Annotated in this window: 59 protein-coding genes, 3 tRNA genes and 1 pseudogene (1 of these 63 only partly in view); 22 read left to right on the top strand and 41 right to left on the bottom strand. The window is 59.8% G+C overall.

Translation table 11 applies throughout. From position 1 onward, the window contains the following. Together V5A26_RS01065 and surE are read left to right on the top strand one after the other, a co-directional pair. Positions 1-840, top strand: the 3' portion of a protein-coding gene (locus tag V5A26_RS01065) for a small ribosomal subunit Rsm22 family protein (protein ID WP_332320471.1). Its footprint begins 567 nt before the window's first position; 840 of the gene's 1,407 nt are visible here — the last part of the coding sequence; its start codon lies beyond the left edge, outside the window; its stop codon occupies positions 838-840. An 81-nt stretch (positions 841-921) separates the two neighbouring features. After that, a complete protein-coding gene (gene surE, locus V5A26_RS01060) occupies positions 922-1,701 on the top strand; it encodes a 5'/3'-nucleotidase SurE (RefSeq protein ID WP_332320472.1) in 780 nt (259 codons plus the stop codon). On the opposite strand, the gene V5A26_RS01055 is transcribed toward surE, so the two are convergent. Further along, a complete protein-coding gene (locus V5A26_RS01055) occupies positions 1,702-2,016 on the bottom strand; it encodes a chorismate mutase (RefSeq protein WP_442908733.1) in 315 nt (104 codons plus the stop codon). It abuts the gene before it with no gap. Next, complete coding sequence (locus V5A26_RS01050; protein ID WP_332320473.1) at positions 2,013-2,861, bottom strand: shikimate kinase; 849 nt, start codon at positions 2,859-2,861, stop codon at positions 2,013-2,015. Before V5A26_RS01050 ends, V5A26_RS01055 begins: the two co-directional genes overlap by 4 nt. Before the next feature lie 83 nt (positions 2,862-2,944). Between V5A26_RS01050 and V5A26_RS01045 the strand changes: the two genes are divergently transcribed. Next, on the top strand, positions 2,945-3,376 hold the full coding sequence (locus tag V5A26_RS01045) for a DUF5796 family protein (protein ID WP_332320474.1): 432 nt from the start codon (positions 2,945-2,947) through the stop codon (positions 3,374-3,376). On the opposite strand, the gene V5A26_RS01040 is transcribed toward V5A26_RS01045, so the two are convergent. Beyond that, positions 3,377-3,511: a DUF7128 family protein gene (locus V5A26_RS01040; RefSeq protein ID WP_332320475.1), complete on the bottom strand. Its 135-nt coding sequence runs from the start codon at positions 3,509-3,511 to the stop codon at positions 3,377-3,379. A gap of 73 nt (positions 3,512-3,584) precedes the next feature. On the opposite strand from V5A26_RS01040, the gene V5A26_RS01035 reads away from it, so the two are divergent. Both V5A26_RS01035 and V5A26_RS01030 read left to right on the top strand, forming a co-directional pair. Further along, a complete protein-coding gene (locus V5A26_RS01035; protein ID WP_332320476.1) occupies positions 3,585-5,672 on the top strand; it encodes an AAA family ATPase in 2,088 nt (695 codons plus the stop codon). 77 nt (positions 5,673-5,749) lie between these two features. Further along, the gene (locus V5A26_RS01030) at positions 5,750-6,403 is read left to right on the top strand and encodes an HAD family hydrolase (protein ID WP_332320477.1); all 654 of its coding nucleotides are present in this window, start codon (positions 5,750-5,752) and stop codon (positions 6,401-6,403) included. 12 nt (positions 6,404-6,415) lie between these two features. Here the strand turns inward: V5A26_RS01030 and V5A26_RS01025 are convergent, their stop codons facing one another. The 3 genes from V5A26_RS01025 to V5A26_RS01015 form a co-directional block, all read right to left on the bottom strand. Beyond that, entirely contained in the window at positions 6,416-9,241 is a 2,826-nt protein-coding gene (locus V5A26_RS01025; RefSeq protein ID WP_332322170.1) for a DEAD/DEAH box helicase, read from the bottom strand. Positions 9,242-9,308: 67 nt separating this feature from the next. Then, positions 9,309-10,049: a metallophosphoesterase gene (locus tag V5A26_RS01020; protein WP_332320479.1), complete on the bottom strand. Its 741-nt coding sequence runs from the start codon at positions 10,047-10,049 to the stop codon at positions 9,309-9,311. Then, positions 10,050-11,603 (bottom strand): RPA family protein, encoded by a 1,554-nt coding sequence (locus tag V5A26_RS01015; protein WP_332320480.1) that lies wholly within the window; start codon positions 11,601-11,603, stop codon positions 10,050-10,052. Between the two features lie 202 nt (positions 11,604-11,805). Here V5A26_RS01015 and V5A26_RS01010 point away from each other — a divergent pair, with 202 nt between their 5' ends. After that, the gene (locus V5A26_RS01010; RefSeq protein WP_332320481.1) at positions 11,806-12,468 is read left to right on the top strand and encodes a 2,5-diamino-6-(ribosylamino)-4(3H)-pyrimidinone 5'-phosphate reductase; all 663 of its coding nucleotides are present in this window, start codon (positions 11,806-11,808) and stop codon (positions 12,466-12,468) included. An 8-nt stretch (positions 12,469-12,476) separates the two neighbouring features. Here the strand turns inward: V5A26_RS01010 and V5A26_RS01005 are convergent, their stop codons facing one another. Next, positions 12,477-12,761, bottom strand: coding sequence for a DUF7545 family protein (locus V5A26_RS01005; RefSeq protein WP_332320482.1), 285 nt, complete (start codon positions 12,759-12,761; stop codon positions 12,477-12,479). 62 nt (positions 12,762-12,823) lie between these two features. After that, on the bottom strand, positions 12,824-13,918 hold the full coding sequence (locus V5A26_RS01000) for an NAD(P)/FAD-dependent oxidoreductase (protein WP_332320483.1): 1,095 nt from the start codon (positions 13,916-13,918) through the stop codon (positions 12,824-12,826). 133 nt (positions 13,919-14,051) lie between these two features. On the opposite strand from V5A26_RS01000, the gene V5A26_RS00995 reads away from it, so the two are divergent. The 6 genes from V5A26_RS00995 (at position 14,052) to V5A26_RS00970 (ending at position 17,156) form a co-directional block, all read left to right on the top strand. Continuing rightward, complete coding sequence (locus V5A26_RS00995; RefSeq protein ID WP_332320484.1) at positions 14,052-14,351, top strand: DUF357 domain-containing protein; 300 nt, start codon at positions 14,052-14,054, stop codon at positions 14,349-14,351. A 66-nt stretch (positions 14,352-14,417) separates the two neighbouring features. Continuing rightward, entirely contained in the window at positions 14,418-14,711 is a 294-nt protein-coding gene (locus V5A26_RS00990) for a 50S ribosomal protein L21e (RefSeq protein ID WP_332320485.1), read from the top strand. A gap of 1 nt (position 14,712) precedes the next feature. Continuing rightward, positions 14,713-15,069, top strand: a complete 357-nt coding sequence (locus V5A26_RS00985; protein ID WP_332320486.1) for an RNA polymerase Rpb4 family protein — start codon at positions 14,713-14,715, stop codon at positions 15,067-15,069. 83 nt (positions 15,070-15,152) lie between these two features. Continuing rightward, positions 15,153-15,725 carry a DUF655 domain-containing protein gene (locus V5A26_RS00980; protein WP_332320487.1) on the top strand — a complete coding sequence of 191 codons (573 nt, stop codon included), beginning with the start codon at positions 15,153-15,155 and terminating at the stop codon, positions 15,723-15,725. 32 nt (positions 15,726-15,757) lie between these two features. Then, the gene (gene rsmA / locus V5A26_RS00975) at positions 15,758-16,582 is read left to right on the top strand and encodes a 16S rRNA (adenine(1518)-N(6)/adenine(1519)-N(6))-dimethyltransferase RsmA (protein ID WP_332320488.1); all 825 of its coding nucleotides are present in this window, start codon (positions 15,758-15,760) and stop codon (positions 16,580-16,582) included. Further along, positions 16,575-17,156: a HemK2/MTQ2 family protein methyltransferase gene (locus V5A26_RS00970; RefSeq protein WP_332320489.1), complete on the top strand. Its 582-nt coding sequence runs from the start codon at positions 16,575-16,577 to the stop codon at positions 17,154-17,156. The genes rsmA and V5A26_RS00970 overlap by 8 nt, the downstream gene beginning before the upstream one ends. Positions 17,157-17,192: 36 nt before the next feature. On the opposite strand, the gene V5A26_RS00965 is transcribed toward V5A26_RS00970, so the two are convergent. From V5A26_RS00965 to rpl7ae, 5 genes are read right to left on the bottom strand one after another with little or no spacing between them, the layout of a single operon-like run. Beyond that, a complete protein-coding gene (locus V5A26_RS00965; RefSeq protein WP_332320490.1) occupies positions 17,193-17,708 on the bottom strand; it encodes a macro domain-containing protein in 516 nt (171 codons plus the stop codon). Between the two features lie 54 nt (positions 17,709-17,762). Continuing rightward, positions 17,763-18,218 (bottom strand): nucleoside-diphosphate kinase, encoded by a 456-nt coding sequence (gene ndk, locus V5A26_RS00960; protein WP_332322169.1) that lies wholly within the window; start codon positions 18,216-18,218, stop codon positions 17,763-17,765. Continuing rightward, entirely contained in the window at positions 18,218-18,394 is a 177-nt protein-coding gene (locus tag V5A26_RS00955) for a 50S ribosomal protein L24e (RefSeq protein WP_442908734.1), read from the bottom strand. The genes ndk and V5A26_RS00955 overlap by 1 nt, the downstream gene beginning before the upstream one ends. Next, positions 18,394-18,618 carry a 30S ribosomal protein S28e gene (locus V5A26_RS00950; protein ID WP_070364683.1) on the bottom strand — a complete coding sequence of 75 codons (225 nt, stop codon included), beginning with the start codon at positions 18,616-18,618 and terminating at the stop codon, positions 18,394-18,396. Before V5A26_RS00950 ends, V5A26_RS00955 begins: the two co-directional genes overlap by 1 nt. 2 nt (positions 18,619-18,620) lie before the next feature. Beyond that, on the bottom strand, positions 18,621-18,983 hold the full coding sequence (gene rpl7ae, locus V5A26_RS00945) for a 50S ribosomal protein L7Ae (RefSeq protein WP_332320492.1): 363 nt from the start codon (positions 18,981-18,983) through the stop codon (positions 18,621-18,623). Positions 18,984-19,169: 186 nt separating this feature from the next. Between rpl7ae and tmcA the strand changes: the two genes are divergently transcribed. Continuing rightward, positions 19,170-21,446: a tRNA(Met) cytidine acetyltransferase TmcA gene (gene tmcA, locus V5A26_RS00940; protein WP_332320493.1), complete on the top strand. Its 2,277-nt coding sequence runs from the start codon at positions 19,170-19,172 to the stop codon at positions 21,444-21,446. A 19-nt stretch (positions 21,447-21,465) separates the two neighbouring features. Here the strand turns inward: tmcA and V5A26_RS00935 are convergent, their stop codons facing one another. The 19 genes and pseudogenes from V5A26_RS00935 to moaA form a co-directional block, all read right to left on the bottom strand. Then, positions 21,466-23,220, bottom strand: a complete 1,755-nt coding sequence (locus V5A26_RS00935; RefSeq protein ID WP_332322168.1) for a glutamate--tRNA ligase — start codon at positions 23,218-23,220, stop codon at positions 21,466-21,468. 50 nt (positions 23,221-23,270) lie between these two features. After that, on the bottom strand, positions 23,271-24,323 hold the full coding sequence (locus tag V5A26_RS00930) for a polyprenyl synthetase family protein (protein WP_332322167.1): 1,053 nt from the start codon (positions 24,321-24,323) through the stop codon (positions 23,271-23,273). A gap of 1 nt (position 24,324) precedes the next feature. After that, positions 24,325-25,671 (bottom strand): ribonuclease J, encoded by a 1,347-nt coding sequence (locus tag V5A26_RS00925; protein ID WP_332320496.1) that lies wholly within the window; start codon positions 25,669-25,671, stop codon positions 24,325-24,327. A gap of 179 nt (positions 25,672-25,850) precedes the next feature. Beyond that, complete coding sequence (locus V5A26_RS00920; protein ID WP_332322166.1) at positions 25,851-26,648, bottom strand: isopentenyl phosphate kinase; 798 nt, start codon at positions 26,646-26,648, stop codon at positions 25,851-25,853. Beyond that, entirely contained in the window at positions 26,645-27,652 is a 1,008-nt protein-coding gene (gene mvk / locus V5A26_RS00915; protein ID WP_332320530.1) for a mevalonate kinase, read from the bottom strand. Before mvk ends, V5A26_RS00920 begins: the two co-directional genes overlap by 4 nt. A 24-nt stretch (positions 27,653-27,676) precedes the next feature. Beyond that, positions 27,677-28,285 (bottom strand): annotated as a pseudogene (gene rpsB, locus V5A26_RS00910) (30S ribosomal protein S2); the annotation flags it as partial. Positions 28,286-28,374: 89 nt separating this feature from the next. Next, positions 28,375-29,574: a phosphopyruvate hydratase gene (gene eno / locus V5A26_RS00905; protein WP_332320499.1), complete on the bottom strand. Its 1,200-nt coding sequence runs from the start codon at positions 29,572-29,574 to the stop codon at positions 28,375-28,377. Beyond that, on the bottom strand, positions 29,571-29,753 hold the full coding sequence (locus V5A26_RS00900; protein WP_332320500.1) for a DNA-directed RNA polymerase subunit K: 183 nt from the start codon (positions 29,751-29,753) through the stop codon (positions 29,571-29,573). The genes eno and V5A26_RS00900 overlap by 4 nt, the downstream gene beginning before the upstream one ends. A gap of 1 nt (position 29,754) precedes the next feature. Continuing rightward, complete coding sequence (locus V5A26_RS00895) at positions 29,755-29,955, bottom strand: DNA-directed RNA polymerase subunit N (protein ID WP_332320501.1); 201 nt, start codon at positions 29,953-29,955, stop codon at positions 29,755-29,757. 7 nt (positions 29,956-29,962) lie between these two features. Then, a complete protein-coding gene (locus tag V5A26_RS00890; protein WP_332320502.1) occupies positions 29,963-30,361 on the bottom strand; it encodes a 30S ribosomal protein S9 in 399 nt (132 codons plus the stop codon). Continuing rightward, positions 30,355-30,792, bottom strand: a complete 438-nt coding sequence (locus V5A26_RS00885; protein WP_332320503.1) for a 50S ribosomal protein L13 — start codon at positions 30,790-30,792, stop codon at positions 30,355-30,357. The genes V5A26_RS00890 and V5A26_RS00885 overlap by 7 nt, the downstream gene beginning before the upstream one ends. Further along, the gene (locus V5A26_RS00880; RefSeq protein ID WP_332320504.1) at positions 30,789-31,142 is read right to left on the bottom strand and encodes a 50S ribosomal protein L18e; all 354 of its coding nucleotides are present in this window, start codon (positions 31,140-31,142) and stop codon (positions 30,789-30,791) included. The genes V5A26_RS00885 and V5A26_RS00880 overlap by 4 nt, the downstream gene beginning before the upstream one ends. Before the next feature lie 24 nt (positions 31,143-31,166). Next, positions 31,167-31,251, bottom strand: a tRNA-Leu gene (locus V5A26_RS00875). A 126-nt stretch (positions 31,252-31,377) separates the two neighbouring features. After that, positions 31,378-32,124, bottom strand: a complete 747-nt coding sequence (locus V5A26_RS00870) for a DNA-directed RNA polymerase subunit D (protein ID WP_332320505.1) — start codon at positions 32,122-32,124, stop codon at positions 31,378-31,380. Between the two features lies 1 nt (position 32,125). Next, positions 32,126-32,512 carry a 30S ribosomal protein S11 gene (locus V5A26_RS00865; RefSeq protein ID WP_332322165.1) on the bottom strand — a complete coding sequence of 129 codons (387 nt, stop codon included), beginning with the start codon at positions 32,510-32,512 and terminating at the stop codon, positions 32,126-32,128. A 6-nt stretch (positions 32,513-32,518) separates the two neighbouring features. Further along, complete coding sequence (locus V5A26_RS00860) at positions 32,519-33,031, bottom strand: 30S ribosomal protein S4 (RefSeq protein WP_332320507.1); 513 nt, start codon at positions 33,029-33,031, stop codon at positions 32,519-32,521. Then, on the bottom strand, positions 33,031-33,537 hold the full coding sequence (locus V5A26_RS00855) for a 30S ribosomal protein S13 (protein ID WP_332320508.1): 507 nt from the start codon (positions 33,535-33,537) through the stop codon (positions 33,031-33,033). Before V5A26_RS00855 ends, V5A26_RS00860 begins: the two co-directional genes overlap by 1 nt. A 15-nt stretch (positions 33,538-33,552) precedes the next feature. Continuing rightward, positions 33,553-33,635 (bottom strand) — tRNA-Ser (locus tag V5A26_RS00850). Between the two features lie 209 nt (positions 33,636-33,844). Then, complete coding sequence (moaA, locus tag V5A26_RS00845; RefSeq protein WP_332320509.1) at positions 33,845-34,861, bottom strand: GTP 3',8-cyclase MoaA; 1,017 nt, start codon at positions 34,859-34,861, stop codon at positions 33,845-33,847. 225 nt (positions 34,862-35,086) lie between these two features. Between moaA and V5A26_RS00840 the strand changes: the two genes are divergently transcribed. The 5 genes from V5A26_RS00840 to lrpA1 all read left to right on the top strand — a co-directional run bounded on the left by V5A26_RS00840 (position 35,087) and on the right by lrpA1 (position 39,935). Next, on the top strand, positions 35,087-36,163 hold the full coding sequence (locus tag V5A26_RS00840; RefSeq protein ID WP_332320510.1) for an Mrp/NBP35 family ATP-binding protein: 1,077 nt from the start codon (positions 35,087-35,089) through the stop codon (positions 36,161-36,163). A gap of 1 nt (position 36,164) precedes the next feature. Next, positions 36,165-36,380, top strand: a complete 216-nt coding sequence (locus V5A26_RS00835) for a hypothetical protein (protein ID WP_332320511.1) — start codon at positions 36,165-36,167, stop codon at positions 36,378-36,380. Between the two features lie 220 nt (positions 36,381-36,600). Further along, complete coding sequence (locus V5A26_RS00830; protein ID WP_332322164.1) at positions 36,601-38,499, top strand: 2-oxoacid:acceptor oxidoreductase subunit alpha; 1,899 nt, start codon at positions 36,601-36,603, stop codon at positions 38,497-38,499. After that, entirely contained in the window at positions 38,496-39,431 is a 936-nt protein-coding gene (locus V5A26_RS00825) for a thiamine pyrophosphate-dependent enzyme (RefSeq protein ID WP_332320513.1), read from the top strand. Before V5A26_RS00830 ends, V5A26_RS00825 begins: the two co-directional genes overlap by 4 nt. Before the next feature lie 75 nt (positions 39,432-39,506). Next, positions 39,507-39,935 carry an HTH-type transcriptional regulator LrpA1 gene (lrpA1, locus tag V5A26_RS00820; RefSeq protein ID WP_332320514.1) on the top strand — a complete coding sequence of 143 codons (429 nt, stop codon included), beginning with the start codon at positions 39,507-39,509 and terminating at the stop codon, positions 39,933-39,935. Positions 39,936-39,937: 2 nt separating this feature from the next. On the opposite strand, the gene V5A26_RS00815 is transcribed toward lrpA1, so the two are convergent. The 9 genes from V5A26_RS00815 to V5A26_RS00775 all read right to left on the bottom strand — a co-directional run bounded on the left by V5A26_RS00815 (position 39,938) and on the right by V5A26_RS00775 (position 49,514). Continuing rightward, entirely contained in the window at positions 39,938-41,071 is a 1,134-nt protein-coding gene (locus tag V5A26_RS00815; protein ID WP_332320515.1) for a pyridoxal phosphate-dependent aminotransferase, read from the bottom strand. A 75-nt stretch (positions 41,072-41,146) separates the two neighbouring features. Further along, on the bottom strand, positions 41,147-41,965 hold the full coding sequence (locus tag V5A26_RS00810; RefSeq protein ID WP_332320516.1) for a nucleoside phosphorylase: 819 nt from the start codon (positions 41,963-41,965) through the stop codon (positions 41,147-41,149). Between the two features lie 72 nt (positions 41,966-42,037). Further along, on the bottom strand, positions 42,038-42,436 hold the full coding sequence (cdd, locus tag V5A26_RS00805; protein WP_332320517.1) for a cytidine deaminase: 399 nt from the start codon (positions 42,434-42,436) through the stop codon (positions 42,038-42,040). Positions 42,437-42,465: 29 nt separating this feature from the next. Continuing rightward, positions 42,466-43,545 (bottom strand): ABC transporter permease, encoded by a 1,080-nt coding sequence (locus tag V5A26_RS00800; protein WP_332320518.1) that lies wholly within the window; start codon positions 43,543-43,545, stop codon positions 42,466-42,468. Further along, complete coding sequence (locus V5A26_RS00795; protein ID WP_332320519.1) at positions 43,535-44,812, bottom strand: ABC transporter permease; 1,278 nt, start codon at positions 44,810-44,812, stop codon at positions 43,535-43,537. The genes V5A26_RS00800 and V5A26_RS00795 overlap by 11 nt, the downstream gene beginning before the upstream one ends. Continuing rightward, positions 44,809-46,374, bottom strand: coding sequence for an ABC transporter ATP-binding protein (locus V5A26_RS00790; RefSeq protein ID WP_332320520.1), 1,566 nt, complete (start codon positions 46,372-46,374; stop codon positions 44,809-44,811). Before V5A26_RS00790 ends, V5A26_RS00795 begins: the two co-directional genes overlap by 4 nt. A 12-nt stretch (positions 46,375-46,386) precedes the next feature. Continuing rightward, positions 46,387-47,484 carry a BMP family lipoprotein gene (locus V5A26_RS00785; RefSeq protein WP_332320521.1) on the bottom strand — a complete coding sequence of 366 codons (1,098 nt, stop codon included), beginning with the start codon at positions 47,482-47,484 and terminating at the stop codon, positions 46,387-46,389. 75 nt (positions 47,485-47,559) lie between these two features. Continuing rightward, complete coding sequence (locus tag V5A26_RS00780; RefSeq protein WP_332320522.1) at positions 47,560-48,960, bottom strand: phosphomannomutase; 1,401 nt, start codon at positions 48,958-48,960, stop codon at positions 47,560-47,562. A 62-nt stretch (positions 48,961-49,022) separates the two neighbouring features. Further along, complete coding sequence (locus tag V5A26_RS00775) at positions 49,023-49,514, bottom strand: DUF5793 family protein (protein ID WP_332320523.1); 492 nt, start codon at positions 49,512-49,514, stop codon at positions 49,023-49,025. Between the two features lie 79 nt (positions 49,515-49,593). Between V5A26_RS00775 and V5A26_RS00770 the strand changes: the two genes are divergently transcribed. The 4 genes from V5A26_RS00770 (at position 49,594) to V5A26_RS00755 (ending at position 54,109) form a co-directional block, all read left to right on the top strand. Continuing rightward, positions 49,594-51,282: a type II/IV secretion system ATPase subunit gene (locus V5A26_RS00770; RefSeq protein WP_332320524.1), complete on the top strand. Its 1,689-nt coding sequence runs from the start codon at positions 49,594-49,596 to the stop codon at positions 51,280-51,282. Positions 51,283-51,350: 68 nt separating this feature from the next. Further along, the gene (locus V5A26_RS00765; protein ID WP_332322163.1) at positions 51,351-53,360 is read left to right on the top strand and encodes a type II secretion system F family protein; all 2,010 of its coding nucleotides are present in this window, start codon (positions 51,351-51,353) and stop codon (positions 53,358-53,360) included. Further along, the gene (locus tag V5A26_RS00760; protein WP_332320526.1) at positions 53,357-54,028 is read left to right on the top strand and encodes a class I SAM-dependent methyltransferase; all 672 of its coding nucleotides are present in this window, start codon (positions 53,357-53,359) and stop codon (positions 54,026-54,028) included. Before V5A26_RS00765 ends, V5A26_RS00760 begins: the two co-directional genes overlap by 4 nt. 10 nt (positions 54,029-54,038) lie before the next feature. Continuing rightward, positions 54,039-54,109: transfer RNA gene (locus tag V5A26_RS00755), tRNA-Gly, on the top strand. The last annotated feature ends 452 nt before the right edge of the window (positions 54,110-54,561 follow it).

Raw genomic sequence — 54,561 nt, 5'->3', positions numbered from 1 at the left:
ACGGAACTGCCGATTTTGGACTACCACGCCATCGAACCCTCACCAGCGGCTGCCGTGTTCGAATCGCTGCTCGGTGATGGCCCACGAAACGTCACGACTGAACTCCATCGCCAACCCGCAGAGCAGTTCGACCCGGCGGACTCGTTTGACCTGATTTTTTTCAACAACGTTCTCTCAGAACTCGAGACGCCAGTCGAGACGGCCGAGCGGTACCTGGAGTTTCTCACGGAGTCCGGAACGCTGGTCTTAACAGCCCCGGCTGATCGGAACACGAGCATTCAGCTTCGTCGGGTCGAACGAAACCTCGAGACGCGAGGGGAAACGGTCTACGGGCCCACTGTCCGACTGTGGCCGGACGAGCGCCCAACTGACACCTGCTGGTCGTTCGACCAACGCCCAGACATCGATGTTCCGTCCGTGCAAGCGGCTCTGGCAGGCGAAGCAGATCGTGCGGCCCCGGTGCAAAACACGTCAGTGAAGTTCTCGTACTCGGTGCTCCGGCGGGACGGGAAGCGGCGGTACGACTTCGCTCTCGACCGGTCGAACGTAGCGAAACTCGGCGACATGGAGGCCCATGTCGGGAGCCGAATCGACCTCGTGGTCGGGAAACTCTCCGGCGACCTCTCGGAGGGTGGCCATCCACTGTACAAGATCAGTGACGGGAGCGAATCGGTCAGTCACTTTGCGGTGCTGGTGAACGAGACGGAACTCAATCAGGATCTCAGCACCGCTGAATACGGCGATATCATTCAAATCACGGGCGGGTTGGCTCTCTTCAACGAGGACGAGGCGGCCTACAACATTGTTGTGGACGAGGAGACGATAATCGACCGGGCCTGAGAGACCGGACTGGTTGTGCCCCGTGCGAAGACATACCCTGACAGCGGTGCGTTTTTGCGGAGGGCCCCCATCCACTCGTGTATGGCCGGGCCCCCCGAAATCCTTGTGACGAACGACGACGGAATCGAGAGTTCAGGTATACGGGCCCTGGTCGAGGAACTGTCGTCGGTCGGGTCGGTTACCGTCGTCGCACCTGCGGACAACCAGAGTGCCGTCGGCCGCGCCAGTTCGCGGGAAGTCCGGGTGCAGGAAACGGACCTGGGATATGCGATTGAGGGGACCCCGGTCGACTGTGTGGTCGCCGGAATCGGGTCGCTAGCTCCCTATCCTGACGTCGTGGTCGCCGGGATCAACAAAGGAGCTAACCTTGGGATGTACGTCCTCGGTCGGTCAGGGACGGTGAGTGCGGCCGTGGAGGCTGCGTTCTTCGACGTCCCGGCGATCGCCACCTCGTTGTATCTTCCCGACGAAATGTGGAAACGCCAGTTGAAACAATCGGACTACGAACACGCCGCCACGGCGACCCGCCATCTCGTGGAGGAAAGCCTCGGAAGCGGTGTCTTCGAGGACGCCGATTATCTAAATCTGAACGCCCCGGACCCAGATATGGTTCCAGACGGAATGCGGGTCACACGCCCATCGCGGGCCTACGACATGACGGCCGAACGCGATGGGACATGGGTCTCGTTGAAAGACCGGATGTGGCAGCGTATGGAAACCCGGAGCCTTTCCGACGGTCCGGAAACCGACCGGCGAGCGGTCGTTGAGGGCCACGTTAGCGTATCGGCACTTACTGCTCCGCACACGCCCGAGGGACAAGGGTCTCTTGAAACCGTTGTATCTCGATATCAATCCGAGTAATTACCGATTTTCACGCTGTTCGACCTTGTTCAACTCGATGAGCAGTCGGAAAATCGCTTTGACCAGGTTGGCTTCGACGCCGAACTGTTCGGCGTTCGACCCAGCCCGGTCCATAACGGCCTGTTCCTGTGATTCGTCGGTCGTCGGAAGGCCTTGCTCGGCTTTGACCTCCGCGATGGTGTCAGCCACGTACGTTCGCCTCGCGATCAGTTCCACGATGTCGCGATCGATCATTCGGATCTCCTCGCGGAGGTCCTCGAGTGACATTTCTTCGGTCGGCGTTTCGCCCGCTCGTGGTCCTATTGGATCGCTCATTCGATGATAGCTCCCTGTGATTGGGTGTGAGTTCGGATCGTCTGTCCAGTCCGGTCCGCCCAGCGCTCGACAACCGCATCGATTGCCGCTGCCTCACCGATAGCGACATAACTTGGCCCGGTCCCTGAAAGGGAGACGCCAGCGGCCTCCGGGAGGGCTTCGATCAGTGGTTCGCTGGGTTGTTCCAGAGCCGCCGCATAGGCAAACCCGTTGATGGTCATCGCCGTTTCGTAAGCCCCCGACTCGGCCAGGTTCTTGACCACGTTCGCGACAGGGGCGATGCGCTCACACCGCTCGACGTCGGCGTCGGCGCTGAACCCCTGCTCCGGTGGCATCCAGATGCCCACGTCCCAGGTGACGGACTCCTGATCGATGAGCCTATCGGCCGTGTTGTCCGTTATCGTGAGTCCGCCGAGCATACTCGCACTCGCGTCGTCGAAGGCACCAGTGATCGTAACCCCGGCGGCTCGGGCTGCTTCAACCCCGAGTCTGGCAGCATCCTCGCGGTCCACCCTCTCTGCGGCGTCGAGGGCTGAGAGGGTTGCCAAGACCGTCGCGTTGGCTGCGGCACTCGAGCTCTTGAGCCCGGAGGCGAGTGGCACCTCACTTTCAGTCCGCACCGTTGCACCCTCGACATCGCCAAACCGTTCGAGTACGATTTCGACCGTCTGTTCGATCAAGGAAGTATCAGCATCCGGTCGGTCGGCGATTTCACCTGTGACTTCGTCCCCGCCGAGAGAAACGTCGGCGGTTACGTACTTGTCGATGGCAAAAGCCGACCCATAGCCCGTCGCCAGCGCGTTGAGCACTGTCCCGGCGGCGGGGGCCTGTGCACGTCCGTCCATGCCCGCAGTTCAGCGAGGGCTCACTTACGGTTGCCGGTCCTGTGGAACGCGGGGCTTTTCTTCCCGGATGGGAAATTCCATCTATGACTGCTCGTGGTGACGTCCCACCGAAACCACTGGGGGTGACGCTTGAGGAAGGCGGGATTTACGTCGACTATCAGGACAATCGACGGGTCTTCTACAACGGCATCCCCGAAATCGTCACGGGAACGTTGCGCTGTCGGCCGGGGAAGGACGTGCAAGTCCTGGTCACGAACGAATCGGAGACGGAGGGTGTGATGACCTACGTCAACGAACGCAAGACCGAGGACGGAATCCTTGAATCGAGTGGGGTGGGGCGGGTCTTTCTCGACTCGGGCGATACCATGGAAGTGTTCGATGGCGTCGTGGCCACCGTCGACGGCCTCGCTGTGGAAGTGTCTGTGGACATGTCGGTTATTGACGGTCGGGTCTTCGTGTTCGAGGAGGACGAACTCGGCGAGGAGATGTACGAACTCCGAGCCGAGGCGGACTGATTACTGCAAGTAGGTTGGGTCCTCGGCGTCGCAGTTGACCTCGTGTTGGCTGGCTTCCTCCCGGTCGTCGAACATCATCCCGCATTTTTCGCAGACGTACCAGGTTGTGCCGTCCTTCGTCGTTTCCTCCACCATAGTCGTATGTCTCGTCCCAGGCAGTATAGGCATTCCCCCGCCACCCTTTTTTCCGTCGGCCCGAAGTCACTCCATGAACGGGACACAGGACGCAGAGGCCGTGCTCAGGGAGGCCCGGTCGCGAGATGCAGGGCAGGGCGTGATCAGGGTTTCCCGGGGCCTGATGCGCGAACTGGGCGTTCTCAGTGGGGAAACTGTCCGTATCGCCGGCGAGTCTGAGACCGTTGCCCGTGTTTGGCCCGGTCGCGATTCGCTCGGTCGAAACGAGATTCGAGCAGACGGGGAAGTTCGGGCCAACGCGAACGCGGCAATCGGGGACCACCTGACGCTCAGTCCCGTGGATCTCGTCGATGCTGATTCGGTTACCGTCGTTCCGACCGCAGACCCTGGGCGCGATCGTGAGGTCATCGAACGCACGCTTGAGACTAGCCTGACGAACCGGTCGGTTCGCACGGGCCAGCAAGTCAAAGTCGATTCCCTCGGGGACGTTGGCGAGTTCCAGGTGACCGAAACTGAACCGAAAGGTCCGGTTCGGATCACCGAAAACACGACACTTACTGTCGACGATTCGGCGGTTTCGTCGACGGGGGTCGGGGTTACCTACGAGGATATCGGGGGTCTTGGGCCGGAACTGGAGTCCGTCCGAGAATTGGTTGAAGCCCCCTTGGCCAACCCTGGACTTTTCCGACGACTGGGTATCGACCCGCCGAAAGGGGTCCTCTTGTACGGCCCACCAGGTACCGGGAAAACTCGGATCGCCAGAGCGGTCGCCAACGAAGCGGACGCGCATTTCACGTCTGTTTCCGGCCCTGAGATCGTCCAGAAGTACAAGGGCGAGTCTGAGCAACGGATTCGCGAGGTGTTCGAAGAAGCCCGATCTGAAGCTCCGAGCGTCATCTTTTTCGACGAACTCGACGCCATAGCCGGGAAGCGTGATGGCGGGGGCGACATGGAGAACCGTATCGTCGCGCAGTTGCTTTCGGAACTCGACGGCCTCGAAGCCCGGGGGGAGGTCGTCGTCATGGGTGCGACGAACCGGGTCGATGCGATCGACCCTGCACTCCGGCGTCCGGGTCGGTTCGATCGGGAGGTCCAGATTGGTGTCCCAGATCGGGATGGGCGCGAAGAGATCCTCCGAATACATACCCGCGGAATGCCCCTGGGAGAGAACGTCGATCTGGGGGCGCTGGCTGACCGGACCCATGGGTTCGTCGGGGCCGATCTCCAGGCACTCGTCGTCGAAGCGGCGATGGATTCACTGGCCAGGTATCGGGACGAGGAAACCGCGGAGCTCCAGGTGGAACGTCCGGATCTCGAACGGGCCCTCTCACGAGTTGAACCCTCCGCAATGCGAGAGTTCGTTGCCGAAATCCCCGAAACAGCTTTCGGGGACGTCGGGGGTCTCGAGGGGGTCAAACAGTCACTTAGGGAAGCCGTGGAGTGGCCTCGAACGCATCGGGACCTCTTCGACGCGACTGATACTGACCCGCCGACGGGAATTCTTCTCCATGGGCCACCGGGGACGGGGAAGACCATGCTCGCCCGGGCGGTGGCGAGCGAAAGTGGCGTGAACTTTGTTCGGGTCGCCGGTCCGGAACTGTTCGACCGCTACGTCGGTGAGTCCGAACGAGCCGTCCGGGAACTCTTCGAACGGGCGCGACAGGCCGCCCCGACAGTCGTGTTCCTTGATGAACTGGACGCAATTGCCGGTCGTCGTGGTGACACCCAGGAGGTCACGGAGCGGGTGGTCTCCCAACTCCTCACGGAACTCGATGGAGCCGCGGACGATCCGAACCTGATCGTGCTCGGTGCAACGAACCGATACGATGCGATCGACACTGCACTGCTTCGGCCCGGCCGACTCGAACGCCATGTCCACGTTCCAGAACCCGACCGAGAAGCGCGACGGAAGATCCTCGAAGTCAAAACCGGGTCAAAGCCCCTCGACCAAGAGGTCGATGTTACTGCCATGGCCGGCGATTTGGACGGATATACCGGGGCTGACATCGAGGCCCTGGTCCGGGAAGCCTCTATGCGGGCGATCCGTGAGGGGGTCGAGACCGAAGAGACGGAGCCTGGTGACATCCAACTCACGACGGCTCATTTCTCGGACGCGATGTCGATTGTCGACCCGTCGAACGCCCCGTCTGGGGCGGACTGACCACGGTCCCGTCTGGAGCCCGTGTCTGGCCCATCGAAACCGACATCTACTCCAGTCGGTCGGTGTGATTGAGTGGTATGAGTCGGGCTGTCGTCTTCGACATGGATGGGGTGATCGTCGACACGGAACAGTACTGGGTCGAAGCCGAGCGAGATATTCTCGACACGGCGTTACCGGCGGGCCACGGCGTCGACCCCCACGAGATAACGGGCATCAACGTCCACGAGCAGTACGAAATCCTGGAAGCGAACCACGAATTGCAGGTTTCGCAGGAGGAGTATTTCGACCTCTTCGATTCGGAAGCCGAAGGCGTCTACGAACAGGCCGACCTTCTGACCGGGTTTCACGATCTCCTGGATCGGTTGGAAGACCGTGCGGTCCCGATCGGACTCGCCACCTCCTCCTATCCCCGCTGGATCGACATCGTTTTCGAAACCCACGATCTCGGGGATCGGTTCGAACACGTGTTGAGCGCGGCGAATCTCGATGGCCCTGGCAAACCCGAACCGTTGATCTACGAAACCATCGCAGAGCGTCTCGGCGTCTCAGGCGAGGAACTATTGGTTGTGGAAGACTCCGAGAATGGCATTGCGGCTGCCGCTGCGGCCGGTGCGTACACTATCGCATACGCGCCGCACGGAACAGCAGACGACACTGATCGGTCGCCAGCCGACGAAGTCCTCGGGAGTTCTGAAGAACTTCGTGAATCGATGTTGCAACCGTTCGAGTAAGGGTCCGACCGATCACCAGAACGCTTTGGTCCTGGCGTATTCCCGCTCACGTTCGAGAATGTCCCGATAGAAGTCCTGCTCGGATTCGCGGTGTTTGTTGATGATTCGGGCCGCGTTTTCCGGACCGACGCCACGGGCCGACAGTGCGATGACCGCCTGTTTTCCATGCCCCTGGACAAGGCTGGCGTTGCGATAGGCCCGCTTGGTCTGCTTGTTTTGGTCCTCGTCTTTGTCTTTGGCTCGTACCGCAGACACCACCTCTTCGGCGTACGGACTTAACGCCGCGATTTGGGTCGAGTCACAATGGGGGCACTGTGGCTGGTCCGGAACCCGATTCACGGACAGTTCTCGGTCGTACTCCAGACAGTGGAGACAGACCATTCGGACCCGGTCGTCTTGAATCCGGGTCCGCACGGTTTCGATCACACTTGCGTCGGCGTTTTCAGGTGTCAGGAGTTCCGAGCCGCTCTGCCGCCCGCCGGTGCCTATTGCAGTCCGTTCGCCGATCAGTTCGAGGTCAATAGCACCTGATTGGAGGGCTGCGAGGACGGTCCTTGCCCGTTCGACGTCGAGGGCCTCGTGAAAGACCTCTCGAACGGCCTCGTCGTAGATGGGGGTGTCTTCGAGCGCAGCCATCACCCGATTGAGCGAGACACCGTCGCCTCCCTTCCAGCGTTTCAGTGCACCGAATTTGGCGGCGACCTGCGAGAGCGTGAATTTCAGCGTCTCGGAGCCATCCAGACTCAATTCCAGAAGCGGTCCGACGTGCTCTGGTGCCGTCGAGTTGAGCACCTCCTGGACGTCGCTCGCTCGAATCCCTCGGGGAACGTCGAGTTCGACACGATAGGGATCGACCTCGAGTCCGACAGAGGAACCGGTTTGCTGCCCGAGCAACGCCGCGAGCAGCCGACCGATTGTCTCGTTGCCTTTGAGGCCGCCACAGACGTTTAGGACGACTGTCCCGCCCTGGGACTCGATGAGGAGGCGTGAGTCAGTTGGCAGTGGTGCTCCCGAGTCGACCTGGCGTTCGATTCGCTCGAGTGCTCGCTCGATTGTGTCTGTGGCGGCTGGATACCGGCCAGAAAGATCCGCGGCGACCGCTTCAGTCGGCGCTCCGGTTTCGAACTGGTCGGCGGCGCCCCCTCGCAACTCTCCGACCTCCTGGGCCACGTCGTAGGGGACCGGGATTTCCTGCCCGGTCCAGGAGGGGACTTCGCCTGACGGGTCCTCGATTGGGGACACCTCAACTCGCTCTTTGTCCTCGTCGATCTCGGAGATCCGCCACATGTCTCCCCGCTGGATGAACGAGGCTCCCGGTTCGGCGAAATTCACCACGAACCGTTCGTCCAGGGTGCCGACCTGGGTCCCACTAGCAATGTCGAAGACCTCGTAGGTCTCTTCGTCCGGAATCATCGACAGGTTTCGGTAGTAATACTTCCAGGTGCCACTGGACTTCTCCAACCGGTCTGCCTCCTCGTCGAGCCAGAGGATGTAATTCGAGTTGAGTTCGCGGATGACCGCTTTAAACGTCTCCTGCTCGAGGTCTCGGAACGGGTAGGCGTTCGTGAGGATTTCGTAGGCGCCACGGGCGGAGATTTCGCCGCCGTCCATCACGAGGCCGACCACTTGGTTGGCCACAACGTCCAGGCTCCCGTGATGGATTTCGGCCGGTTCGACGGCTCCTTCCCCAGCACGGCGAGCGATCGCGAGTGCTTCCAAGGTGTCATCCGGGTGCCCCGTGACGACCGTTCCGTAGGACACTGTATCGTGGCGGTGACCGGCCCGACCGACCCGCTGGAGTAGGCGTGCGACCTCTCTTGGGCTCGAATACTGGACGACGTGGTCGATCCGGCCCACGTCGATCCCCAACTCCATCGACGACGTACACAGGAGTGCGTCCAATTTACCGGCTTTGAACTGATCCTCGACCTCGATTCGGGACCCCTTTGCAAGCGACCCGTGGTGGACACCGATATTCGCGCCCATTTCTTTGAACCGCGAGCCCAGCGCTTCGGCGGTTTGGCGGGTGTTGACGAAAATCAAGGTCGAATCCTGGGACTCGACGATATTGGTGATGTACCTGAGATGGCTTGCAACAGCCGGGGTCGTCATCGCTTTGGAGGCCAATTCGTGGTCGGATTCGGTGATTTCTGGCTGGACGACCTCGACGTCGATCTTGCTGGCTACGTCGACGGACACGATCTCACACCCCCGTTCTCCCGTGAGGAACTTGCCGACTTCTCCCGGGTCCCCAACCGTCGCGGAGAGCCCAACTCGCTGAATCGGGCCGGCTACGTTCCGAAGCCGCTCCAGGGCGATTGTCAACTGCGCGCCGCGTTTCGCGGCGGCGAGTTCGTGGACTTCGTCGACGACGACGTAATCGACGTCCGCGAGTCCCTCGCGGAGTTTCGATCCGGTCAACATTGCCTGGACGGTTTCCGGCGTGGTCACCAGGACGTCAGGGGGATCATCGGCCTGTTTCCCTCGCTGGTATTGCGTCGTGTCTCCGTGGCGGACCTGCACGTTGAGATCGAGGACGTCGCCCCACCATTCGAGTCGGTCCCGCATGTCACGGTTGAGCGCCCGGAGTGGGGTGATATACAGCGCTCCAAACCCCTCGCGGGGTTCTTGCACCAGCATGTCGAAGATCGGCAGCATCGCTGTTTCGGTTTTGCCGGTCCCTGTCGGCGCGATCACGAGGGTGTGCTGCCCGGCCGCGATTGGCGGGATTGCACGGCGCTGGGGCTCTGTGGGAGTCGAAAACCCCCGTTCGGAGAGGGCCGCCCGGACGTCCTCCCCAAGGGCGGCAAAGGCGTCGGCGTGCCCCGTCTCGCTCATCACCGAGAATTACGTGACCGCCTGGTTAAGCCCGTTGTTCGCCAACCTCGCGGTGGCTGCGACCCCATTATATCGACTCGTATTGGCCCAGACGGGTCCCATCCAGCAAATAGGCCTGGGCTGACGGAGCGGCCGCTGGCAGGAACGGGGAGAGGAATTCCTGGCCGGCCACGTTCACCCAGGTACCACCTGCGAGTTCGTTGAAGGCGGGAAAGACGACCACTTCGTCGGGCCCCGTAATGTCCGTTCCGTGGTGGGCTTCGAACGGTGCGGGATCGCCGTCCCCCCGGAGCCAGACGCGCTCGATTCGGCTCCCACCGACTTCGTCTTCGAGACGTACGCAGGGATGTTCGTGGCCGATGGCGAGGACCGAGACGTCAAGCACGTCTGGATCGGGCCAGGTATGCCCGTGGGCGAAACCGATGTCGCCGATTCGAACGCCGGCCCCGTCTGTGACCGTGATGTCGAGGGCGTCTCCGAGTAGTCCGTCGTGGTTTCCCGGGACGAGGAGGACGTCATGGTTTCGGAGCGCATGCTCGATGTCCATGAGTTCCTCGAGTTCGGCCCCATCGGGGTGTCCAATGTGGTTTCCCAGGTCCCCGAGAAAGACGATTTGCGCTGGATCGACAGTATCGACGAGGTCGACCAGTCGCCCCCGGCGCTCCCGTGCCTGGCTATCCACTTCCACTCCTTCTCGACGGAAGTTGCGCTCGATGCCGGCATGGTAGTCAGCGACGATCAGGACTGGTCCGTTCGGCCCTGTCGCCACGGCGGCTGACTCACTCTCGAGTGGCTCGATTGCCGGCATTCAGATCGGCTTCAGGTCCTCCGCTCCCGATTCGAAGCATCGCCCGCCGAGGAGTGCGGCTTGGATGGCCTCCTCGATATCCCCTTCCTCGAGGCCGTGTCGGTTCTGGAGCGTTTCGATGAGCTTCGAACGTGGAACGCCAGCACCATCCCCCAGCTCCTGCAGTGTCTCGACGACGAGGTTCTGGAGTTCGCCCTCAGTGAACTCCTCGGCCCCGCTGTCTGCAGATTCGGCTGTTTCGCTTGTCGACTCCGTTTCCTCAGGAGCCGACTCGGTTTCCTCTGGCATCGACTCGGGCTCAGGTGGCGCACCCCCTTCGGGCTCGATGTCTTCTGTTTCCTCGGGACTGCCGATTTCCGTGCCGCTCTCGAAACCCACGTCGAAGTTTTCCTCGACCTCGGCCCGTTCCTCCTCTGAGAGTTCGTAGAGTTCCTCGGACTCCTCTGGTTCAGTTGCTGCCGGAGTTTCTACGGCTCCGTCCGGTTCACTTTCGGCCGGTGGCTCTCCGACCTCTTCCGATCCAATCTCGGGCCCAGCTTCCGCTGTTTGCTCAGGCTCGGGTTCGAGTGACGCCTCTTCGGTCGGTTGAGCCTCGGCCTCCGAGGCCTCCGAATCGGTAGGTGGGGATGCTTCTTCCGTCGTCGTTGTTTCACCAGCAATACTCTCTGCGGATGATTCTGCGTCGGCTTCTGTTTCCTCCGCAGACTCTTCTGATGGGGAAGACGGTTCCTCGTCTGGTTCGATGACTGCTGGGTCAGTTGAACCTGACTCCTCAGTCGGCTCTCCGGATTCGGCATCAGTGTTGGGTGCTTCTGCGGCGGTCGCGTCGAGTGAGATGTCTGCAAAGCCAGTCAGGACCGTCCCCGTTCCACCTTCAGGGGGCTCCATCGAAACTTCTCCAACTTCGTCTTTCTCACCGGAAATAACTCGAACAGCGTCGAGGGCCATCTCCTGCATAGCTGCCAAATACCCTGTGGTCGGTTCGTACTCTCGGATTGCGTGGGGTATCCCTGCTGCGAGACCTGATCCCACCCCAGACGCAGCGAGTCTGGACCGCAACCCATCGCCCCGCGCATCCACATCCAGGGCCATATCGAGAACCCCGGTCCGTTCAAGGGTGTGCAGGGCCGTCTGCACGACCCAACTGTCCCGTGTCTCGCTGTTCACTTCGTTCACGCGCTCGGGTCGGAGCGAGGTGAGGATGCGATCGGATCCTTCGGGTTCGAAAGTGCGGGCTTTGCCAGTAAGTGCTACGAAACTCGGCGATTCGGCCCGCTCGAAGAAGGCGAGTGCGTCGGGTTGGTATTGCCCCGCATAGAGGACGAACGCGCCCGTCGGGTCCACGATTCGGGCCCGGAGCACACCGTCACTCACTTCTTCGGTTTCGGTCAGCACACCGACGACGAACACGCGGTTGATTCTGGCGCCAGTCGGGGTGACGAGGTACTGGGGAGCTCTATCCTCGTCGCTTTCCGCGTAGCGATAGGTGGCGTCAGCGAACTCGTCGGCAAATACCCGATAGGCGACCTCGCGGGTGGGCGCGGCCCCACTCATCTGGGCCACACCTCCTCGATCAAGTCTGTAGCGCGCCGCGTCTGGAAATTTCTGTGAATCGGCCACTCGTTTGCTTCGAGCGGACCGATCCGAAATCGGTGGGGAGTCATCACCCTGGAATACTGCTGCCTTCGTGTAAAAGGGTGTGGACGGTCGTTTCCGGAACGAAAGTATTTCCAGGCCTGGCTTTGGAGGTTTGAGTATGCATGTGGCCGTCAACGCTGCAATGAGCGTCGACGGGAAGCTTGCCTCCCGGGAGCGCGAGCAACTGTCGATTAGCGGCCCGGAGGACTTTGATAGGGTCGAGGCCCTTCGAGCCGACTGTGATGCGATCATGGTCGGCGTGGGAACGGTTTTGGCCGATGACCCCTCACTGACGCTGGATGATGACTCCGCCAGTGCGAATCGTGAGGAACGTGGACAACAACCACAGCCGATTCGGGTTGTTGCTGATTCTCGGGCTAGAATACCACCAGACGCCAATGTTCTCGACGAGGGCGCCGACACAGTCGTGCTCGTGAGCGAAGCGGTTCCGACAGAACACGTCACGAGTCTCTCCTCAGTTGGGGCGACGATTATCGAAGCCGGGACGAGTCGTGTCGACCTTGAATCTGCCATTCGGGAACTGGCAGACCTGGGCGTTGAGAACCTCCTCGTGGAGGGCGGGGGTGAACTCATCTTCTCGCTATTCGAGGCGGACCTCGTCGACGAACTGTCCGTCTATATCGGCTCGCTTCTCATCGGTGGCCGGGACGCCCCGACGCTCGCCGATGGGTCCGGGTTCACGTCGGACTATCCGGAATTCGAACTGGTGTCAGTGCGTCGTCTCGGTGACGGCGTGTTACTCGAATACGAGACCGACTAAAATGTCGGTTAGTGGGAATGGCCGGTCGCGTCCGCATAGCTCACGCCGAATCGGTCCTCAAATATCTCCATCATGTCGCTTTCGATGGCCTCGATTTCGTCCATGTCTTCGCCCTCGCTGTGATGGGCGAGTGCGTGGGCCCGTTCGGTGAAGGCCATGAGGAGCATGTCACTCGCGATCTGGGCGTCGGTTTCGTCAGGTTCCTCGCGATAGAGTTCGAGGATCTCCGTGGGCAGTTCGAATTCGTCAGCAGCAGTGTCAGTTTCGACCGAAACCCGAATGGTGTCAACCATAGACCAGTTAGGCCGAGGCTCCTTGTAAAAGTGCGCATTGAACATTCCAGAAGCCCGCAGCCTCAGTCGTCAGCCGGCGCGGGCTCGGGGCTATCGATCGCGTCTGGACCGCCACTGGCAAGCCATTCGTCGGCGTCGATCGCTGCTTGACTGCCCATTCCTGCTGCAGTGACCGCCTGCTGATAGTGGTAATCGACGACGTCACCGGCCCCAAAGATGCCCTCGACGTCGGTTTTCGTCTGCTCTCCCCCACGACCGCCGTGGGTAATGAGGTATCCGTCCTCGTCCAGTTCGACGCCCGTCTCTTCGAAATATGCCGTGTTCGGCGTATGTCCGATCGCCAGGAACACCGCCCCGACATCCATGGTATCTTCTTCGACAGATTTGTCGCCGCCATCGAGTTTCGCTTTTGGATGGCCGTCCGGATGTGAGACCAGATGCACGTGATCGATGCCGTCCTCCGGTGTCCCGTGGATCTTGGTCATCTCGGTATTCCGCACGATCTCGATGTCGCCCGACTCCACGTTTTCCATCGTTCGATCGACCCAGAAGTCCTCGGCGCGGAACTCCTCCCGACGGTGGACCAGGTAAACCGTGTCCGCGAACTTCGTGAGGAAATCCGCCTCTTCCATGGCGGCGTCACCTCCGCCGACCACGATCATGTTTTCGTCTCGGAAAAAGGGACCATCACAGGTCGCACACGTCGAAACGCCATATCCCATCAACTCGTCTTCGCCCGGGATGCCAAGGGTTCGAGCGCTCGCACCACTCGCTGCAATAACCGCATTAGCCGTGTACACCGTTCCGTTCGACAACGTGATTTCGAAGGGATATACCGAATCATCGACTGACTCGACGATCCCATGCTCGATTTCGGCGCCGAACTTCTGGGCCTGGGACCGCATCCGGTTGATGAGTTCCGAGCCGTTGATACCGTCAGGGAAGCCCGGATAGTTGTCCACGTCTGTCGTGAGTGTCAACTGGCCACCGGGTTCGTCCCCTTCGATGAGGAGTGGATCGTTGTTCGAGCGACCCGCATAGATAGCCGCTGTCAGGGCCGCAATGCCTGAACCGACGATGGTGAGTCGCCGATGATCGGCAGCCGACCCTCCCGATTCGTCGCCCAGCGAACTCGTGTCTGCTTGCGGAGTGTCCATACCCAACAGAAGTGACTGTAACGCCTATTTACCTTGCGCCATCGGTTATCCGGCTGGGAAATCATATGGGCCCGTTTGAGCGATGAAACCGCTGTCCGGCAGGTTTAGGCCGGTTCCCCACCAGGCTCGAACCATGCCTGCAGACCTTCAGGAGAAAACCGGTCGATACGAATCGTTACTTGCTGCTGCGCTCGACACGGCTGAACCGACCCCCGATCCGAACTCCCCCCTTGGGACCGTTGCCAGCGAGTTCGAAGAAATGGCCCGTTCGTATCTGAATGATGGGAGACATTTTCGGTCGGAAGACGATCCGGTCAATGCGCTTGCCGCCTTCTCGTACGGACATGCGTGGCTCGATGCAGGTGCTCGCATGGGAGTGTTCTCCGTCCCGGACGGAAGCGAACTGTTTACGGTCACAAGGGGGTCAGAATGACCGGGATTTGGGCTTCGGCGGAACGTGCGTTTTTTAACTGTCACCGCTGTACTCAGTAATACTACTATGCCGTCATCCAACGGACCCCTCGAAGGCACACGCAAGAAACTCTCCAATGATCCACGGGACCGAGGCACCTCTCCACCCCAACGATCGGTCGAGGAATTCGACATCGGCGAGAGTGTTCACCTCCACATCGATCCGAGCATTCCCGACGGCCGTTTCCATGCCCGCTTCAACGGTCACACGGGCGAAGTTACCGGTATGCAGGGGACGGCGTACAAGGTCCAGATCAACGACGGGGGCAAGGACAAGACCCTGCTCGCCGGCCCAGCCCACCTCCACGAACAGCAGGACTGACATGAGCCTGTTCAAGGAGACCCTCGACGAGGAACTTCTCACCGTTCCGGAAGCCAAGGAACTCCTCGCTGGTGTTGAGACCGAACGGGCGGCCGAAGAGGACCGCGAACTCCGCTACGAACTCGCCCGCGCGATCGACCACGTCAACCGCTTTGCAGTCCTCGACGTTGAGGAATCCCTGGAACTGGTCGACGAACTCGAAGCTCTCGAGAACGTTGATGAACCCGTTGCGTACAAGATCGCCAATCTTCTCCCCAGGTCACGGACGGAACTCCGGGCCGTCTTCGCCCAGGAGCGCTATGCGCTTGATGGTGAGGAACTTGACGAGATCCTCGACATCGTCTCGAAATACGCCTGATCGGCCGGGGACATGGGTCGGTTTGCAGGTTTTGTGCTTGAATGGGACCACCGTTTAAGTGAGCGCTTCACGTAGGCGGTGTTATGACCGAGGACACCGGCGAGTCGGAAGACACGTACGGGGTCGTCCTGGATGTGCTTCCACACGGACGCAGTGATGCGGACGAGCCACAATACCGACGGTCGCCGGTGATTTACGCGGCCGGAAACGACCACTTTTCGCTGTACGAGCTGACCATTGCTGACGACGCCGACATCTCCATCGGTGATCAGATCAAGATTCGACCGGATTTCGAACCGGGGATAGAGCGAGGCCGACAGATCGAATACGAGGCCCTCTCGGACGGGGCTCAGTCGGAACTCGAATACGTCATCGAGGAGATCGTCGAGGCCCAGGAGTCCCAATTCGTGGACTTCTTCAACGAGGCCCAACCGGTGAGTCTCCGTCTCCACCAACTCAACCTCCTACCCGGAATCGGTGACAAACTGCGAGACAACATTCTCGATCAGCGAAAACGGGGCCCGTTCGATTCGTTTGACGAACTCGAAGAGCGCGTGTCCGGGTTACACGATCCGGAGTCGATCGTCGTGGACCGCATTAGCGCCGAGGTCAAAGGCGACGAGGATCTGAAGTACGATATTTTCGCTACCTCGTAAGGGGTAAACTCCTCGGTGGGCAAGTTCCGTCAATGACCCCTCGCGATCCGGACCGGTTGGCGACGGCTGCTGGCCGTGGTGACGCCGACCGCGACCAGCACTTTCTCGTCGACGACCGCGTCCTGGACCGGATTCCGGAGTACGCATCTGATTTTGACATCGAGCACGTCCTCGAAATCGGGCCAGGAGCCGGTGCCTTAACCGACCGATTGCTGTCAGTTGCGGACCACGTGACAGCCATCGAGCGGGACTCGGGTCTCGTCGCGTTTTTGACCCAGGAGTTTTACGGGGCAATCGACCGCGGAGCGCTCACCGTCACGGAGGGAGATGCCCTCGAGGAGCCGTTCCCCGACTATTCGATCTGCATATCGAACCTACCGTATGGCATTTCGACGGAGGTCACATTTCGACTCCTTCGCCAGCAGCAACCAGCCCTCTTGATGTTTCAGGCGGAGGTGGCTGACAGATTGGCCGCCCAGCCAGGGACGAGTGAATACGGTCGGTTGTCAGTCGGGGCCCAGCATTACGCGGGCGTGGAGATCGTCGAACCCGTGCCACCGGAGGCGTTCGAACCCCAACCGGCAGTCGACAGCGCATTGGTACTGCTCACGCCACGGGAGCCAGCGTACGAAGTTCCAGACGACGAGGCCTTTCTCGAACTCGTGAAGGCCCTGTTCACCCAGCGGCGGAAGACGGTGCGAAACGCGATTCGGAATACGGTCCATATCTCGGGGATCGAGGAACCGGACGTGCTCATCGACGTGCTTCCAGACGCCATTCCGGCGAAACGTCCGGACGCGCTCACTCCGTCCGAATTCGCTGAAATTGCGGTTACAGCCGCCGAGATCGATGGGTGAGTTGGCCGACCGTCGTGGACTCGAGACCGAGGTGTACGAACCGGCCGAGGATTCACGACTCCTGCTCGAGGCGACGGCCTCCGAAATCAGGGACTCGGACCGAGTGCTCGAAGTTGGGACTGGGTCGGGTTACGTGGCGAGCGAACTTCTCTCGGAAACCGACCCAATTGTCATCGGCTCTGATATTAATCCACATGCCTGTCGTCGAGCCCAAGAGCGTGGCGTCGAGTCGGTCCAGGCTGACCTGGTTCGCCCGTTTCGTGACACGGTTTTTGATGTCGTGTTGTTCAATCCACCCTACCTTCCACGCGTCGAGGCCGCCGAGATGGATGATTGGATGGAGGAAGCGTTGACTGGTGGCGAGACTGGTCGGGCCGTAATCGAGCCTTTCATCGAGTCTGTCGGTCGCGTTTTGGCCCCTGGGGGGTCCGTGTATCTGGTGGTGAGTACCCTTACAGGTGTTGACGAAGTGCGAGAGACGGCTGGGGCGGTCGGATTGCAGGCAGAGACTGTTCGAGAGGAGTCGTATCCGTTCGAGAAACTGCTTGTACTCCACCTGAGTCCAGGTGGATGAAATTTTGGTAGCGCTGCGGTCTCCTCAGCGTCCGTTTCATCCGTGTCGTTCTCTCAGTGACTCTGTTGCTGCTACCACCGTCTCGTATTCGGAGTCGCTGTAGGCGATGAACCGGACGTCCTGCAGCACGTCAGGTTCGAAGGCAGCAATTGTCGAGCCGATAATTTCTGCTCCGTCCCTCAGCGGAAAACCGGCAACACCACAGCCGAGGGCCGGGATACCCATCGACTCACACCCCAACTTCTCGGCCCGTTCGAGTGCGTTTCGGGTTGCAGATTCGATGCTTTCCGCGGTCGCCTGCCCGTCACCGTAATGTGGCATCGCGGCTGCGTGGATGACGTATTCGGCGTCAAGATCGAAGGCATCTGTCACTGCAACCGCGCCGAGTTCGATCGGCCCCGTCTCCATTGCGGCATCGTTGATCGGGCCGTTGGCCCTGCGACGCAGTGCTCCCGCGACACCAGACCCCATCCGAAGGCTCGTTCCGGCGGCATTGACGAGACAGTCCGCGGTCTGTTCGGCGATGTCTCCCTGAATGACCTCGAACTGCATACGACAGGCTACGTGTCCGATCGCAAAACGACTTGGGCAAATACGCCTGAATCGCTACTCGTACAGCCAGGGTTCGTCGATCCGCTCGTAGTCTTCGAGCTCCGAGTCCTCGAAGAAGAGCTTTATTTCGCGCTCGGCGGAGCCTGGTTCGGTGTCCGAGCCGTGGACGACGTTCCGGCCCATGTCGAGGCCAAAGTCACCGCGAATGGTCCCCGGGTCGGAGTCGGCGGGATCGGTCGCGCCCATCATCGTTCGGACCTGAGCAATTGCGTCCTGTCCTTCCCAGACCATCGCGAAAACGGGCCTGGAGGTGATGAAGTCCGTGAGGTCCTCGAAGAACGGTTTGTCCGTGTGTTCCGCGTAATGGTCCTCGGCGAGTTCCCGATCGATCTGCATCAGTTTCGCGCCAACGAGTTTGAGACCGCGGTCCTCGAATCTGGACACGATCTCACCGATGAGCCCACGCTGGACGCCATCGGGTTTGACCATCACGAAGGTCCGTTCCATCATCACTCACTGCCTCGCCCGGCCCACTCCTGATCGCGGGACTCTCGTCCCATTCCGGCGTTTTTCTCGCATTTCGAGGAGCAGAAGTACATCGTGTCGCCGTTCTTCTTTACATACAGCGTCCCCGTTCCCTGATCGATTTCTGTCCCGCAGTAATCGCAGGTTCGTGTCTGTGGCATTATTGACCACCGATCGAGTCGGCTTCGCGAGCCGTTTCGCGGAGTTGCAACACGTCCCCGACTCGCACGGGGCCGAGGGCGTTCCGCGTGATGATTCGGCCCTGGTTTGAGCCTTCCTTGATTCGACACTTGACCTGCATGGCCTCGCCGTGCATGCCGGTCTTCCCGACGATTTCGATGACCTCGGCGGGTGTCGAGCCTTCAGTCGATTCCTCTGCGCTCATCGCTATTGAAGATCCTCGATTTTGGTTGCGATGTCCTCGACGTCGGACTCCGCCTCGCCGGAGTCAGTGATGGCGGCGGCAGCACTGCCAACGTCCAGGCCACAGGCGTGACCAATGTCGTCCTGGGTGTCGACGAAGACACACGAAATCCCCTTCTCGTCTGCGAGTTCGGGGAGATGCATGACGATTTCCTCCGGGGTAACGTCCTTGGCCACGAAGACGAGCGAAGCGTTCCCTCGTTCGACGGCTTTGGTCGTCTCGTTCGTTCCTTTCTTGATTCGTCCTGTATCTCTGGCGACCTCGAGGGATTCGAGTGATCGGTCCTGGAGGTCACTTGGTACGTCGTAGTCCACGTATACTGGCATGATGTATCACCGCTTCCCACAGAGGGGCTTTCGCTCCCCCGCCGACCGTTCCTAAGGCTGGAAGCATCATCGTCCCCTGTGAGGCGTATTCCAGAGTGGGCACCCCGTGCTTAAAAGCGTGTCCAAACCAGGGGAGGGCCGACTCTGAGGGAAACATCCTTGCCCGGCCGCATACAAGGTCCGCCGATGGACCGGGAAGCCGTCGCCGACCTCGCTAGGGAGGCAGCACACCTCGACGAGCGGCGACTCCTCGTACTTGCCGGCGAAACCGGTCATTTTGACGCCGCGGCAATGGCTCTCGAGACCGCAGCATCGGCACCCGACACCGGCGTCTCGATGTCGGATACCACCGTCGTGGGCCCACCGTCCGGAATTGCCTGTGAACATCTCGATCCGCAGGAATCTGTGGCGTTGCTTGGCACCACACGCTCGGCTATCGTGCTTGACTGCCGGGAGGCCTGTGAGCCAAATGTCCTGGGCCGACTCGTTGGAGCGGTTGATGGGGGCGGATTGTTCGTGCTACTTACACCCCCACTTGACCAATGGGCCGGTCGTCGCGATGAGTTCGACAAGTCCCTAGCTGTTCCGCCCGACCCGATCGACGCTGTGACGGGATTGTTTCGGGACCGTCTCGTCGAGACGCTTCGAAGCCACCCTGGGATCGCCATTTTTGATCTCGCCTCCGACGAACTTGTGCGGAATGGGATTACGGGCCGGCCACCGGCAGTGGAGCCTGAAGCAATCGAGCAACATCCAGGAGCACACTCGCTCCCAGACCCGATACTTGAGGCGTGTCTCACACAGGATCAGGTCGACGCTGTGGGACAACTTGCTGCCCTCAAAGAAAGCCCACGGGCAGCGGTCCTCGAAGCGGATCGAGGACGGGGCAAATCCAGTGTTGCTGGAGTCCTTGCTGCCTGGTTTGTCACTCAGGGGGAGCGGATTGTGGTCACCGGGCCGAAGCGACGAGCCGCGACGGCTTTTTTCGATCGCATTCTCGAAGTCCTCCCGATCATGGATGGGATCCAGTCAGTTCAGGGTTCTCCCCCGCGCCGAATCGATGCGGAAAGTGGCGGAAGCATCGAATATCTTCCGGCGACGGAGGTGGCTTCTGTAGTCAAGTCGGCGGACGTGGTGTTTGTCGAGGAAGCGGCGGCACTTTCAGTGACTCTCCTCGAATCAACCCTCGATGCAGACCGGGTCGTATATACGACTACTGTCCACGGCTACGAGGGCTCCGGCCGGGGCTTTGCAGTCCGGTTCCGGGACAGTCTCGCCGCTGCTCGCCACGACGTGCTCGATATTTCGCTCGTCGAGCCGATTCGATATGCTGGCGGTGATCCCGTCGAGGTCTGGGCTGCCAGGGCCTTGCTTCTCAATGCCGGGCCGATCCCAGGTACGGTGATCGAGGACGCGACTCCGGAATCTGTCTCGTATGCAGATCTTGCTGGACGGACGCTCAGATACGACGAACAGTTGCTCCGGGAAGCGTTTGGATTGCTCGTGTCGGCGCATTATCGAACCGAACCGAACGATTTGGCCCGACTTCTCGATGGGTCTAATCTGGCTGTCCGGGCCCTTTTTCAGGACGGACATGTGGTGGCGGTGGCACTTCTGGCACGAGAGGGTGGGATTCCACCGTCGCTTCGAGAGCGTGTCTATGAAGGGCACCGGATTCGGGGGAATATGCTTCCGGACGTGTTGATGAGTCAGCTCCAAGACGAAGACGCCGGTGGTCCCGTCGGGCTACGAGTTGTTCGTATCGCCACTCACCACGCGGTACGATCACGGGGACTCGGTAGCTTCCTCCTCGACCGAATCGAGCGCGAGTTCGAGGCCGTCGTCGATTGGCTTGGGACTGGGTTTGGTGTCACCCCGAAACTCGTCTCGCTCTGGCACGAAAGCGGGTATGCGACGGTTCATCTCTCGACGAGTCGGAACGATCGAAGCGGTGAACATTCGGTGCTTATGCTCAACCCAACCTCCGAGCGCGGTCGGACCCTGGCAAAGCGACATGGGACGTGGTTCGGCACTCGAATCGGTGGTATCCTTGCGGATTCGCTTGCTGCTGTCGATCCATCCGTCATTCGGGCCACCCTTGAAGCGGTCGACTATCCGCCACCACTCTTGATCACGCCACATCAGTGGCGGGTTATCGCTGGCGCGGCATTCGGTCCTGGATTGTACAGCGTCGATCCGACCCCGTTTCGGAAACTGGCACTTCACGCGTTGATCGACGGCTCAGCGGATCTTTCAGAGCGAGAAAAACGACTGCTGATTCGTGGGCTGTTACAGCACCAATCGTGGGACCGGGTCGCAGACGCCATCGGATACGAATCCCGGACCGCGGCGATGCGAGCATTGGGGCGGGCGCTCCAACCACTGGTGGCAGAATACGGAACTGCGGTGGCCAGAACGGTCCGTCGGCGATTTACCGAACCCGGGGATTCGAAATCGGGCTAACTCGTATCAAATTCTCGTGTTACGGGTGTGTGTGGTACGCAATCGTTTCCCCGTCACTACGGCTGTCGATGCGGGCGAAACCGATCCGCTCAAATTGCACGATATCGTCGGGATCGTGGTCATCGAGTCCAGGTTCGGCCCACCCCTTGACCACACCGTCCATCGTTCGCATTTTGACCGGGATTGATTCGGCCGCTGGGACCCAGTGGACGACGTCGACCGCACCCTCCCTGACAACCGACAAATCGTCACCAGTTGGGACCAATTGCTCACCTTCACTCCGAACAGCCCCGTAGCCTTTGAGCCAGATCCGCTCGCCCTCCGCTGGCAGGTCGTCTGCTTCGAGGCGTACCGCGTCACCGACCGGGATATCACGTGTTCCTCTGTCCTCGTGATCCGGATGGAGTGGTGGGTTGGCGACTGAATCACCGTCCTGGATGGGCATTGTGAGCGCTTCCTGTGGTTCCGGATTGGTATCCTGGTACGGGTCGATCGATTCGCGAACCATGAACCGTCGGTCCGTTTCGTCGTCGATCAACTCCCGGTTACGGGCATAGACGGTGCTCATGGAAAGATCGACGTTGCTCGTCGACGTCCCGAGACCGGTCATCGCCGAGACCAGAGCTTCACCCTTGATGCCACGGCGACGGACGCTTTTGATTGTTGGGGCCCGAGGATCGTTCCACCCGTCGAGGACCCCCGCATCGATTCGCTCTTTGATCGTGGAGGTACTCATGGCGACGTCATAGGCGTCGACTTGGACGTGCCCCCAGTGAACGACTTCCGGATAAGTCCAGTCGAAGTAGTCATAGACGAAGCGTTGGCGCTTTGCGGAATCCTGCAGGTCGATGCCCCGGATGATGTGTGTGATGCCAGTCAGATGATCGTCGATGCCGGACTGGAAGTCGAGCATCGGCCAGCAGCGATAGTCTTCAGCTGCTTCACGGGGGTGTGGGGTGTCGATCATCCGAAGGGCCACCCAGTCCCGGAGCGCCGGATTCGGATTTTTGATGTCTGTTTTGACCCTGAGAACCATGTCTCCGGAATCGTACATGCCATCGACCATCTTCTCGAACTCCTCGAGAATGGTTTCCGTGTCTTTGCCTCGATGGGCGCATGGTTCTCCCGCGTTTTTCAACTTGGAGAAATTCTCGCCATCGCAGGAGCACGTGTAGGCTCCACCGGCCTCGATGAGTTCCCGCGCGTGTTCGTAATAGGTTTCGAGGCGATCACTGGCCTTCAACACCTCGTCAGGTTCGAAGCCGAGATAGTCGATGTCAGAGAGGATCTGGTCGTATGCGTCGAGATCCGGGCGTTTTGTCTCCGGATCGGTGTCGTCGAAACGGCAAATGAAGCTTCCGTCGTATCGATCTTTGTAGGTCCCGATCACCGCAGGCATTCGGGCATGCCCGAGATGCCAGGGCCCGTTTGGATTCGGAGCGACCCGCATTCTGACTTCACCGGGTTCGGCGTTGGGAAGGTCAGGAAGTGGGTGTTCGTCTTCTTCGTCTTCGCTGTCGAGGTCTTCGATTGCCTCGGGATCGAGTGTTTCGAGTCGGTCACGCTTTGCCTCCCGGTCGAGTTCGTTGACCGAAGCCAGGATCGGACCGGCGAGGCCCGGAATTTCGTCGCCGTATTCGCGGAATTCCGGGTTTTCGCCCATCAGTGGACCCATTATTGCGCCCACTTGGGCGTCGCTCTCGTGTTTCAGTGCGTTGTGGAGCGCGTGTTTCTCGATTTCGCGTTCGATTCGGGCGCGGAGCTCGTCGTCCATTGGCAGAGCAAACTCGACGGTCGGTCAAAGTGGTTGGGATTTGTGCCGTTTCAATACGACCGCTCGATAAGATAAGCCCCGATCTGTTCCAGCCGTCGTTTGGCTTCCGTGTCCGGGATCGCCTCGAGTTCGTCCAACCCTTCTGCAACCAGGTCCGTTGCGAGGTCACGTGCGTATGCGATGGACCCGACAGATTCGAGTTCCCCGACTGCGTCCTTGATTTCCCGTTCAGTAACCGAATCTGGATTACCACTTGTGATGAGTTCGTCCACCTGAACGCCGTTCTCTTTGGCGTGCTGGGTGATAACAGTTCGTTTCCCTTCGATGAGGTCACTCCCCCGCTGTTTACCCAATGTTTCACTGGGCGTCGTCAAATCTAGCACGTCGTCGTGGATCTGAAAGGCCTGGCCGATCGACCGCCCGTAGGCTTCGAGTGAGTCGGTCGTCTCTTGGTCGGCGCCCAGAAGAATCGACGGGATCGACGCTGAGGCGGCATAGAGCACAGCCGTCTTTCTGTCGATCATGTCGATGTACTCCTCGGTCGTGACAGTCTCCCTCGTTTCGAAGTCCACGTCCAGTGATTGGCCCTCACAGATTCGCGTACAGGTCGAGGCCAGGGTGTCGAGCGCATCGAGTCCTCGATCCGGGGGTGCACCGTTTTCCAGCATGATCTCGAAGGCCTTCGAGTAGAGGGTATCGCCAGCCAGAATCGCCGTATCCGAATCGAACGCAACGTGAACCGCTGGGGCACCCCGCCGCATCCGATCGTCGTCCATGATGTCGTCGTGGATCAAGGTGAACGACTGGATGACTTCGACGCTTACGGCCGCTGCCAACAAGTCGATGGGGGGCTCGTTATCTCGGACTGTGGGGAACTCCTGGTAGGACTGTGCTCCAGGGGCCGTCTCTGTGAGTGCTTCACCAGCAACGAGCAGGATGGTCGGTCTGAGGCGTTTGCCACCGGCCTGGAGCAGGTGTCGGGACGCCTCGTAGAGCCGTTCCGGGTCGGCCATCGGGAGGTACGTGTCGATGTGGTCGTTGACGACCGCACGCCGGTTCTCGATGGCGTCCTCCACGGTCCTCGCTCGCGCCTCGCGATCCATCTTACTCGACGAGTTGGATCCGGTTGCCGTTTCGTGTAATGTGCAGGTCCCGTCCGACTCTGTATCCTTCACTCTCTGCAAGGTTCACGTACGGCGCGTAACCTCCCATATCTTGGTGGGCCGGGATCACGTTCTTGGGATTCAATGCCTGGAGCATTTGGTAGTGGCCCTCCTGGCGGAGGTGGCCAGAGACGTGAATTTCGTCGTAGATTCGAGCGCCCTGCATGCTCAGGAGGTTTTCAGCCTGGTACCGTTGGCCTTCGTTTGTTGGCTCGGGGATGACCCGAGCGGAGAAGACGACTTTGTCGCCGCTCTCTAGCTCATAGGGCGTTTCGCCGCGGGCCATTCTGGTTAGCATCGCTCGTGGCTCGCCCTGGTGACCGGTGACGACCGGGAGGAACTTGTCCTTGCCCTCGTTCATAATTCGTTTGAAGGCGCGGTCGACACTTTTGCGATGCCCGAACATCCCGAGGTCGTCCGGGAAGTCCACATAGCCCATTCGCTCGGCCGCCCCGGAATAGTGCTCCATCGAACGGCCGAGGAGAATCGGCTGCCGGCCGATATTTTTGGCAAACTCGACGAGGCTGTTGACTCGGGAGATGTGGCTGGAGAACGTCGTTGCGACGATTCCGCCGTCATAGTCCTCCATCGAATTGAGCGCGTCCTTGAGATGGTGGCGCGCATGGGATTCGCTTGGCGTTCGTCCCTTCTTCTGTGCGTTCGTGGTATCCTCGATGTACGCCAGGACCCCTTCGCCCTCGCGACCGATTTCGCGGAACCGTTGCATGTCGATCGGGTCTTCGAGGACCGGATTGTGGTCGATGCGTTTGTCGAGGCCGTAAACGATCGACCCTTCCGGCGTGTGGAGAACGGGATTGATCGCGTCGATGATCGAGTGGGTGACGTGGACGAACTCCATTTCGAGGCCGTTGCCGATCTCCATCGACTCGCCGCCTTCCATCTTCACGAGTTCGTTGTCGACACCGAACTTCTCCTCACTCTCGATCTGACCCTTGACCAGTTCGATGGTGTACGGGGAAGCCACCACCGGCGCGTCGTACCGATGGGCTAACTTCGAGATGGCACCGATGTGGTCGAGGTGGCCGTGTGTTGGCACGATGGCCTTGACGTCCCCCTCAAGTTCGGACATCACGCGGTCGTCCGGAATGGCTCCCATGTCAATGAGGTCCAGGCTATGCATCCGTTCGGTTTCGATGTTATCGTGGATGAGAACCTTCGACAGGTTCAGACCCATGTCGAAGATGACCACGTCCTCGCCGGCCCGCACTGCCGTCATCTGCCGTCCGACTTCCTCGTAACCGCCGATTGTCGCAATTTCGATTTCCATTGTTGATCACTGAAAGCCCTGGTGGGCCCGCTCAGTACTGAAACATGCGATCGGAATGCACCGCCACGATCCCGGCGTCTTGCAGCCGTCGACCGTTCCAGTGTCTCGACCGACCGACAGTTATGTACTCTAAGACTCTCTTCTCCTATAAAGCACCTGATTGTGCCGCCAACTGCCTGTCACTCCTCCTGACTGTCGATTCGAGTCCCCGCTGTCGCTCCTGCGAGAAAGTCTTCTAATCCCGCCAGGTCGAAAATCTGCGCGCCGGTATCTAATTCGAGTAACGAACGAACCTTTCCGGCCATGCCCCCGGTCACGTCGGTGGCCGAACTCCCGCCGAGCACCTCTCTGACGGCCTCGAACTCGTGGATTTCCGGAATTACGGTCTCGTTCTCGTCGAGAACTCCGGGGACGGTCGTACAGAGCCCGACTGCATCTACCTCCAGATCTTCGGCGACACTCACCACTAATTCGTCTCCGCTGACGATGGTTGCTCCCGACTCCGCTGTCACGATCACGTCCCCGTGGAGTACCGGAACAAACCCCTCTTCCAGCATTGTTTCGAGGTGTGCGGTTGGGAGCACGATATCGCCGTTTCGATTTCGAGACCCGGCTGAAAACGGCCGAACGGGGACGGCTGGGATTTCTTCAGCCGCCAACGCATCGAGGACGGCTCCGTTCAATCGACCCATCGCCGCGTGTATCTCTCGAATCGCTTCGGTGTCCCTGGTTCCCGTCTCGATGGCGACGTCTGCGCCTTTGGCCGCGGGATGTCCGAACGATCCGCCACCGTGGACGATTACGAGATTCGAGACGTCCGCGTCGCGAATGGCCGCTGCCGCTTCGACCAGGCGGTCCGTGTCGACAGTTTCTGGCTTTTCCTTGTCCGTGATAACACTCCCACCGAGTTTGAGCACGACCGACGGTGTTTTTGCCCCTGACTCAGCGGCCTCGGCTGTTGATTCTGCGGTCGTCATTCCTCCCGGCGCACCCCGTCAGTGTCGAGTCTGGCCCGAAACGACTCCTCACATGCCGGTGAGTAGTTGAGTGCTGTTTCGGTGGCGTCCGTTTCGTCGAGGGCGACGATACAGCCGCCGCCCCCAGCTCCAGTCAGTTTTGCGCCGGTAGCGCCTGCCTCTCTGGCGGCCCATACCATCGAATCGAGCGACCGGGATGAGACCCCGAGAGCCGCGAGTAACCCGTGATTGAAATCCATGAGCCGCCCCAGTTCTTCGATGTCCCCATCCTCGAGGGTCTCCAGCCCCTGTTCGACAAGGTCACCGATCGATTCGACCGTATCGGCGGCGAAGTCGTACTCCGATTTGAGGGCTCGAACGCCCGAGACGAGGGCGCCAGTGTCCCCTGCCCCACCGTCGTAGCCGATGACGAATGGGAGGTCCGGACTTGAAAGTGTTTGGCAGTCGTCGTCCTCGACGCGGACGGCTCCGCCCATTGTCGAACAGAACGTGTCGGCTCGGGACGCTTGCCCCGCTTGGACCTCGTATTCGACCTGGTAGGCTCGGTCTGCGAGTTCCTCTCGGTCGAGTGTCACGCCGAGCGCTCGCGCTGCCGCATCGATGGTCGCCACGACGACCGCTGCTGATGAACCAAGTCCAGCTCCCAACGGGATCGAACTCTCGACGGTTACGTCAAAGCCGGCTGTCGGCTCATCGGCCGCATCCCTGGCTTGTTCGATCGCTCCGTCCACATACCCCATTGCGGCTTCGACCAGCTCTTCTGTCACGTCTACTTCGGGCTGCCCCGCCGTCGTGCCGTCGTATTCGACCGTGAATCCGTCGAGACTGAGGTCCTGAGCGCTCACACGGAGTCTACTGTCCTCCCGCGTTTCGACGGTAACTGTCGCCCGTCGTTCGATCGCGCATGGAACAGCCGGCTCGCCGTAGACGACAGCGTGTTCCCCGAAAAGATAGACTTTGCCCGGGGCATTCGAAGTTGCCATATCACTCTGCTGGTGCCGCAGGCTAAAAACGCTTGAGTCCAGCGCCTAGATCTCGCTTTCTTCGAAGTCTTCGAGTCCGTACGCGGGTTCGGCACCGCGACGGTCGAGGACTTCGTTGCCGAGCAGCCAGTACACGACTGACAGGGCCCGACGTCCCTTGTTGTTGGTCGGGATGACCAGATCCACGTTGCTCGTGGCGTTGTTCGAGTCACACATTGCGATGACGGGGATGCCCACGGTGATAGCCTCCTTGACCGCCTGGGCATCGCCGATGGGGTCCGTCACGACCACGACGTCCGGTTCGATGTAGCCGTCGTACTGGGGATTCGTCAGCGTCCCCGGGATGAATCGACCCGTTCGGGCTCGTGCCCCGACTGCCTCCGCGAACTTCTCGGCCGGGAAGCGGCCGTATTGTCGCGAGGAGGTCACGAGGATCTGCTCGGGATCGTAATTTTCGAGGAAGTCAGCAGCGGTCCGGATGCGCTCGTCCGTTTTGCTCACGTCCAGGACGTACAGGCCGTCAGTCCTGACACGGTGAATGAACCGCTCCATGTCTTTGGTCTTCTGCTGGGTGCCGATGTGGACACCGGCGCCGAGGTATTCCTCGACGGGAATCAGCAGGTCCGGGTCCGTCTCTGCGGTGACGTCCTCGGTCTGTGCCTCAGCCTCGTCGGCCTCGCCCGTGTCGTCCGTGGACTGGTCGGGGGCCTCGAGGGTCGTCTCGTCTGATGTCTCGCGTTCGCTCATGATGTACCGTCGCCGATTCGGATGAGTTCGTTGAGTTTTGCGGTTCGCTCGCCGCCGACGGTCCCGGTCTTGATGAACGGGGCGTCGGTTGCGACGGCGAGGTGTGCGATGGTGGTGTCCTCAGTTTCGCCCGACCGATGGGAAACCACGGGGTCGTACCCGGCTCGCTGGGCACGTTCGATTGCATCGACCGTGTCGCTGAGTGTCCCGATCTGATTCGGTTTGATCAGGACGCTATTGGCCGCATCCAGCTCGATGCCGTCCGCGATGCGGTCGGTGTTGGTCACGAACAGGTCGTCGCCACAGATCAACGTCTGACTGCCGACCAGTCGTGTGAGTTCGGCGAAGCCGTCGAAGTCGTTCTCGTCCAGTGGATCCTCGACGTAAACCAGATCGTAGGTCTCGACCATGTCGGCGACGTACTCGATCTGTTCGGCGGTGGATTTGGTCTCCTCGCCGTAGTGATAGGCGCCGTCCTCGAAGAGTTCAGCCGCCGCGATATCGAGTCCGAAACCAATTTCGAAGCCAACCGCCGAGGCGACTTGGTCGGTCGCTTCGGCCATGACTTCGAAGGCCTCGTCTTCGCTAATCGCGGGGGCCCAGGCTCCTTCGTCGCCCTTTGCCGGGGCGTAGCCGCGTTCGGTGAGGAGTTCGCCGACCGTCTGGTGGACCGTAGCATTCGCGAAAACAGCTTTCCTGACGCTTGGGGCCCCGATTGGGGCCGAAAGGAACTCTTGAATGGCAGTCGCTTCGGCAGCGTGTTCACCGCCACCGATGACGTTTCCGAGCGGGATCGGGGACGAGCGCCCGCGGAACGCGCCGCCGAGATGCTGGTACAGTGGTGCACCGAGCACGTCGGCTGCGGCCTTTGCGGACGCCATACTGATCGCGACAGCGCTGTTGGCACCGATTTCGGAGAAGTCGTCGGTCCCGTCGGCCGCGTGAAGGACTTGGTCGACTTCTCGCTGGTCGCCGGCGTAGACGTTGCCTTCGAGTCGGGGGATCGCTTGTTCCCTGGCCGCAGCGATCGCCTCCTCGACTGGTCGTTCGACTGCTTCGTGTTCCCCGGTTGACGCGCCGCTCGGTGCAGCGGCCCGTCCGAATCCACCCGAGGTGGTCCGAACGTCGGCCTCGACCGTTTTGTTCCCGCGGGAGTCCAGGATGGGCCGCAGGCGAACGGTCTCGACGAGCGTCATGTGTTATCCCGCCGGACCGTAAACGGCAGGACCGACGCGTCGTACTCCTCGGCTGCGATGAGGATGGGCTCGGTCTGATCGGTATCGATCAGGACCGGAGCTCCATACGAGATCTGCAACGCTCGAGCGCCGAGGATCCGGGCTTTCTCGTATCGGTTGTAGTGTTGTTGTGTGGACATGTTACTGGTAGGGAGACACGACGTCGACCAGATCCTCGTGTGAGACGAGCATCCGCCGACAGCAGTGTCGTTCGACGCCCAACTCATCAAGTACCTTCTCGGGGTCCTCGTCGCCTTCCAACGTAGACGCACGGGCCTCGTACTCCTCCCAGTACTCGCCCACCGTGTTGCCGCACGAGAAACAGCGGACTGGGACCATCATTGATGAATCACCGGTATGATTTCTGGTAGCGGGCCCGTGCCCCCGGGCCGCCCCACTTCTTGGGTTCAGGCTGCCTAACATCGTTGACCAGCAGCGTCCGGTCGAATTCCATGAAGGCATCGCGTAACTCGGCGTCGCCGTAGAACTCGACGAGGCCGCGGGAGATGGACGTCCGGACGGCGTCTGCCTGACCGGAGAACCCGCCTCCCTCGACGGTGACGTCGATGTCGACCTCCTCCCGAAGCTCCTCGTCCGCGATGCGGAACGGCTCAAGCATTTTGAGCCGCGACATCTCGGGTTCGACGAGTTCGATCGGTGTCGAGTTGATTCGCACACGACCCTCCCCATCGCTCACGGTTGCCCGGGCGATGGCCGTTTTCTTCTTACCGCTCGTGTTTGTTACCATGTGACGTTCGCTCCGAGGTGTGCTGCCACCGATCCGAGGGTGACAAATCGGGTGGTCGAGAGCCGGTCGATCGAGGTCCCGTCGAGGACGCTCGCGTCCTTTTGGTGGGGGTTGCCCACGTAGATGCGGACCTTGGACAGCGCCTCACGGCCCCGTTCTTTCTTGTACGGAATCATGCCACGGACTGTTCGCTTGAACATCCGATCCGGGCGCCGTGGATAGGCGGGGCCTTTGTCGGATCCCAGTTCCGCACGATCCTCGTACTTCGAGAGGATGTCTTCGCGTCGACCGGTGATGACTGCGTCCTCCGCGTTGACGACCGCCACGCGGTCGCCATCGAGGGCGCTTTCGGCCACCTGCGTCGCCACGCGGCCCATGACACAGTCACGGGCGTCGACGACGAGATCGGCGTCGAATTGTGCGAGACTCATCCGATCACCCGCATCTCCGACCCGTCTGAATGTTGTTCGAGTGCCTGTTCGAGATTGAGGACTTCGCCGTCCGCGTGTTCGATCTTCGTTTGGGCGGAACTGGAGAAGTCGACTGCTGCCACTGTGACTGACTTCCGCAGTGCGCCGGATCCGAGCACCTTGCCCGGAACGACGACCGTCTCGTCCTCGCGTGCGTACCGTTCGATACGACTCAGGTTGACCTCCGCGTGGGACCGACGCGGCTTCTCGAGCCGCCCGGCCACGTCCTGCCAGATGTCCGCGCCCGTCTTCCGGGCCACGGACTTGCATTCAGCGATGAGGCTGCTGAGTCTCGGACTTGTCTTGCTCATTACGGTGTGGAAAAGTGTGGAGAGTGCAGGGAGCAGGATTTGAACCTGCGAACCCCTACGGGACAGCGCCCTGAACGCTGCGCCTTTGGCCTAACTCGGCTACCCCTGCACGTGGTTTCGCTCGCGATACCTGGTTTGGGCCGCCCCTTCAAACCCGTTTCGGTCGGGCTGAAAAGCGCGGTCGCTCCCGGGGTCGGGACGACCATCGCTTTGGAAGGGGTCGGCGTGTTCATCGTTACAGTTTCACTGCGTCTTCGAGTTCTTCAGCCCGGTCGTACACTGAATCGACGGCCCGGGACACCAGTTCGGTGACCGGCATCGAGCCGTCCGATTCGACGTGGAACACGAAGGCGTTCTCGACGTCGTGGACCGCGACGTTCTTGTCCGGATACCGGTTCCGAAGGTCGTTGTCGAACTCCTCGGTCCGGAGCAATTCGCCGTCTGCTTCGATAACCCCACGAACTATCTGTCGGTCGTCGGTTCCGTATTCGTCGGCGTCACCGAGGGTTTCGACTTCCTGCAGATGGCGATATCCGACCGCAATACCACCCTGGTGTTTGGCGTGTTCTCGACCGCGTCCAATGACCGCATCGGCCTCGATCTCCAGCCGTTGATCCTCTTTGAGTTCGATGATCGGGATGTCGTCTTCCGCCGGTTCGACCACCGAATCGGCCGACATAAGGTCGCCAGAATACGCCGTGTCGGGTCCCTCGACGTCGAGGGCCAGCGTGACGACATCACCCTCCTCGAACTCGCCTTCGGGGGTGGTCAACGGGACCAGTCCCAGGCGAAGGGCGAGTTGTTCGTCAAACATCACACTGGAGTTCTCGACGAACCGGACCGAATCGATCGAGAGGGTCGGCACGTCGGCCAGCATCGATCGTCGGATGCCGTTTGCCAGGTCCGGGGTGATTCCCCTGACCAGGAATTTGGCTTCCTGTTCGGCCGATTCGATGAACTCGACCTCGAAGGTTTCTGCCATGTTAGAATCCCGAATTCTTCGGTGCCCGGGTCCCGTCATGGGGGATCGGGGTAACGTCTTCGATCCGCCCGATTTCGAGCCCTGCTCGTGCGAGGGCTCGGATCGCGGCTTGTGCCCCGGGACCGGGGTTCTGTTGTTGATTTCCGCCTGGTCCACGTACTCGGACGTGGACGCCTTCGATGCCTTGCTCCATCACGTTCTCGGCGATCTGCTCGGCCATCTGCATGGCCGCGTACGGCGAGGCCTCGTCACGATTCTGCTTGACGACCGCGCCACCACTCGACTTCGCCAGGGTTTCGGCCCCGGTCTGGTCGGTGATGGTCATGATCGTGTTGTTGAACGAGGCGTGGATGTGAGCGATACCCCACGTGGAATCCTCATTTGCCATGTATGATCACTCCTGTGCGGATGCGCGTTCGGGGTGTAGTTCGTCTGCGAGGGGACTTGTCTCGTCGAACGAGATGTCGTTCTCCTCGCTGACCTCGACCGTGTAGGACGGCGTGGTTACGCGCCGGTCGCCGATTTTTATGTGGCCATGCGAGACGAACTGCCGGGCCTGGGAGATTGTGTTTGCCAGTCCCGTGCGGTACACGACGGTTTGCAGTCGTCGTTCGAGGACGTCAGTGACGTCCAATGACAGCACGTCGTCGAGTGCTTCGTTCGCGTCGAGGACACCGATGCGCTGCAGGCTCTCGATGAACTCATCGCTTGACTCCTCGCCGACGCGACCGAGCAATCGTCGGGCCTCACGCCGGTAATTGCGGAGTTCCGACTGCGCTCGCCAGACTTCCTCCTTGTTCTTGAGGCCGTAGCGACCGATAAGGTCCCCCTCCTCGGCAATGCGTTCACCCTGATATGGGTGATTCGGGGTCTCGTAGAACTTGGTGTTCTCTCCTGGAAGTGCCATTATTCACCCGCCTCCTCTTCTTCTGCCTGTTCTTCTCGAATTTCCTCAACGTTCACGCCGATCGTACCCTCCGTTCGGCCGGTGGACTTGGTCCGCTGTCCGCGGACCTTCTGTCCACGCTCGTGGCGGACGCCGCGATAGGACCGGATCATCCGCATCCGGTTGATGTCCTCGTCGCGGGTGAGCTCGACCTCCGAGCCCGTGAGATGGCCACTTTCGCCGGTGTAGAAGTCGTTTTGACGGTTGGTGAGCCAGTCGGGGACGTGTGTGTCGTAGTCCTCGACGGCCTCGACGACGGTATCGATCCTGTCGTCGTCGAGAGTCCCGAACGTGGCCGTTCGGTCGACGTCTGCCACGTCCGCGATGACTCGAGCCGCTCGTCGCCCGATGCCTTTCATTTCTGTGAGGGCACGCTCGACGGACTTCGTCCCGTCGAGGTCGGTCTGTCCGATGCGGACGAAGTATCGAATGTCCTCGTCCGCTTCCTCTGTGTCTTCCGTGCTCATAGTTGGTATCGAAAGCGTCGTGGCGGGGATTTGAACCCCGGAGGCTTACGCCACAGAGTTAGCAACCCTGCGCCTTGACCAAGCTAGGCTACCACGACGCGCATTTTGTCGTATCGTCGCCCGTTTGGACTCGGGGCGCCAACCCCTACAGTACCTGCAGTCAGGTCTATCTCCCACCGGCACTTAAGTCCCTCGGAACGACGGCCGGTTGGCCTCCTCGAAAACTGGGGCAGGGCGTGACATCGAGGGGACGGTGATAGAAGGATCACCGTGTCCCCGTTCAACTGCTGACAGAAAAAATCACTTGTCAGTCGTCGTCGGCCGCCGAGATGGGGGCTGGCGTCGGCGGTTCTGGGGTCTCCGCCTCGGGATTCGCGTAGGCCTCATTTTCCACCCACTCCCCATCCTCGTTTTCGACCATATACGCGCCGTAGTACGGAACTCTATTGGCAACTGTTTCGCGGAACGTCGCATCGATCTCATCACGAGTCATCTCGCCCATCGACCGGAGGTCGTCAGTCCGGTTGAGGCAGCCTTTGAGCCGCCCATCGGGGGTCACTCGAACGCGATGACAGTTCTCGCAAAACTCACGGTTCTCGACCGGATCGACGATTTCCACCATGCCACCGTTTACCCAGTAGCGGTTTCGATGGTGCATATCCCTGATTTCGACCCGGTCGGCCCGTCCTTCGAGCCAGTCGTGAACCCGGTCGATGTCGATGGCCCACTCTGGTTTGTTGACCAGTTCCGGCATGAACTCGATGAGTTGGAGCCGAAGACCATCGTTTTCTCCGACGAAATCGACCATGTCTTCGACATGTGGGGCCGTTCGTTCGAAGACGACCATGTTGAGTTTTACCGGCGTCAAGCCGGCATCCACCGCTGCCCTGACGCCTTCGAGAACGCGCTCGTAGGCTCCGCTTTTAGTGATCTCTTTGAAAGCTTCGGCATCGAGTGCGTCTTGGGAGACGTTGACCCGCTCCAAGCCTGCCTCACGAAGCGCCTCCGCACGGTCGGGGAGGAAACTTCCGTTCGTCGTTAGTGAGGGAGTCATTCCATCGGGAACCCGGCGGATGATCTCCTCGAGATCCTCCCGAAGCATCGGTTCGCCGCCAGTGAATTTTACCTTCTCGATGCCGTGTTCGTCGACGACTTCGAGAAATCGGATCACCTCATCGGCACTCATCTCGTTTTCCTGGGGATCCATCGGTCCCCGTGTATCACCCAACCCCTCGTTGTGGCAGTAGACGCAGTCAAAATTGCAACGATCGGTCAGAGAGACACGAACCTGGGATACCTCCCGACCGAAATCGTCTTCGAGCATACCCCATGTTCCCTTCCGGATTAACTTAAATTCGAGGGTAATTCCGGTAAGAGGTAACTGTAATTAGTTACATTGTCAATTTATAGCAGACCACTTACGGTTCCAGGAAACGGCGTTTGAAGGGACTGATCGGCCGGTCGAGCTATTCTCAATAATCACACATGACTTTGAACCAACTCGGGCCAAACACAACCCTTATTCACAGTAGACCGTCTTATTCGGGTCATGGAGGAAGCCGACATTCGGGAGATTCTGTCGGGGATCGAAGACCCTGACCTCGGTACTGATATCGTTTCTGAAAACCTTGTCTCCGGGATCGACCTGGATGGCGACGCCGTTACGGTCGGATTGGCTCTGGAGGCGGCCGGTTCACCGACTGAGGCGGAAATCAGCGATACGGTTCGGGAAGCCCTGGAGAGCGAGGGGCTCTCGGTCACCATCGCAACCGATACCGAAGAAGCCGAGGACGACGGAATGGGCGTCGAGAACCTCGGTCCGGACACCGACGAAGCAACCGAACCGCTTCCAGATGTCTCGAACGTTATTGCGGTCGCATCCGGAAAGGGCGGTGTTGGCAAGAGTACCGTTTCCGTGAACCTCGCTGCCGGCTTAGCCGATCGCGGGGCGGACGTGGCGATTTTTGACGCCGACATGTACGGGCCCAACGTGCCCCGAATGCTCGGAGTTGATGAACAACCACGCGCGACCAGCGACGAGGAGATCGTTCCCGTCGAATCTCACGGGATGGGCGTCATGAGTCTCGGACTGATGCTCGGCGACGACGATCCGGTCATCTGGCGTGGAGCGATGGTTACCCAAACGCTCACCCAACTCGTAGACGACGTCAAGTGGGGCGATATCGACCATCTGGTCATCGACCTGCCCCCGGGAACCGGCGATACGCAACTCACGCTGCTTCAATCGATCCCGATTACGGGCTCCGTGATCGTCACGACGCCCCAGGAGGTGGCACTGGAGGACGCTCGTCGTGGACTGCAGATGTTTGCCGAACACGACACTCCCGTCCTGGGCATCGTCGAGAACATGAGTACATTCGTCTGTCCGGACTGTGGGTCCGAACACGATATCTTCGGCTCCGGGGGCGGCGAACGCTTCGCCGAGGAGAAAAACATGCCTTTCCTGGGATCGATTCCACTCGACCCCGCTATCCGGAGCGGCGGGGACGAGGGGGCGCCGATCGTGATGGCCGACGACGGGGGGACGTCAGAGTCCTTCCAGAGCGTCGTCAAAACAGCGGCAGACATGGTCGGGATCCTCAACCGGCAGAATCGTTCGCAGTAGGATGTCTTACACGCCGGACGAGAAACGGGCCGTCCTTCGTGCCGTGGCCAGTGACCTTCGAGGCCCGGAGGCCGACTCCAAAACTGTACAGGTCGCTGCAACCGTCGAGCGGGTGAGCGACCTCTACGATCCTGCGGAGGACCGCTCCCCCGAGGATATTTTCCGTGATATGCACCGAATTTTCCAGGCCGTGGACGCTGACACCGAAGAAGACTAGCAGTGCGAACGGTCTTTTCGACGGCGGATATGCGGACTTCCAGCCGAAGGGGGATTGGCTGAGACGGGGATTTCCAGCCGATAATGGAGTGGCAGACATCCGGATTTCCGACCATAGAAGCCGTATTTTACACGATTAATCAGGCGAAACCGAAGCCAAACCGTTTAGTCCCCGCTTCCCCTATTCCCGGATTAACGGTCCTCGCGGACCAGGCTTTACTATGACTCAGGACGAACTCATTTGGCGAATCGCAGGTGGTTCCGGTGACGGGATCGACACGACGAGCCAGAACTTCACCAAGGCGTTGATGCGATACGGGTTACACGTCTATACACATCGACATTACCCGTCACGGATCCGCGGCGGTCACACCTATGTTGAGGTACGCGCCAGCGAAGCACCGGTCACCTCCAGGGGAGACGGATTCAACTTCCTCCTCGCGTTGGGTGACAGCTTTGCTCGCAACCCGTCGGAGGGTGCGGTCTACGGGGATGAGGAGAAAAAACCGCTCTTCGAGAACCTCGACGAACTCAACGAGGGTGGGGTCATCGTCTACGATACAGGCGTTCTCGACCCGGACGAAACTCGGGATTTGGACGAGCGAGCCGAGGAAAACGACTGGCACGTCTACCCGGTTGACCTCCAATCGATAGCTCGGGACCACGGTCGGGATGTCATGCGGAACACGGCGGGGGTTGGTGTCACGGCCGCACTCCTCGATATGCCACTCGACCCGATCCAAGAGCTCATGAGCGAGGCGATGGGTGGGGACATTCTCGAGAAAAATCTCGATGTGCTTTCAGACGCCCACGAGTACACGAACGCAGAATTCGACGGGGCCCACGACCTTCGTGTTCCTGACCACGACCACGGTGAAGAGCAGGTCCTGCTCTCGGGAAGCCATGGCATCTCCTATGGGGCAATCGACGAGGGATGTCGGTTCGTCTCGGGGTACCCAATGACGCCGTGGACGGACGTGTTTACGATTATGTCCCGCGAACTTGAGAACATAGGCGGCGTTGCGGAGCAGGTCGAGGACGAGATCGCTGCCTCGATGATGGCTATTGGGGCCAGTCACGCCGGCGCGAAGGCGCTGTCGGGCTCCTCGGGAGGCGGATTCTCGCTGATGTCCGAATCGATCGGTCTCGCGGAGATGACCGAAACACCGCTGGTCCTCGTCGAGGCCCAGCGTGCCGGACCGTCGACGGGGATGCCGACGAAGACTGAACAGGCCGACCTCGAATTCGTCTTGTCGACGAGCCAGGGCGACTCTTCCCGGGTCGTGTTTGCGCCGGGGAATGTCAAGGAGACTTACGAACAGACTCGCCTGGCATTCGAATTGGCCTACGAGTACCAGCTCCCGGCGATCGTCCTCTACGACGATCAACTAACTGGCGAGTTCCGCAACATTCCACGGAGCTTCTTCGATCGTGAGCCGAATCCGGACCTGGGCTCGGTTGCCACGGAAGGGGAACTGGAAGACCTGCCCCACGACGTGGGCGGGCGCTACGAACGGTTCCGAACGGATTCGGATGACGCGGTCAATCCCCGCTCGCTCCCGGGTCAACGAGGCGGACGCTTCCTTGCGACTGGGAACGAACACTGGCCGGACGGACAGATCGCCGAAGACACCCAGAACCGGATCAAGCAGATGAACCGGCGGGTGAGCAAGATCAACGTCGTCAAAGACGACTTGGCCGAGCGGGAGTCCACGGATACGGTTATTGGCGACGAAGACGCCGATCTCGCACTCCTTACCTGGGGGTCCCAGAAGGGAGTCGTCGAGGAGAGTGTTCGCCGACTGACGGAGCAGGGCGTTTCGATCAAATCCCTTTCGGTAAGCCAGATGGCACCCCTTCGAACCGACGAGATCGCGTCGTTCCTCGAAGGTGTTTCGAACGCGCTGGTGGTCGAGATGAACGCAACGAGCCAGTTCAAAAACGTCTTGATGCGAGAGTTTGGAGAATACGGGGCCCTCCTCGAAAGCTTACTGAAGTACAATGGCAACCCGTTCGAACCGGCAGAAATCATCGAAGCCGTCGAAATCGTGCAAAACGGCGAGGATCGGGACACCTTGTCTGAAACGACTCTTCGTCCCCAAGTAGGTGATCGAGCATGACTGAATTCAACGCCATCGGCTCCGGTGCGGACCTGAGTGATGAGGACTACACCCCCGAAACCGAACCGCAACCGACCTGGTGTCCGGGCTGTGGTGACTTTTCGGTCCTTCGAGCGCTCAAAGGCGCGATGGGCGATCTCGGACGGGATCCCGAGGAGATACTCGTCGTCACGGGGATCGGCTGTTCGGGGAAACTCAACAGCTACTTCGACAGTTACGGGTTCCACGCGATTCATGGCCGGACCCTCCCGTTGGGCCGGGCCGCGAAGATGGTCAATCAGGACCTCGAAGTTGTGGCTGCGGGCGGAGACGGTGACGGTTACGGCATCGGTGGGAACCACTTCACACACACCGCTCGCGAGAACCACGATATGACCTATATCGTGTTCAACAACGAGGTCTTCGGGCTAACCAAAGGGCAGTCCTCACCGACGAGCCCCAAAGGTCACACCTCGAAGACCCAACTCAAAGGCGTCGCGAAAGACCCCGTCCGACCGCTCTCGCTTGCGCTATCGGCAGGTGCCTCGTACATCGCCAGGACGGCTGCAACGAATCCGACACAGGCCCAAGAAATCCTGGTCGAAGCCATCGAACACGATGGCTTTGCCCACGTCGATTTCCTCACGCAGTGCCCGACCTGGAACAAGGACGGCGGCGAATACGTCCCATACATCGACGTGCAGGAGTCAGATGACTACGACTTTGACGTTACTGACCGGCGTGAAGCGGCTGATATGATGCACGAGACCGAACAGGCCCTCTACGACGGAAAAGTCCTCACCGGCCGGTACTACGTCGAAGAAGACCGTCGGACGTACCAGGAGGAAAAACAGATGCGCGGGGAAATGCCCGAAGAGCCGGTGGTCGGGAATTACTTCGACGACGAGTACGAGTGGGAGCGCTCCTACGAACGGCTGGACCGCCACCGGTAAGCAACTCGTTTTCAACACCCGAGAACTGTTTTTAGTTTCGGAAGATATTTTTCCCATCGTCCCAAATGTATCTTCGTGAACGAGGAGTCGACTGCTGACCGCATCCTCGAGGTGCTGGAATCAGATGCCCAGGCGTCCTATGGCGAGATAGCCGAGCAAGTTGGGGTATCAAAGCCGACTGTTCGGAAGTACGTCTCTCAATTGGAGGAGCAGGGCGTCATTGTTGGATACTCGGCCGAGGTTGATCCGAAGAAACTCTCCTCGACGTCGATAGCATTCGTCGGCTTCGACGTCAAAAGCGAGCGATACGTCGATGCGATCCAGGAGCTCAAAGCCCTCGAATCGCTTCGGACCCTCTATTCATCGAGTGGCGATCATATGTTGATGGCTGAAATGCGGGCCGAAGATGGCGATACCCTCGCGAGAATAATCCAGGACGAGGTCATGACGATCGAGGGAATTGAAGAGGCCCATCCGACGTTCCTGCAGGAGCGACTGAAGTAAGGTTAGTGCTGTAGGTAGGCGTCCAATCGAGCGATTGCTTCTTGGATCTGTTCCGTACTGGTTGCAAATGAGGCCCGAAGCGTGTGCTCCGATTGGGTTCCGAAATCTGGGCCCGGTGTGAGCGCCACTCCGGCCTCTTCCAGGAGTCGATCGGCGACCGTAAAGGAATCGCCAGGGAGGGAACTCACGTCAAGAAGGAGATAGTACGCACCCGCTGGCGTATACCCCATCTCGAGTCCCAGATCTTCGACGGCGTCGAGCAGCAAGTCTCGTCGCCTGCGGTAGGTCCTTCGGATGTCATCCAGGTTGTCACCATCCCGAATCGCAGCTTCGGCTGCGTCTTGCACGTGGTTAGGGGCACAAATCAGGAAGTTCTGGACTAGGCGGTTCATCGCAGCGGTTTCCTCCGGTGGCGTGATGATCCATCCGAGGCGCCAACCGGTCATTCCGTAGCGCTTGGAAACGCCATCGAGGACAAAGGCTTCGTCCGTGTATTCAAGGACGGAATGGGCATCAGCGTCGAAATCAAGCCCGTGGTAGATCTCGTCTGAAATCAAGTGAGTGTCAGTTTGCGATGCGAGGTCGACGAGCCCTTCGATTGCAGTGGCGTCCATCACCGCGCCGGTCGGATTGGCCGGGGAGTTGATGAGCAAGCCCTGAGTGTCGGACCCCATTTTCGCTTCGAACTCTTGGAGTTGGGGTTGGAACCCGTTGTCAGGAGAAAGTGGGACTGTCAGGGTGTGACCCTCGGCTTGTCGCACGAAATTCGGATACGGCGCGTAGTACGGGTCGGTCAGGACGACCTCGCCGCCCGGGTCGACGACGTCGAGCATCACCATCAATAGCGCCGGTGAAGATCCCGGCGTGACGAGAATGCGGTCGAGAGGGACGTCCACTCCGTATTTCCGATCGTAGTACTCACTGATCGCCCGCCTGAGGCTTTCCTTTCCGCGGGCGTGGGTGTAATTTACGTTGCCGGCTGACAGCGAGTCGATCGCGGCTTCGGTTGCGACTGCCGGGGGTTCGAAATCGGGCTCGCCGACCTCCAGGTGGACGATGTCGTCGAGTTTCCCGGCTTTTTCGAGGACGTCCATCGCCGCAAAAGGCGTCGTCTCCATCGCTCGATTCGAGGGCATGCCCGTTCGGAAGACCGGGGCCCATATATGTCCGCTGTCATCCCGCCGGGAACCGACCGCGCCTCCAGGCCGATGTTACAGTGACAGTCCCGGATGCCAGTGATCGACCCCAGCTGCTGCTTTGCGTTGATCCATCTCCGCGAGCAGGTGCACGGCGAGCGTAGCCGTTTCAGCGGCTCGCGCGTCGCCTGTCGATTGAAACTCCCCGGTTTCGCGGTTGGCGTAGACTGAACAGATCGCTCCCGCTCGCAGGTCGTAAATCGAGCCCAGGGTGAGAATTGCGCTCGCTTCCATTTCGATGTTCTTCACGTTCGCTGCCTGGAGCTCCTCGACGAGCGAGTCGCTTCCGGCCGCTTCGAAGCCTTCGAACCCGGTTCGTCCCTGTCCGGCGTAGAAGCTATCGGCGCTCATGGTGAGTCCGACGTGATAGTCGTATCCCAACCGTTCGGCGGCCGCAATGAGGGCACTCGTGACCTCTCGGTCGGCGACGGCCGGGTACTCCTCGCGGACGTATTCGTCACTTGTTCCCTCTTGCCGGACTGCTCCACTGGTGATGACCAGATCGCCGATTTCCATATCGGGCTGAATTGCCCCGGTCGAGCCCACACGAATGAGCGTCTCAGCTCCTGCTCGGGCCAGTTCCTCGACGGCGATCGCGGCCGCCGGGCTTCCGATGCCGGTCGAGGTGACAGAAATCGGTGTCTCTTCAACGCTGCCGGTTACCGTGTGGTACTCTCGATGAAAGGCTTGCTCTTCAGCCTCGTCCCAAAAATCGGTGATCGTATCGACGCGATCTGGATTGCCGGGGAGGAGGACGGCCGGGGCCAGATCCGCTGGCCCGACCCCAATGTGATATTGGACCTCGTCGCTGGGATCCTCGCTGTCGTCTGCCATACTCAACCCATGGCGGAGGGATGTCAAAACACTTGGCCTGAATCCGGACCACCTCGGCGACACTGTCCAGACTTACTCGGTATGTTCGTGGATTTTGTCCCCGGTGAACGCGTGGGGCAGCAACTCATCGAGCAGATGGGACTCCGGTCCTCCAGGGTCATCCACCAGGACTCTGAACTTCTCATCGGCGAACTCAGCAAGGGTTTGCCGGCACATGCCACATGGCGTTACCCCATCGCTGGCATCAGAGGCAACGGCGATCCGCTTGAAGTTGGTGTGGCCAGCCATGATCGCCCGTGCGAGCGCAACTTCTTCGGCGTGGAGGCTATTCGAGAAGTTCGCGATCTCGATGTTCGCGCCGGTGAATGTGGTCCCGTCGCTGGTTTCGAGGGCTGCACCGACCGCGTACTCGGAGTAGGGAACGATCGCTTGGGAAACTGCCTTCCGGGCTTCGTCGAGAAGTTCGTCCATAGGCGGGCAACGACCCCTGGGGTGAAAAATTACTCCTCGCCGGATTCGTAATATTCGCCGGCAGCTTTCGGAAGCCGCGTGTGGCCGACCAGCGCCAACACGATGACGACTGAGATGTACGGGATCGTCCGCACGAGCGACTGGGGAATCGCAAAGACGTCACCCACCTGGAGCGCGATCTGCACGGCTTCCAGGCCGGCGAACAAGAGGGTCGAGAGCATTGCTCCAATCGGGTTGTAATTCCCGAACAGGTAGGCGACGATCGCGATGAATCCTTTCCCGTTCACCATGGTCGCCCCGTTTCCGATGAACTGCCCCAGCGAGAGTGACAGGGCTGCGCCACCGATTCCGGAAAGCACACCGGAGAGTAACACGGCGGCATACCGGACCCGGCTGACGTTCACCCCTGCCGTATCCAGTGCCTTTGGATTCTCGCCACTCGCGATCACCCAGCGACCGAACGACGTGCGGTTGAGGGTGTACCACGAGGCTGCAACGGCGACGAACATGAGATAGACGATCGGGGAGGCATCGAAGAGGGCCCCGAAGAAGGGGATTTCCGAGAGGTATGGGATCGTGAGGGTCCCCAGTGATTCGACACTGGACGTGTTCGGTCCGTCGTAAATGACCTGTGAGAGGAACGGCGCCAATCCCAGCGCGATGAGCCATACGGCCAACCCCGCGATGATCTGATCGGCTTTGTACTTGATACAGACGATGCCGAACAGTCCCGAGAGCAGTGTCGAGGCGAGCACACCGGCTCCCATTCCCAACCAGACGCTTCCGGTGACATCTGTGGCGTACACTCCGAAGAACGCGGCGATGATCAACAGGCCTTCGAGACCGATGTTGATAACACCGCTTTTCTCCGCGAAAATCCCACCCAGGGCCGCAAAAGCGATCGGAACCGAGAGCCGCAACGCGGAGGACAACGTGCTTTCATCGGTCAGGATGTCGAACAATGCGCCGAGGTTCGACTCGGGATTGAAGACCCCGACCAGTCCGATAAACACCAGGAACAGGATCGTGGCGAGGGCCAAATAGCCCCGAATCCCGAATGACCGGACCCGGGCGATCACATCGTTCAGGGTCAGTGAGTCAGTCACCATCACTCACCTCACTGGTCTTGCGTTCGGTCGGTGGCTCCAATCGTCCCTCCGGGATGACTCGGTTCCCCATCATCCGGAAGAATTCCGGCATCGCGACGAAGAGGATGATCAACCCTCGGAGGACACCGACGAGCTGGGGTGGAACGTCGGTACCGACATCGACTACCACGGAACCGCTTTTGAGCACTCCGAATAGAAGCCCAGCGAACCCGACCCCAACGGGATTGTTGCCCGCGAGGATCGAGACTGTAATTCCGTCGAATCCGTAACTAGGGACCCCAACCTGGAAGTTCCCGAGCATCATGAGGACGTAGACTGCGCCACCGATCCCGGAAAGCGCACCGGAAAGGACCATCCCTGTGAGGATCGTCCGTTCGGCGTTTACCCCACCGTATTCCGCAGCGTCCGGTTGGATACCACTGGTTCGGATGTCGTACCCGAGAGCGGTGTGATTCAGGAGATACCAAATGGCGATTAGTGACAGAATCCCGAACAGCAATGCGAGGATAGAGAAGTCATCTCGGGCTTCGAAGATCACGTTTGGAAACATGGCGTGGTCCGGCAACGAAACCGTCTGGTTGGCGAAACTCTCGGGGTCTTTGAAGTGGTTCGCGACGAGATACAGCGCGGTCGAGGTGGCGACGAAGTTCAGCATGATCGTCGTGATCACCTCGTTTGCCTCCAGATATGCCAACAGCGCCCCTGGAATGGCCGCAAACGCGCCCCCGGCTAATGCCCCGACAAAGAGTCCAACCGTCAACAGCACGACAGTCCCGACCGCGCCCGTGATGTGGGGCGCAATCGGGAGCAGCACGATAGCGGTCGCCAGTGCACCAACGACCAACTGGCCCTGTGCCCCGATATTGAAGATCCCGGCACGGAAGGCGATGGCCACAGATACACCCGCGAATATCAGGACCGTCGTCTCGGCGAACGTCGTCGCTAACTGTCTGTTGAGCGGATCGAATCCTGGGCGGATGATCCAGGCAAAGTCACCCTGAAGTGGCCTGAAAGCCGGGTTGATCGGGTCACCGAATGCCCCCAAAAACAGTTTGTCGAAAACGGTCAGCGGATTGTAGGCGAAGTTGTAGCCAAACAATCTCCATGCGGGTCGGGCGGTGTCCGCGAGTAATCCTGCAAACAGGATGAGCACTGTGCCGACAAGGATTGAAAGCAAGAGTGCGGCCAGACTGATCCAAATCCGTTCCCACCCCGAGGATCGTTGGAGCCGGACAAGTATATCGATGACCGGATCGGGAATTTTCATGGCCGAACCTCTACATTTGTGAGCGATTGATCCGTCGCCTCGAAACCACTCGGCCGTTCCCCGGCCATCAGCAGTCCGAGTTCCTCTTCCGTGACTTCGTCCGGATCGACCACGGCCAAAAGTTCTCCTTCGTACATTACCGCGAGTCGGTCGGACAGGGCTTGCACTTCGTCGAGTTTCGAGGACACGAGCAGGACACCCGTCCCCTCGTCGCGGAGTTCGATAAGCCGATCATGGATGTATTCGGTCGACCCGACGTCCACGCCTCGAGTCGGATGTGTTGCAAGCATAAGCCGGGGATCGCGTTGGAACTCCCGGCCGACGATGAACTTCTGCTGGTTGCCACCAGAGAGTGAGACGGCGGTGACATTCGTTTCGCCGGGCCGAACGTCGAATTCCTCGACGATCTTGTCCGCATGATCGCGGGCATCACTCCAATCGAGGCGCCCCCGTTTCTCGAATGGCGGGGAATGGTGGCTTCCGAGGACTCCGTTTTCGATGAGATCAAATTCCATGACCAGCCCGCGTTCCTGCCGATCTTCGGGAATGTACGCCATCCCCTTTTGAATCCTGTCGAGACGGCTCCAATCCGTGACTGATTCCTCGCCGAGCCGAATCGATCCGTTCTCGGCAGTCCGAAGCCCGCTGATCGCCTCGACGAGTTCGGATTGACCGTTACCGTCGACGCCTGCGATACCGAATATCTCGCCTTCACGCACTGTGAGGGATAGATCCGTGATCGCTGAAACACCCCTGTCGTTTTCCACTTCGAGATTCGAGACGTCCAGTATCGGGTCCCCGGGTGAGACGGGTGGCTTCTCGACTTCCATGAGTACTTCCCGCCCGACCATCATTTTCGCGAGGGACTCTTGATCAGCCTCTGCAGCGGGAACGGTCCCCACATTCTGGCCGTCTCGGAGTACTGTAATCTGGTCGGCGGCATCCATGGCCTCCCCGAGTTTGTGGGTGATGAAGATGATCGTCTTCCCTTGGTCTGTCAACTCTTCAAACACTGCAAACAGATCCTCGACCTCTTGGGGAGTCAATACCGCAGTCGGCTCGTCCATGATGAGGATTTCTGCGCCCCGGTAGAGGGCTTTGAGGATCTCGACACGTTGTCTCACACCGACGCTGATCTCCTCGACTATGGCATCCGGTTCCACGTCGAATCCGTACTGTTCGCGTAGGTCCACTACCGCCTCACGAGCTGCTGGTTCGTCGACCACCAGCCCACCCCATTTTCTGGGTTCGTTTCCCAGAACGATGTTTTCGGTTATCGACATCGGGCCGACGAGCATGAAGTGCTGGTGGATCATCCCGATACCCGCGTCGATGGCTTCCCGGGGCGAGTCAAAGTCCCTGGCCTCCTCGTCGACGAAGACGGTCCCACCAGTGGGTTCGTACAGGCCATACAGCACGTTCATCAACGTGGTTTTCCCAGCTCCGTTTTCACCGAGGAGGGCGTGGACCGATCCGCGCTCGACTGAGAGGTCGATATCGTCGTTGGCGAGGACGCCGGGAAACCGCTTCGTGATCCCTGACAGCCGGACGGCTGGCTCCATTATGTGCCGTGATTAGGCGTTTTCGGGGTCGGTTGGGACGGAGATATCGCCAGCAATGATCGATTCCCTGGTGGCGGCGATCTCGTCTTTGACATCCTGTGGGACTTCGGACCCGAGTTCGGAGCCATAGACCGCTGCAATACCGCCCTCGTCAAGTCCCAGAGTCGTGATCCCGCTCTCGAAAGTACCTTCGACGACGGATTCCACGGCGGTGTAGACTGCCGTGTCGACCCGCTTGACCATACTTGCCAGAATCACGTCAGCGTAGCTCTCCTTGGTAATCGACTGATCCCGATCGACACCGATCGCGAACCGACCCTTGCTCTGTGCCGCTTCAAAGACCCCTGTGCCGGTATTCCCGGAGGCGTGGTAGACAACGTCACTTCCGCTTTCGTACATCGCGATCGCAGTTTCCTCGCCGCTCGAAGGTTCATTGAACGAGCCCACATAGGAGGACTGAACCTCGATTTCCGAATCGACAGATTTCACGCCCGCGATGAAGCCAGCCTCGAACTTTTTGATGAGAGTACCCTCGACCCCGCCGACGAATCCAACGCTCTTTGTGTCGGGCTTTGTGCTGCCGGCACCAGCACTGAAGTCACTCGTCGTCAAGAGTCCTGCCAGTTGGCCGACCAGATAGGAGCCTTCGTGTTCCCGGAATATGTACGAAGCGACGTTGTCTTCCTCGACTACACTGTCGACGATCATGAAGTTCTGATCGGGATAATCAGGTGCCGTCCCCGACAGGGCATCAGTCTGGAGGAACCCGATCGTCGAAATCAGATCGTAATTGGGATCGGTAGACCCTGCGAACTGCGTTTGATAATTACCGAACTGTGAGACCTCCTCTGGCTGCGCTTCGTCGTATTCGACCGCGAAATCCTCCGATGCCTGAATGATACCTTGCTGTGCCTGGTCGTTAAAGGACCCGTCTCCAAGGCCACCTGTAGCGTAGACCATTCCGACGTTCGTCGTGTCGGAACCGCTTTCCTCAGTCGTCGTTTCGGCGTCCGTATTTTCCCCACCCGAACAGCCAGCCATCGCGGTCACGGATGTTGCTCCGATGCCACCAGCTACCTTGAGAAACGTTCGCCGATTGTAAGAACCCATATATACACAGGGTACAGGGCTCCGAAATAAATCCGTCGAATAGTCCTCCGAGTCTCGTTTTCCCCCTCGAACGGCCTAAGATTCAGCCGATTCGATCGTTTCCTCGATAATCGTTCGGACCGACGTCACCAGGTCTTCGACGGAATCGCTCTCGGCGTACAATCGGACATACGGTTCTGTCCCACTTGGTCGCACGAGAACCCAGGACCCATCATCGAAGGCCAGCCTGACCCCGTATTCAGTTGAGACACTCGCCTCAGGAAACCCATCAGGAAGTGCAGTTGTCAGCTGATCCATCACCGGCCGTTTGGCGTCTTCCGCACACGAAACACTGATTTTCCGGTAGGGCCGCTCAGTGACAGGGTCGCGAAGCGCGTCGAGTCCACCTGCGGCGGCACCCAACACCGAGAGCAATCCTGCACTCGCGATGCCATCGATCCACAGCCCTAACTCGGGATGGATGTGTTTCCACGGTTCGGCCGCGAAGACAACGGTGCCTGCCTCGGACTGGACTGCAGCGATCCCCTCGTGGAGCGCGCCCAATCGAACGCGTTCGACATCCCCGCCAGCGGCTTCGACCCGCTGGTCGATCCGTCCGGACGCGTTCGGTGTCGTCACCACGATCGGATCGGTCACCGTGGCGGTGCGGACGTAGTATTCCGCGAGGATGGCCACGACCGTATCTTCGTGGACGATCGACCCATCTTCGTCCAGGAGCACGACACGGTCTGCATCCCCGTCTTGGGCGATCCCGAACACCGCCCGATGATCCGCCACGAAGGCCCGAAATTCGCTGAGTGTTTCTGGCGTGGGTTTGCTCGGCCGACCCGGGAAAAACCCGTCAACAGTTCCGTTGACGGACACCACGTCGGCGCCCAGCGATTCGAGAACCTGGGGCGTGCCGAGACTCCCCATTCCATTCCCACAATCGACGGCGATCGGAATTTCCGCTAGTGGATGATCCCCGTCGAGGGTTTGGCCCGAACCAGCTGGATGGGATTCTGGCACTGTTCGTCCAGCAAGGAAATCGACAATTTCGTCCCGGTAGGACTGGAGTATCGGTTCTGATTCGGTTTTCCCCCAGGTATCCCACGCGGCTGGTTCGGGACCACCGGCGATTCGGTCGGAGACTTCCAACTCGGCGGTTCGATCGAATTCCGAACCGTTTTCAAAGAGCTTGATCCCGTTGTCAGCGGGTGGGTTGTGAGAGGCTGTTACCTGTACCCCATAACGGCCTTGAGAGGCGTACGCAACAGTCTGTGTAGGGACCATTCCGATGTCTCGGACGTTCGACCCAGCACTTTGCAGGCCCGCCCGGAGTGCGCCAAGGAGCGTCTCGCCAGTTACGCGACCGTCACGTCCAACGGCGAACTCCCGACCGGGTTCACCAACGGCTTGGCCCACACGCAATGCGAGTTCAGGGGTCACCTCGTCTTCAGCTCGACCCCGAATTCCCGCCGTTCCAAAGAGGTCCATACAAGCCCGTACCTGGCGAGGGTAGTATATAGTGTCGATAGCGGTGTTCGGGTGTCACCTCCTCATAACTGGACGCCATTCGGAAGCAGGCTTTCCGCCTCGCGCAGGACCCCAGACTTCGTGTAAACCAGAAACGTATCCATCTCTTCGGTGCGGATTGGCCTGTCATCAGCGTACAGTTGGAAGCGGTACTTCGGCCGACGGTCCACTGCGGCGGCCCGGCGCTTCGTTGCCGAGAGGAACTCGAAAATCTGCTTTGCTGGGACGTTGCACTCACAGATGAAATCGCCCGTGAGACGGCCGGTGACAGCAAGGACGCCATCCGGATCGGGTTCCTCGAAATTCCCTTTCAGCCGGAGTGACACGTCCAGATCGGCCTTTCCTTGAGTCGACACGTCCGTTTGGGCCAAAGCCGCCCGGAGTTCGCCCTCTGGTCCAGCGTATTGCAATTTGAGTGTGGGGAGGGGCGCAGTCGTCTCTCCAGTCTCTGGCCTGACGTGGCGGGTCTCGAAGCTGAACTCCTCCCGACGCATCCCGTGAGCATTCGGGTTCATGGGAAATGAACGTGACGGCGAGACGAACTCGTGTGGGGGGATTTAAGCAGGCCGACGCCATCTGTTGGGGTAGAGATCGATGTCTGATCACTCAGGTGGGGACGAGTCTGTTCCGCCGGGGTTCGAGTCCCCGCTCGAGTCGATCCGTTGGCGACTTTCGCGGATCGCTGACGTGATCACCGGCTCCACGATCGATATGGAGCCCTACGATGCACGCCGTCACGGCACCCTTACCTCGTTTTCGGGGAAAGAGGGATACGACGAGGTCGAGCGATACTGGGTGAACACTCCCTTCGCATTCGTCACGATCGTCCACAATCCGGACACGAACGATTATCGCTATCTTGTTGTCGAGCCTGAACTGACGGACTTTGAGGAGGAACTCCTCGAACAGGTATTCACCGATAGCCGGGAGTCTCTTATTTTCCGGGCTGAATACGATCCCGAGGATGCGGAGGCGGTCATCACCGAACATTTGCTTGAGCTGCTCAACCAGTACGGAGTCGATGTGGAGGTCAACACTGTTTACCGGCTGTTTTACTACCTTTATCGGACCTTCGAAGGGTACGACAAGCTCGACCCCCTGATGCGGGACCCCCACATCGAGGATATTTCGTGTGACGGGTATGATCTCCCGCTGTACGTCTATCACGACGCGTACACTGACATCCAAACGAACCGTTCGTTCGGTGAGGGGGAACTGGATGACTTCGTGATCAAACTGGCCCAGGGATCGGGCCAGCACATTTCGATCGGAGACCCTGTGACAGATGCAACGCTGCCCGATGGCAGCCGTGGCGAACTGGCACTTGGTCGGGAAGTCACGCCTCGAGGGTCAGCGTTTACGATCCGGAAATATGCGGAGGAACCGTTCACGCCAGCAGCGCTGGTTGATTTTGAGACCTTTAGCCTCGACCAGATGGCGTATCTTTGGCTGGCTATCGAGAGCAACAAATCACTCATCTTCGCTGGTGGAACTGCCTCCGGGAAAACAACCTCAATGAACGCGGTCTCGATGTTCGTTCCCCCAAACGCGAAAGTCGTGACCATCGAGGACACCCGCGAACTGACTCTGTATCACGACAACTGGCTCTCTTCTGTAACCAGAGAGAGTCTCGGGGAGGGCGAAGATATTTCGATGTACGATCTGCTGCGCTCCTCGCTCCGCCATCGGCCCGAATTCATCATCGTCGGTGAGGTTCGGGGCGAGGAAGCGATGACCCTGTTCCAGGCGATGAATACCGGGCACACCACCTTCTCGACGATGCACGCGGACAGTGTGCAGACGGTCATCAACCGCCTCGAAAACGAGCCGATCAACGTTCCCCGGGCGATGATACAGTCACTTGACGTCCTGTCCGTTCAAACCCTGACCTATGTCGGGGATGAGCGGGTTCGACGCACACGGACAATCGCGGAAATCGAGGGGATCGATCAGCGGACCGGCGACCTCGATTACTCGATGGCCTTCGAATATGATCCCGAGACTGATTCGTTCGATCAGTTCGACAGTATCGTCCTGGAGGAGATCCGTGAGGACCGCGGGTGGACACGGTCAGAACTCCTGAGGGAGTTCCGGAACCGAAAGCATGTTCTCCAGTATCTCCTCGAACACGACGTTCGGGACTACCGGCGCTTTACCGCGTTGGTCAACGATTATTACGCGGATAAGGAGGCGGTCATCGACCGAATCACGGATCAAATGGAGAGTTCTGTGGCCGAACCAAAGGAGGCGGGACAACCACAGGACAGCGAACCGATCGGGTGATTCCGGTGCTCGAATTTCTGCCACTCGGACTCGTCGTGCTCATTCTGGTGGTAATTAGTTTGAATATCGTGTCCCACCGGGTCAACCAACTTGTAAGCCGGATCGCACTGTCCCTGTTTGGCACTTTTGTTTCCGAACGGCGGTCGATCAACGTTCGGCAGGTTGCGAGTCTCGCAGGCGCCCACGATCCCGACACCTACCGGGTCTATGCCGCCAAAACCTTTCTCTACGCGACTCTGGCGGCCCTCGCAGGGAGCGTGTTCGGTGTCTACATCTTTATCGCCGTCCGGCAAGCGATGGTCGCGGCCGGAATACCGGACTTGATGCCCTGGCTCTTGGGAGTCCTCAGAAACGAGCCATCGGAGATGGGTATTCTGGGCCTGTTCGTTCTCTTGCTTTTGAGCAGTGCAACGATCGGAGCCATCGGGGCCTACGGTGCCTACCAGATCCGCTGGTACCTGCCCCGATACGCTGCAGGGGAGCGATCCCGACGCGTCGATTCGACTCTCAAACGGAACATCGCTTTTCTCTTTGCCCTCTCGCGGAGTGGCATGCCGTTCTCTCAGGTCCTCAGGACGCTTGGCAAACACACGGCCGTTTACGGAGAGACGGCACGAGAATTTTCGGTCACGATGAAGGACATCGACCTTTTGGGTGCGGACCTGGTTTCAAGCATCGAGCGGACCAGCCAGCGAACGCCAAGTGACCAACTCGAGGAGTTTACCAAGAACCTGGCTAGTGTCCTCCGCAGTGGTGGGTCGCTGACGGATTTCCTCCAGGAGCAGTACGCGTACTTCCTCGACGAGGAAAGCGCCCAACAGCAGCGGTTCATCGAACTGCTCGGGGCGCTTGCGGAAGCATATGTGACCGTGTTCGTGGCAGGGATGCTTTTTCTCATCACCATATTGGTCGTTGTTGGCCTGCTTCTCGGGGGCACGTTGACCTTCCTGCACATCCTCGTCTACCTCATCTTAGGCCTTGCCAACGTTGGGTTTATCATCTATCTCGACACGGTCACCGAGGACCGGGCTGATCCGGAACAGGAGGTCTCATACGAGGCTGAATCAGCACTCGTTCCAGAACTATCGGTGAGCGAGAACCCAACTGATCGTCAAACGTCTGGAACCGAAGCGAAAAACCGCTACCGACTTGCGATCGCCAGACGGCTTGGGCCGATTCGACGCGCGCTTCGGGATCCAGCCAGACTGTTGACGGACCGTCCGAGCACCATTCTTGCTGTGACGGTTCCGTTTGGACTGCTCTGGCTCGTTGCAGCGTGGTGGCCAACGCTTGTCACCGGTGTCGTGGACCCGGCGGCGCTCGACGACGCGCTCATTCAGGTTACCCTCTTCGTGACTGGGACGTATGCGGTAACATACGAAATTGGACATCGACGCGTCAAACAGATCGAGGCGGCGATCCCGGATTTCCTCGAACGCCTCGCTGCCACGAACGAGGCGGGCATGTCGATGGTCGAGAGTTTCGGTCGGGTCGCTCGCTCGGATCTCGGGGCACTGTCAACAGAGATGCGTCGCACGTGGGCGGATATGCAATGGGGGGCGCATATGGAGACGGCACTTCGCCGGTTCGAACACCGGATTCGGACGCCTGCGATCACACGCGTGACGACGTTAACGACGAATGCGATGGGGGCGACAAACGATATCGGTCCGGTGTTGCGGATCGCTGCGGACGAGGCCAAATCGGCCCGCCGGCTGGAACGGGACCGCCGCAACGAGTTACTCACGTACGTGGTCGTCGTCTACGTCGCGTTCTTCGTGTTCCTCGGAATCGTCCTGGCCCTCGATCAGGTTTTCATCCCGAGCATCCCCACCGGCGTCGATGTCGGGGGTGGAGCCGCGCCTGGAACGGGGCTCGGAATTGGCGGGAGTCTCGGCGAGTTGACCGATGCCAAGAAGGACGCGTACGGTCTGGTCTTTTTCCACGCCGGAATCATTCAGGGCTACGTGTCTGGATTCGTGGCCGGGATGATGAGTGATGGACGCCTCTCCAGCGGGGCGAAACACGCCACAGCGATGTTGGCCATCGCCTACGTCTTCTTCCTCATCTTCGGATGACTGAAAACGGCCCAGAGGCCCCACCGATCCAGACGGTCTACGATCGCATCGGGAGCCACTTCTCGGAAACTCGACAGTATCCCTGGACGGACGTAACTGACTTCCTCGAATCTGTTGTGGGGACCATCGGGCTCGATATCGGGTGTGGCAATGGACGGCATACAGAAGAACTCGCCAGGGTGGTCGAAACCCCGATCGGAGTCGATCTCAGCCACACACTGCTCACGGAAGCCATCACGAGAGCCGCTGAGGCAGACTTCGGAGCCTCGTTCGTCCAGGGAACGGCGACGAAACTCCCCGTGGCTGATTCGACTGTCGACGTCGGCCTCTACATTGCTGCGATTCACCATCTCCGGAGCCGAACTGCTCGAATCAGGAGTCTTAACGAGTTGGCTCGGGTCCTCTCACCCGACGGTACCGCCCTCGTGAGTAGTTGGTGTACCACGCATGACCGGTTTGACCGAACGAACGGGTTCGATACGACGATCGACTGGACGCTGCCCGACGGGGAGAGTGTCCCCCGATTTTATCATATCTATGACCCAGAAGAGTTCGAGGCAGACGTCGTGGATAGCGAGATCGAGTGTCAAGAGGCCTGGGTATCTCGGGGCAATTGCTACGCTTGGGTCGGGACCGAGATGAAAACTTCTTATCCGGGGACCTCATAGCCCAGGTCGAGCGCCGGTGGTCTAGTGGTAGGACCTGAGCCTTCCAAGCTCATGGCCCGGGTTCGAATCCCGGCCGGCGCACTCCCACTTTTTCCTCCCTCGGGTTCGCTTCGCGAACCGCTCAGTCGCAAAAACGTGGGGAAAAAGCCGCAGCTCGACGCTCCCAACGGTCACGTCGAGTGAACCGCACTCGCTTCGCTCGTGCGGATGCCTTTAAGAGTAGAAGTATAGGCCACCGTTTGACCGATTCTTCCTCCGGTTCGATTCCCGGCCGGCGCACTTCCACTTTTTCCTCCCTCGGGTTCGCTTCGCGAACCACTCGGTCGCAAAAACGTGGGGAAAAAGCCGCAGCTCGACGCTCCCAACGGTCACGTCGAGTGAACCGCACTCGCTTCGCTCGTGCGGATGCCTTTAAGAGTAGAAGTATTGGCCACCGTTTGACCGATTCTTCCTCCGGTTCGATTCCCGGCCGGGGCCATTCTCACATCGTGAACTAACCGCGGCCGGCGACAGCCGTGTCGCAGTTGTAAACT

This window comes from Halodesulfurarchaeum sp., from assembly GCF_036626455.1.
Lineage (GTDB): Archaea > Halobacteriota > Halobacteria > Halobacteriales > Halobacteriaceae > Halodesulfurarchaeum.
This window is presented reverse-complemented; position numbering and strand designations above follow the sequence as displayed.

What these genes read in the sequence shown, in the direction of transcription:
- cdd (WP_332320517.1), bottom strand. Translation starts at nt 42,436, where the DNA reads ATGGACGAACTTCTCGACGAAGCCCGGAAGGCAGTTTCCCAAGCGATC.
- ndk (WP_332322169.1), bottom strand. Translation starts at nt 18,218, where the DNA reads ATGATGGAACGGACCTTCGTGATGGTCAAACCCGATGGCGTCCAGCGT.
- V5A26_RS00810 (WP_332320516.1), bottom strand. Translation starts at nt 41,965, where the DNA reads ATGGCAGACGACAGCGAGGATCCCAGCGACGAGGTCCAATATCACATT.
- V5A26_RS00830 (WP_332322164.1), top strand. Translation starts at nt 36,601, where the DNA reads ATGACTCAGGACGAACTCATTTGGCGAATCGCAGGTGGTTCCGGTGAC.
- rpl7ae (WP_332320492.1), bottom strand. Translation starts at nt 18,983, where the DNA reads ATGCCAGTATACGTGGACTACGACGTACCAAGTGACCTCCAGGACCGA.
- V5A26_RS01000 (WP_332320483.1), bottom strand. Translation starts at nt 13,918, where the DNA reads ATGGACACTCCGCAAGCAGACACGAGTTCGCTGGGCGACGAATCGGGA.
- V5A26_RS00825 (WP_332320513.1), top strand. Translation starts at nt 38,496, where the DNA reads ATGACTGAATTCAACGCCATCGGCTCCGGTGCGGACCTGAGTGATGAG.
- V5A26_RS00955 (WP_442908734.1), bottom strand. Translation starts at nt 18,394, where the DNA reads ATGCCACAGACACGAACCTGCGATTACTGCGGGACAGAAATCGATCAG.
- V5A26_RS00800 (WP_332320518.1), bottom strand. Translation starts at nt 43,545, where the DNA reads ATGGTGACTGACTCACTGACCCTGAACGATGTGATCGCCCGGGTCCGG.
- V5A26_RS01050 (WP_332320473.1), bottom strand. Translation starts at nt 2,861, where the DNA reads ATGGACGGACGTGCACAGGCCCCCGCCGCCGGGACAGTGCTCAACGCG.
- V5A26_RS00860 (WP_332320507.1), bottom strand. Translation starts at nt 33,031, where the DNA reads ATGGCACTTCCAGGAGAGAACACCAAGTTCTACGAGACCCCGAATCAC.
- V5A26_RS00935 (WP_332322168.1), bottom strand. Translation starts at nt 23,220, where the DNA reads ATGGACGACGAGCTCCGCGCCCGAATCGAACGCGAAATCGAGAAACAC.
- V5A26_RS00930 (WP_332322167.1), bottom strand. Translation starts at nt 24,323, where the DNA reads ATGGATCGCGAGGCGCGAGCGAGGACCGTGGAGGACGCCATCGAGAAC.
- eno (WP_332320499.1), bottom strand. Translation starts at nt 29,574, where the DNA reads ATGACGCTCGTCGAGACCGTTCGCCTGCGGCCCATCCTGGACTCCCGC.
- V5A26_RS00920 (WP_332322166.1), bottom strand. Translation starts at nt 26,648, where the DNA reads ATGACGACCGCAGAATCAACAGCCGAGGCCGCTGAGTCAGGGGCAAAA.
- V5A26_RS00855 (WP_332320508.1), bottom strand. Translation starts at nt 33,537, where the DNA reads ATGAGCACGGAAGACACAGAGGAAGCGGACGAGGACATTCGATACTTC.
- V5A26_RS00780 (WP_332320522.1), bottom strand. Translation starts at nt 48,960, where the DNA reads ATGGACCTCTTTGGAACGGCGGGAATTCGGGGTCGAGCTGAAGACGAG.
- V5A26_RS00900 (WP_332320500.1), bottom strand. Translation starts at nt 29,753, where the DNA reads ATGTCCACACAACAACACTACAACCGATACGAGAAAGCCCGGATCCTC.
- V5A26_RS00840 (WP_332320510.1), top strand. Translation starts at nt 35,087, where the DNA reads ATGGAGGAAGCCGACATTCGGGAGATTCTGTCGGGGATCGAAGACCCT.
- V5A26_RS01020 (WP_332320479.1), bottom strand. Translation starts at nt 10,049, where the DNA reads ATGCCGGCAATCGAGCCACTCGAGAGTGAGTCAGCCGCCGTGGCGACA.
- V5A26_RS00815 (WP_332320515.1), bottom strand. Translation starts at nt 41,071, where the DNA reads ATGCCCTCGAATCGAGCGATGGAGACGACGCCTTTTGCGGCGATGGAC.
- V5A26_RS00770 (WP_332320524.1), top strand. Translation starts at nt 49,594, where the DNA reads ATGTCTGATCACTCAGGTGGGGACGAGTCTGTTCCGCCGGGGTTCGAG.
- V5A26_RS00835 (WP_332320511.1), top strand. Translation starts at nt 36,165, where the DNA reads ATGTCTTACACGCCGGACGAGAAACGGGCCGTCCTTCGTGCCGTGGCC.
- V5A26_RS01005 (WP_332320482.1), bottom strand. Translation starts at nt 12,761, where the DNA reads ATGGTTGACACCATTCGGGTTTCGGTCGAAACTGACACTGCTGCTGAC.
- V5A26_RS00865 (WP_332322165.1), bottom strand. Translation starts at nt 32,512, where the DNA reads ATGGCAAATGAGGATTCCACGTGGGGTATCGCTCACATCCACGCCTCG.
- V5A26_RS00880 (WP_332320504.1), bottom strand. Translation starts at nt 31,142, where the DNA reads ATGAGCAAGACAAGTCCGAGACTCAGCAGCCTCATCGCTGAATGCAAG.
- V5A26_RS01025 (WP_332322170.1), bottom strand. Translation starts at nt 9,241, where the DNA reads ATGAGCGAGACGGGGCACGCCGACGCCTTTGCCGCCCTTGGGGAGGAC.
- V5A26_RS00985 (WP_332320486.1), top strand. Translation starts at nt 14,713, where the DNA reads ATGAGCCTGTTCAAGGAGACCCTCGACGAGGAACTTCTCACCGTTCCG.
- V5A26_RS00885 (WP_332320503.1), bottom strand. Translation starts at nt 30,792, where the DNA reads ATGAGTCTCGCACAATTCGACGCCGATCTCGTCGTCGACGCCCGTGAC.
- V5A26_RS01040 (WP_332320475.1), bottom strand. Translation starts at nt 3,511, where the DNA reads ATGGTGGAGGAAACGACGAAGGACGGCACAACCTGGTACGTCTGCGAA.
- V5A26_RS00950 (WP_070364683.1), bottom strand. Translation starts at nt 18,618, where the DNA reads ATGAGCGCAGAGGAATCGACTGAAGGCTCGACACCCGCCGAGGTCATC.
- V5A26_RS00990 (WP_332320485.1), top strand. Translation starts at nt 14,418, where the DNA reads ATGCCGTCATCCAACGGACCCCTCGAAGGCACACGCAAGAAACTCTCC.
- V5A26_RS00790 (WP_332320520.1), bottom strand. Translation starts at nt 46,374, where the DNA reads ATGGAGCCAGCCGTCCGGCTGTCAGGGATCACGAAGCGGTTTCCCGGC.
- V5A26_RS01030 (WP_332320477.1), top strand. Translation starts at nt 5,750, where the DNA reads ATGAGTCGGGCTGTCGTCTTCGACATGGATGGGGTGATCGTCGACACG.
- V5A26_RS00870 (WP_332320505.1), bottom strand. Translation starts at nt 32,124, where the DNA reads ATGGCAGAAACCTTCGAGGTCGAGTTCATCGAATCGGCCGAACAGGAA.
- surE (WP_332320472.1), top strand. Translation starts at nt 922, where the DNA reads ATGGCCGGGCCCCCCGAAATCCTTGTGACGAACGACGACGGAATCGAG.
- V5A26_RS00785 (WP_332320521.1), bottom strand. Translation starts at nt 47,484, where the DNA reads ATGGGTTCTTACAATCGGCGAACGTTTCTCAAGGTAGCTGGTGGCATC.
- V5A26_RS00795 (WP_332320519.1), bottom strand. Translation starts at nt 44,812, where the DNA reads ATGAAAATTCCCGATCCGGTCATCGATATACTTGTCCGGCTCCAACGA.
- V5A26_RS01010 (WP_332320481.1), top strand. Translation starts at nt 11,806, where the DNA reads ATGCATGTGGCCGTCAACGCTGCAATGAGCGTCGACGGGAAGCTTGCC.
- V5A26_RS00895 (WP_332320501.1), bottom strand. Translation starts at nt 29,955, where the DNA reads ATGATGGTCCCAGTCCGCTGTTTCTCGTGCGGCAACACGGTGGGCGAG.
- V5A26_RS00970 (WP_332320489.1), top strand. Translation starts at nt 16,575, where the DNA reads ATGGGTGAGTTGGCCGACCGTCGTGGACTCGAGACCGAGGTGTACGAA.
- V5A26_RS00995 (WP_332320484.1), top strand. Translation starts at nt 14,052, where the DNA reads ATGCCTGCAGACCTTCAGGAGAAAACCGGTCGATACGAATCGTTACTT.
- V5A26_RS01015 (WP_332320480.1), bottom strand. Translation starts at nt 11,603, where the DNA reads ATGAGTGGGGCCGCGCCCACCCGCGAGGTCGCCTATCGGGTATTTGCC.
- V5A26_RS00925 (WP_332320496.1), bottom strand. Translation starts at nt 25,671, where the DNA reads ATGGAAATCGAAATTGCGACAATCGGCGGTTACGAGGAAGTCGGACGG.
- V5A26_RS00775 (WP_332320523.1), bottom strand. Translation starts at nt 49,514, where the DNA reads ATGAACCCGAATGCTCACGGGATGCGTCGGGAGGAGTTCAGCTTCGAG.
- moaA (WP_332320509.1), bottom strand. Translation starts at nt 34,861, where the DNA reads ATGCTCGAAGACGATTTCGGTCGGGAGGTATCCCAGGTTCGTGTCTCT.
- V5A26_RS01055 (WP_442908733.1), bottom strand. Translation starts at nt 2,016, where the DNA reads ATGAGCGATCCAATAGGACCACGAGCGGGCGAAACGCCGACCGAAGAA.
- V5A26_RS00965 (WP_332320490.1), bottom strand. Translation starts at nt 17,708, where the DNA reads ATGCAGTTCGAGGTCATTCAGGGAGACATCGCCGAACAGACCGCGGAC.
- V5A26_RS01045 (WP_332320474.1), top strand. Translation starts at nt 2,945, where the DNA reads ATGACTGCTCGTGGTGACGTCCCACCGAAACCACTGGGGGTGACGCTT.
- tmcA (WP_332320493.1), top strand. Translation starts at nt 19,170, where the DNA reads ATGGACCGGGAAGCCGTCGCCGACCTCGCTAGGGAGGCAGCACACCTC.
- V5A26_RS01035 (WP_332320476.1), top strand. Translation starts at nt 3,585, where the DNA reads ATGAACGGGACACAGGACGCAGAGGCCGTGCTCAGGGAGGCCCGGTCG.
- rsmA (WP_332320488.1), top strand. Translation starts at nt 15,758, where the DNA reads ATGACCCCTCGCGATCCGGACCGGTTGGCGACGGCTGCTGGCCGTGGT.
- V5A26_RS00980 (WP_332320487.1), top strand. Translation starts at nt 15,153, where the DNA reads ATGACCGAGGACACCGGCGAGTCGGAAGACACGTACGGGGTCGTCCTG.
- V5A26_RS00760 (WP_332320526.1), top strand. Translation starts at nt 53,357, where the DNA reads ATGACTGAAAACGGCCCAGAGGCCCCACCGATCCAGACGGTCTACGAT.
- V5A26_RS00890 (WP_332320502.1), bottom strand. Translation starts at nt 30,361, where the DNA reads ATGGTAACAAACACGAGCGGTAAGAAGAAAACGGCCATCGCCCGGGCA.